Annotated in this window: 47 protein-coding genes and 3 pseudogenes (1 of these 50 running past the window's edge); 22 read left to right on the top strand and 28 right to left on the bottom strand. The window is 59.5% G+C overall.

What is annotated here, in order from left to right:
* From ACP7A4_RS14570 to ACP7A4_RS14540, 7 genes and pseudogenes are all read left to right on the top strand, one after another.
* Positions 1-764, top strand: the 3' portion of a protein-coding gene (locus ACP7A4_RS14570; RefSeq protein ID WP_048364553.1) for a malic enzyme-like NAD(P)-binding protein. 505 nt of this gene lie to the left of the window's left edge; 764 of the gene's 1,269 nt are visible here — the last part of the coding sequence; its start codon lies beyond the left edge, outside the window; the stop codon is at positions 762-764.
* Positions 765-971: 207 nt separating this feature from the next.
* Positions 972-3,044 (top strand): annotated as a pseudogene (tssI, locus tag ACP7A4_RS14565) (type VI secretion system tip protein TssI/VgrG).
* Positions 3,041-3,895 (top strand): DUF4123 domain-containing protein, encoded by an 855-nt coding sequence (locus ACP7A4_RS14560; protein ID WP_426247576.1) that lies wholly within the window; start codon positions 3,041-3,043, stop codon positions 3,893-3,895. Before tssI ends, ACP7A4_RS14560 begins: the two are co-directional and overlap by 4 nt.
* Positions 3,892-4,674: a hypothetical protein gene (locus tag ACP7A4_RS14555; RefSeq protein WP_426247574.1), complete on the top strand. Its 783-nt coding sequence runs from the start codon at positions 3,892-3,894 to the stop codon at positions 4,672-4,674. Before ACP7A4_RS14560 ends, ACP7A4_RS14555 begins: the two co-directional genes overlap by 4 nt.
* Positions 4,675-5,469 (top strand): hypothetical protein, encoded by a 795-nt coding sequence (locus ACP7A4_RS14550; protein WP_426247572.1) that lies wholly within the window; start codon positions 4,675-4,677, stop codon positions 5,467-5,469. It begins immediately after the preceding gene.
* Positions 5,470-6,264 (top strand): hypothetical protein, encoded by a 795-nt coding sequence (locus ACP7A4_RS14545; RefSeq protein WP_426247570.1) that lies wholly within the window; start codon positions 5,470-5,472, stop codon positions 6,262-6,264. It abuts the gene before it with no gap.
* Positions 6,265-6,511: 247 nt separating this feature from the next.
* Positions 6,512-8,476 (top strand): lipase family protein, encoded by a 1,965-nt coding sequence (locus ACP7A4_RS14540; RefSeq protein ID WP_338101705.1) that lies wholly within the window; start codon positions 6,512-6,514, stop codon positions 8,474-8,476.
* A gap of 38 nt (positions 8,477-8,514) precedes the next feature.
* Here the strand turns inward: ACP7A4_RS14540 and ACP7A4_RS14535 are convergent, their stop codons facing one another.
* Positions 8,515-10,938, bottom strand: a complete 2,424-nt coding sequence (locus ACP7A4_RS14535) for a penicillin-binding protein 1A (RefSeq protein ID WP_426247738.1) — start codon at positions 10,936-10,938, stop codon at positions 8,515-8,517.
* Between the two features lie 205 nt (positions 10,939-11,143).
* Here ACP7A4_RS14535 and pilM point away from each other — a divergent pair, with 205 nt between their 5' ends.
* The 11 genes and pseudogenes from pilM to hemE all read left to right on the top strand — a co-directional run bounded on the left by pilM (position 11,144) and on the right by hemE (position 25,828).
* Positions 11,144-11,827, top strand: a complete 684-nt coding sequence (pilM, locus tag ACP7A4_RS14530) for a type IV pilus biogenesis protein PilM (protein WP_426247568.1) — start codon at positions 11,144-11,146, stop codon at positions 11,825-11,827.
* Positions 11,827-12,393, top strand: coding sequence for a PilN domain-containing protein (locus ACP7A4_RS14525; protein WP_059761760.1), 567 nt, complete (start codon positions 11,827-11,829; stop codon positions 12,391-12,393). The genes pilM and ACP7A4_RS14525 overlap by 1 nt, the downstream gene beginning before the upstream one ends.
* Positions 12,393-13,013 carry a type 4a pilus biogenesis protein PilO gene (locus tag ACP7A4_RS14520; RefSeq protein ID WP_426247566.1) on the top strand — a complete coding sequence of 207 codons (621 nt, stop codon included), beginning with the start codon at positions 12,393-12,395 and terminating at the stop codon, positions 13,011-13,013. The genes ACP7A4_RS14525 and ACP7A4_RS14520 overlap by 1 nt, the downstream gene beginning before the upstream one ends.
* A complete protein-coding gene (locus ACP7A4_RS14515; protein WP_426247564.1) occupies positions 13,010-13,537 on the top strand; it encodes a pilus assembly protein PilP in 528 nt (175 codons plus the stop codon). The genes ACP7A4_RS14520 and ACP7A4_RS14515 overlap by 4 nt, the downstream gene beginning before the upstream one ends.
* Positions 13,538-13,690: 153 nt before the next feature.
* Positions 13,691-14,935, top strand: a pseudogene (locus ACP7A4_RS14510) (type IV pilus secretin PilQ); the annotation flags it as partial.
* Positions 14,936-14,939: 4 nt separating this feature from the next.
* Positions 14,940-15,458, top strand: a complete 519-nt coding sequence (aroK, locus tag ACP7A4_RS14505; protein WP_048364758.1) for a shikimate kinase AroK — start codon at positions 14,940-14,942, stop codon at positions 15,456-15,458.
* Positions 15,459-15,607: 149 nt separating this feature from the next.
* Positions 15,608-16,708, top strand: a complete 1,101-nt coding sequence (gene aroB / locus ACP7A4_RS14500; protein WP_059761764.1) for a 3-dehydroquinate synthase — start codon at positions 15,608-15,610, stop codon at positions 16,706-16,708.
* A 10-nt stretch (positions 16,709-16,718) separates the two neighbouring features.
* Positions 16,719-18,308 (top strand): AAA family ATPase, encoded by a 1,590-nt coding sequence (locus tag ACP7A4_RS14495; RefSeq protein WP_059761765.1) that lies wholly within the window; start codon positions 16,719-16,721, stop codon positions 18,306-18,308.
* A 333-nt stretch (positions 18,309-18,641) separates the two neighbouring features.
* Positions 18,642-23,090, top strand: coding sequence for a glutamate synthase large subunit (gene gltB, locus ACP7A4_RS14490; protein ID WP_059761766.1), 4,449 nt, complete (start codon positions 18,642-18,644; stop codon positions 23,088-23,090).
* Positions 23,091-23,123: 33 nt separating this feature from the next.
* On the top strand, positions 23,124-24,542 hold the full coding sequence (locus ACP7A4_RS14485) for an FAD-dependent oxidoreductase (RefSeq protein WP_203303109.1): 1,419 nt from the start codon (positions 23,124-23,126) through the stop codon (positions 24,540-24,542).
* Positions 24,543-24,760: 218 nt separating this feature from the next.
* The gene (hemE, locus tag ACP7A4_RS14480) at positions 24,761-25,828 is read left to right on the top strand and encodes a uroporphyrinogen decarboxylase (RefSeq protein WP_048364541.1); all 1,068 of its coding nucleotides are present in this window, start codon (positions 24,761-24,763) and stop codon (positions 25,826-25,828) included.
* A gap of 66 nt (positions 25,829-25,894) precedes the next feature.
* On the opposite strand, the gene ACP7A4_RS14475 is transcribed toward hemE, so the two are convergent.
* A complete protein-coding gene (locus tag ACP7A4_RS14475; protein WP_426247737.1) occupies positions 25,895-27,127 on the bottom strand; it encodes an MFS transporter in 1,233 nt (410 codons plus the stop codon).
* 169 nt (positions 27,128-27,296) lie between these two features.
* Between ACP7A4_RS14475 and ACP7A4_RS14470 the strand changes: the two genes are divergently transcribed.
* Positions 27,297-28,199 carry a LysR family transcriptional regulator gene (locus ACP7A4_RS14470; RefSeq protein ID WP_059761769.1) on the top strand — a complete coding sequence of 301 codons (903 nt, stop codon included), beginning with the start codon at positions 27,297-27,299 and terminating at the stop codon, positions 28,197-28,199.
* 95 nt (positions 28,200-28,294) lie between these two features.
* Here ACP7A4_RS14470 and ACP7A4_RS14465 read toward each other — a convergent pair whose 3' ends face one another.
* From ACP7A4_RS14465 to ACP7A4_RS14360, 22 genes are all read right to left on the bottom strand, one after another.
* The gene (locus ACP7A4_RS14465; RefSeq protein WP_059761770.1) at positions 28,295-28,741 is read right to left on the bottom strand and encodes a hypothetical protein; all 447 of its coding nucleotides are present in this window, start codon (positions 28,739-28,741) and stop codon (positions 28,295-28,297) included.
* Positions 28,742-28,770: 29 nt separating this feature from the next.
* Positions 28,771-29,211, bottom strand: a complete 441-nt coding sequence (locus ACP7A4_RS14460) for a hypothetical protein (protein ID WP_048364537.1) — start codon at positions 29,209-29,211, stop codon at positions 28,771-28,773.
* Between the two features lie 18 nt (positions 29,212-29,229).
* Complete coding sequence (locus ACP7A4_RS14455) at positions 29,230-30,456, bottom strand: beta-ketoacyl-ACP synthase (protein WP_203303107.1); 1,227 nt, start codon at positions 30,454-30,456, stop codon at positions 29,230-29,232.
* Complete coding sequence (gene fabG / locus ACP7A4_RS14450) at positions 30,456-31,184, bottom strand: 3-oxoacyl-ACP reductase FabG (RefSeq protein WP_048400605.1); 729 nt, start codon at positions 31,182-31,184, stop codon at positions 30,456-30,458. Before fabG ends, ACP7A4_RS14455 begins: the two co-directional genes overlap by 1 nt.
* On the bottom strand, positions 31,177-31,644 hold the full coding sequence (locus ACP7A4_RS14445) for a hotdog family protein (RefSeq protein WP_048364534.1): 468 nt from the start codon (positions 31,642-31,644) through the stop codon (positions 31,177-31,179). Before ACP7A4_RS14445 ends, fabG begins: the two co-directional genes overlap by 8 nt.
* The gene (locus ACP7A4_RS14440; protein ID WP_203303106.1) at positions 31,641-32,828 is read right to left on the bottom strand and encodes a beta-ketoacyl-[acyl-carrier-protein] synthase family protein; all 1,188 of its coding nucleotides are present in this window, start codon (positions 32,826-32,828) and stop codon (positions 31,641-31,643) included. The genes ACP7A4_RS14445 and ACP7A4_RS14440 overlap by 4 nt, the downstream gene beginning before the upstream one ends.
* A complete protein-coding gene (locus tag ACP7A4_RS14435) occupies positions 32,825-33,388 on the bottom strand; it encodes a hypothetical protein (protein WP_426247558.1) in 564 nt (187 codons plus the stop codon). The genes ACP7A4_RS14440 and ACP7A4_RS14435 overlap by 4 nt, the downstream gene beginning before the upstream one ends.
* A complete protein-coding gene (locus tag ACP7A4_RS14430; protein ID WP_426247556.1) occupies positions 33,382-34,113 on the bottom strand; it encodes a class I SAM-dependent methyltransferase in 732 nt (243 codons plus the stop codon). The genes ACP7A4_RS14435 and ACP7A4_RS14430 overlap by 7 nt, the downstream gene beginning before the upstream one ends.
* The gene (locus ACP7A4_RS14425) at positions 34,110-35,357 is read right to left on the bottom strand and encodes an NAD(P)/FAD-dependent oxidoreductase (RefSeq protein ID WP_120752307.1); all 1,248 of its coding nucleotides are present in this window, start codon (positions 35,355-35,357) and stop codon (positions 34,110-34,112) included. Before ACP7A4_RS14425 ends, ACP7A4_RS14430 begins: the two co-directional genes overlap by 4 nt.
* Positions 35,348-36,508 carry a sodium:proton antiporter gene (locus tag ACP7A4_RS14420; protein WP_426247554.1) on the bottom strand — a complete coding sequence of 387 codons (1,161 nt, stop codon included), beginning with the start codon at positions 36,506-36,508 and terminating at the stop codon, positions 35,348-35,350. Before ACP7A4_RS14420 ends, ACP7A4_RS14425 begins: the two co-directional genes overlap by 10 nt.
* The gene (locus tag ACP7A4_RS14415) at positions 36,505-38,817 is read right to left on the bottom strand and encodes an MMPL family transporter (protein WP_426247552.1); all 2,313 of its coding nucleotides are present in this window, start codon (positions 38,815-38,817) and stop codon (positions 36,505-36,507) included. Before ACP7A4_RS14415 ends, ACP7A4_RS14420 begins: the two co-directional genes overlap by 4 nt.
* Positions 38,807-39,475, bottom strand: coding sequence for an outer membrane lipoprotein carrier protein LolA (locus ACP7A4_RS14410; RefSeq protein WP_256209664.1), 669 nt, complete (start codon positions 39,473-39,475; stop codon positions 38,807-38,809). The genes ACP7A4_RS14415 and ACP7A4_RS14410 overlap by 11 nt, the downstream gene beginning before the upstream one ends.
* Positions 39,472-39,897: an acyl-CoA thioesterase gene (locus ACP7A4_RS14405; protein ID WP_059761778.1), complete on the bottom strand. Its 426-nt coding sequence runs from the start codon at positions 39,895-39,897 to the stop codon at positions 39,472-39,474. Before ACP7A4_RS14405 ends, ACP7A4_RS14410 begins: the two co-directional genes overlap by 4 nt.
* Complete coding sequence (locus ACP7A4_RS14400; protein ID WP_048400589.1) at positions 39,890-41,434, bottom strand: HAL/PAL/TAL family ammonia-lyase; 1,545 nt, start codon at positions 41,432-41,434, stop codon at positions 39,890-39,892. The genes ACP7A4_RS14405 and ACP7A4_RS14400 overlap by 8 nt, the downstream gene beginning before the upstream one ends.
* Positions 41,415-42,353, bottom strand: coding sequence for a glycosyl transferase (locus ACP7A4_RS14395; RefSeq protein ID WP_426247549.1), 939 nt, complete (start codon positions 42,351-42,353; stop codon positions 41,415-41,417). Before ACP7A4_RS14395 ends, ACP7A4_RS14400 begins: the two co-directional genes overlap by 20 nt.
* On the bottom strand, positions 42,350-43,084 hold the full coding sequence (locus ACP7A4_RS14390; RefSeq protein ID WP_059761780.1) for a glycosyltransferase family 2 protein: 735 nt from the start codon (positions 43,082-43,084) through the stop codon (positions 42,350-42,352). The genes ACP7A4_RS14395 and ACP7A4_RS14390 overlap by 4 nt, the downstream gene beginning before the upstream one ends.
* 86 nt (positions 43,085-43,170) lie before the next feature.
* Positions 43,171-44,841, bottom strand: coding sequence for an acyl-CoA synthetase family protein (locus ACP7A4_RS14385; RefSeq protein WP_059761781.1), 1,671 nt, complete (start codon positions 44,839-44,841; stop codon positions 43,171-43,173).
* Positions 44,838-45,383, bottom strand: coding sequence for a membrane protein (locus ACP7A4_RS14380; RefSeq protein ID WP_048364523.1), 546 nt, complete (start codon positions 45,381-45,383; stop codon positions 44,838-44,840). Before ACP7A4_RS14380 ends, ACP7A4_RS14385 begins: the two co-directional genes overlap by 4 nt.
* Positions 45,380-45,634, bottom strand: a complete 255-nt coding sequence (locus ACP7A4_RS14375) for an acyl carrier protein (protein WP_203303101.1) — start codon at positions 45,632-45,634, stop codon at positions 45,380-45,382. The genes ACP7A4_RS14380 and ACP7A4_RS14375 overlap by 4 nt, the downstream gene beginning before the upstream one ends.
* Before the next feature lie 9 nt (positions 45,635-45,643).
* Positions 45,644-45,904 (bottom strand): phosphopantetheine-binding protein, encoded by a 261-nt coding sequence (locus tag ACP7A4_RS14370; RefSeq protein ID WP_048364521.1) that lies wholly within the window; start codon positions 45,902-45,904, stop codon positions 45,644-45,646.
* A complete protein-coding gene (locus tag ACP7A4_RS14365) occupies positions 45,879-46,691 on the bottom strand; it encodes a lysophospholipid acyltransferase family protein (protein WP_059761783.1) in 813 nt (270 codons plus the stop codon). The genes ACP7A4_RS14370 and ACP7A4_RS14365 overlap by 26 nt, the downstream gene beginning before the upstream one ends.
* Entirely contained in the window at positions 46,667-47,386 is a 720-nt protein-coding gene (locus tag ACP7A4_RS14360; RefSeq protein ID WP_059761784.1) for a beta-ketoacyl synthase chain length factor, read from the bottom strand. Before ACP7A4_RS14360 ends, ACP7A4_RS14365 begins: the two co-directional genes overlap by 25 nt.
* Before the next feature lie 337 nt (positions 47,387-47,723).
* Between ACP7A4_RS14360 and ACP7A4_RS14355 the strand changes: the two genes are divergently transcribed.
* Positions 47,724-48,497, top strand: coding sequence for a ParA family protein (locus ACP7A4_RS14355; protein WP_059761785.1), 774 nt, complete (start codon positions 47,724-47,726; stop codon positions 48,495-48,497).
* Here the strand turns inward: ACP7A4_RS14355 and trxC are convergent.
* Complete coding sequence (gene trxC / locus ACP7A4_RS14350; protein ID WP_203303098.1) at positions 48,494-48,934, bottom strand: thioredoxin TrxC; 441 nt, start codon at positions 48,932-48,934, stop codon at positions 48,494-48,496. The two genes, ACP7A4_RS14355 and trxC, sit on opposite strands and share 4 nt — an antisense overlap.
* A gap of 425 nt (positions 48,935-49,359) precedes the next feature.
* Between trxC and ACP7A4_RS14345 the strand changes: the two genes are divergently transcribed.
* The gene (locus ACP7A4_RS14345) at positions 49,360-49,791 is read left to right on the top strand and encodes a hypothetical protein (protein ID WP_426247544.1); all 432 of its coding nucleotides are present in this window, start codon (positions 49,360-49,362) and stop codon (positions 49,789-49,791) included.
* A gap of 689 nt (positions 49,792-50,480) precedes the next feature.
* On the opposite strand, the gene selO is transcribed toward ACP7A4_RS14345, so the two are convergent.
* The 3 genes from selO to ACP7A4_RS14330 form a co-directional block, all read right to left on the bottom strand.
* A complete protein-coding gene (gene selO / locus ACP7A4_RS14340) occupies positions 50,481-51,944 on the bottom strand; it encodes a protein adenylyltransferase SelO (RefSeq protein WP_059761789.1) in 1,464 nt (487 codons plus the stop codon).
* 124 nt (positions 51,945-52,068) lie between these two features.
* Positions 52,069-55,416 (bottom strand): mechanosensitive channel MscK, encoded by a 3,348-nt coding sequence (gene mscK / locus ACP7A4_RS14335; RefSeq protein ID WP_426247542.1) that lies wholly within the window; start codon positions 55,414-55,416, stop codon positions 52,069-52,071.
* A gap of 35 nt (positions 55,417-55,451) precedes the next feature.
* Positions 55,452-57,194, bottom strand: coding sequence for a potassium/proton antiporter (locus ACP7A4_RS14330; RefSeq protein ID WP_059761791.1), 1,743 nt, complete (start codon positions 57,192-57,194; stop codon positions 55,452-55,454).
* Between the two features lie 240 nt (positions 57,195-57,434).
* Here ACP7A4_RS14330 and ACP7A4_RS14325 point away from each other — a divergent pair.
* Positions 57,435-57,671, top strand: a pseudogene (locus ACP7A4_RS14325) (type VI secretion system tip protein VgrG); the annotation flags it as partial.

The following is a 57,671-nucleotide window of genomic DNA, read 5'->3' as shown; positions in this document are numbered from 1 at the left end:
CGGCGGCCGGCATGATCAATGCCCTGGAAATCGCAGGCAAAACCCTGTCTGATGCCAAAATCGTCTGCCTGGGCGCTGGCGCTGCGGCCATCTCCTGCATGAAGTTGCTGGTGAGCATGGGCGCGACCCTCGAAAACATTTTCATGGTTGACCGTACCGGTGTGATCCACTCCGGCCGCGACGACCTGAACCAGTACAAAGCAGTGTTTGCTCACGCGACTGAAAAACGCACCCTGGCAGATGCCTTGGACGGCGCAGACGTGTTTGTCGGCCTGTCGGGTCCAAACTTGCTGAGCGCTGAAAACCTGCTGCGTATGGCGCCGAACCCGATCGTGTTCGCGTGCTCGAACCCCGATCCGGAAATCGCGCCAGAGCTGGCACACGCCACGCGTAACGACGTGATCATGGCCACTGGCCGTTCGGACTACCCGAACCAGGTCAACAACGTGCTGGGCTTCCCGTTCATCTTCCGCGGTGCTTTGGACGTTCGCGCCAAGCGCATCAACGAAGAGATGAAAATCGCAGCGGCCAACGCCTTGCGTGAACTGGCCAAACTGCCAGTACCACAAGAGGTTTGTGACGCCTACGGCGGTATCAAGCTGGAATTTGGTCGTGAGTACATCATTCCCAAACCAATGGATGCCCGCCTGATCACCGTGATCTCCGATGCTGTGGCCAAAGCTGCCATCGAGACCGGCGTTGCGACCCTGCCGTACCCGAAAAACTACCCGCTCAAAAGCGTGGATGACGTGTTCAACGGCTAAGACGCGATAGCGTTTTACCTAAGCCCCGGCTCGTGAGAGCCGGGGCTTTTTTATGCTCAGTGAATTAACGCGTAGTCATTTATCGGCATCTTATAAAAAATTAGGAAAGCACCTACACGTGACGCCTAGGGCTATCCGTTAGCGTTCATCTCTTAATGAGGGCGGCTTCTGGTTGAAGCGAGCCTCAGCTTTTAAGAGGGACCACGGATGTCCACGCTCACTCGCCACGCCCGCTTTAGCCTGACGGTGCCTGCCTGCCAACACGCGTTGCACGTATTGGCGTTCAAAGGTCACGAGGCCATCAGTGAACCTTATGCCTTCAACGTTGAACTCGTCAGTGATCGCACCTCGCTGGACCTCAAGGCGCTGCTGCACCAAAGCGCGTATCTGGCGTTTAACCAACGCCACGGTATCCACGGGCAGATCCAGCGCATTGCTCAAACACGCGCCGATACACGGCTGGCTCACTATCAACTGACGCTGGTGCCGAGCCTGGCGTATCTGGCCTTGCGTACCCAGCATCGAATCTTTCAGCACCAGAGCGTGCAGCAGATCATCGAGCAGGTGCTCAAAGAACACGGCATTTTCAGCGACGCTTACACTTTCGTCGCGTTCTCGACTTACGCGCCGCGTGAATATTGCGTTCAGTACGGCGAGTCCGACCTGGCGTTTATTCAACGCCTGTGTTTTGAAGAGGGCTTTCATTACCACTTCAAGCATACGCCAGAGCACCACCATGTGGTGTTCGGGGACAAACAGCAGGCGTTTAGCCCCATTGAACAGCCGACGCCTTACGTCACCGACTAAGGGCTGGTGGCCACTGAGCCTTCGGTTAATCGCTTTTCGCTACAACGCCAGGCCTGCACCAATCAAACGTTCACCCGTGACTACGACTTCGACACCGCCAGTCGAACGCTGGAAGCGGACAGCCGCACGGCCCAGCCCGATACCGAGCGGGTGCTGGAGCACTACAGCTACCCCGGCCGGTTCAATACTGCCCAGCAGGGCGAGCGCTACAACCAGCGAAACCTTGAGCGCCATCAGGCTGAAGCCTCTTTGGTGACGGGCAGCAGCGATCAGCCCGCCTGGCTCAGCGGCCACTTTTTTACTCTGAGCCAGCATCCCGCTGCCGCCTGCAACGTGCAGTGGCTGCTGACGCACCTTCAGCACGAAGGCAAACAGCCGCAGGTCCTTGAGCAATACGCGGCCCACTCCACGCTTGAACACGAGCTGGATTTCACTGAGGGCTACCGCAACGTGTTTCGGGCAACGCCTGAGGAGGGTACGTACCGGGCGCAAAAGATATACGGCAAACCCCGCATCTTTGGCAGCCAGACGGCTCGCGTGACCGGGCCTGCGGGCGAAGAAATCCACTGCGATCAATACGGCCGGGTGCGGGTTAAATTCCATTGGGACCGCAGCGAGGCCAACGATGACAGCAGCAGTTGCTGGGTGCGGGTGGCGTCGAATTGGGCGGGTGCACAGTACGGTGCGGTGACCATCCCGCGGGTGGGCATGGAAGTGCTGATTGAGTACGAAAATGGCGACCCGGACTGCCCGATCATTTGCGGTTGCCTGGCCAATAGCACGCATCCCGTTGCGCTGACGCTGCCCGCCGATAAAACCCAGAGCGTATTTCGTAGCCGCAGTACACCCGGCGGCGCGGGTTACAACGAACTGCGCATCGAAGACCGCAAAGGCCAGGAACTGATTTACCTGCACGCCGAGCGCGACATGCACCACATCATCAAGCACGACAGCCGCGTGCACATTGAGGGTCAGCGTGAAGCGCACATCAGCGGCACCAGCCGCTGCGTGTTTCAGAGCGAAGAACAGCACACCGTCGGGGCCGACCGCAAAGTACAGCTCAAGGCTGACGACCATCTGCACGTCGCGGCCAGTATCCAGACCTGCGCCGGGCAAGACCTGCTGGTGCAAGCCGGACAACAGGTTCACATCAAGGCCGGTGGGCACATGGTGCTGGACGGCGGGCAGAGCCTCACGCTCACGGCGGGCGGGCAGCACCTGGTGATCAATGCGGCAGGTATTTTCAGCAGCACCGCGCTTGAACTCGGAGGTGTGCCGCAGGCTGTGCTCGCGGCTGCGCCCTTGCTGCCGGGGCAAGTCGCCTCCATGCAACCAGCGCTTGCGCAGTTGCCAGCCATGTCGCCCGCGCTGTCGCTGATCATCGACGACAGCCGCCAGTTGGGTGCCTGCCAATGCCCCATTTGCGAGGCTTGTAAACAAGCGCCGGGTTCACCACAAGGAAGCCTGTCATGAGCACGAGCGTGCCGGGCCAGTGGCTAGAGGAGCAACGGCGACTGGGCAACGAACTGTGTGTGACCCTGGACTCGCAGAGCGCACTGCCCGCCCTCCAAAGGCTGCTAAAGGGGCGGGCGCACGACCGGTACAGCAACGTCTACGCCCAAACCGTCGTCGCCGAACTTGCCGCCGCCAGTCCCTTTTTGATCCTGCTCGACCCCGCCGACACGAAGTCTGTACGAGCGTTGTGCAGCGCACCGCAACGTGACTGGGGTTGGCTCGCCAGTTTGCCACCGGGCGCGTTACCGGCGTGGACAGCGCATTGGCGTGAACGGTGTGTGTCTGGTACGCGACCTCACCTTGCCCTGTACCGGTTCCACGACAACCGCGTACTCACGCGAGCCTTGGCCTGGCTGCCTGAAGACACGCACCCTGCCTACCTCGGCCCGGCCATCAGCGTGTGCTACTGGGCGGGTGACACCTGGGCCACCCCTCACAACCCGGCACCGGGCACCTACCCCGTGCCGCAAGACCCCGCGTGGCTGCACGCGCCCTTGCAGCCACCACAGATTGCAGCCATCCGGGAAACCAACGCCCGCCGATACTTGCTGGATCACCACTTGCCCGCGTACCAGCGCTTGGCAGCGCAACAATGCCCTGCGGCATGGGCCCATGAACGCTGGCTACAGGCCGACAAATGGGGGTGGAGCGGCGCCAAACAATTCGAAACCCTGCTGGCCCTGAGCCTGGGATTTCCCCCCGGCGAACTGCCGTCAGACTTACACCCGCAACCCCATGAAGACCCCGTGGCCCATTTTGAACGCGTGAGCCTGACCGCCAAGTACTGGGCGGGCGAGGGCGAGTTATGAAACGCGTACTAGTTTATGGGTTGCTGGTGTTTATCGCGTGCTGTACAGCGGTGGGGATTGGCTATGCCCGCAAGCAAAATACCTTCATGTTTACCGTGGATATGCCGCCGGGGTTTAAATATAAAGCGGCGGTGTATTACGTTCCTGCGCCGGGCGAGACCTGTACGGTCGCCACAAAAGATAACTTGGCGCCGACATTTAACTATCGATGGTGGCAAGATTATACGCCCGATTTCAAAGTGCCTATTTATCGCACTCGTAAAGGCTGCCCTTTGGTGGTGAAGAATATACGACTGGATATTTATGCTACTTATGGGAAGTTGTGGGCCGATTTTAGCTCGAGTGGCGCGCAGGTTGTTTTCAAAAAAGAACTGCCTGATGAAATACATCGAGAGTTTTTTGATGCTTCAGGTGTCAGTACCTTCACGGGTGAATGTGAATGGTGGTTTCGTACGTCGGGGAAGACCCGGGTGCTTAGAAAATTACTTAATTGCAAAGATTTAAATCAGGGTCGGCCGTCTTCGCGAGGCGTACCTATTGCGGCATATACATTTGATCAGCTTGCGAATAAGACAATTAAAATGAAGGTGGTCATGGCTAAAGAAGAGGCGCCTTATTATGAGGGTAAGTGGGTGAGATTTCCCCTGGGGTGGAAAAGATGTCTGGGGGAAGGTTTCGAAGATCAGCATGCTTTTTGTAATGGTAATGAAACGGATTTTAGTTCTTTCATTATGTCGGATGGCACGCCGTGCACTATTTATCCCGGTTGTACTGAGTAGATGACTATGGTGATGAAGCGAAGTGTGGTTTGTGTTGTTCTAATAATACTTGGGTGTGGGATTGCTGTCGGTATTTGGTATGCCCGACAGCAAAATACATTCATGTTTACCGTGGATATGCCGCCGGGGTTTAAATATAAAGCGGCGGTGTATTACGTTCCGGCGCCGGGCGAGACCTGTACGGTCGCCACAAAAGATAACTTGGCACCCACGTTTAATTATTGGTGGCGTGAAAATTATAAGGCGGACTCGGAGATTGAGATTTACCGTGTTCGTAAAGGCTGCCCTCTGGTAGTGAATAATATCCAGCTTGAAATATTTGCGACCTATGGAAAGTCTCGTGCGGATTTTAGTTCAAGTGGGGCTCAGGTAGTTTTGAAAGAAAAGTTGCCTGACGAAATACATCGCGAGTTTTTTGATGCGTCAGGTGTCAGTACATTCGCGGGTGAATGTGAATGGTGGTTTCGGACGATGGGTAAAACACGGGTACTCAGAAAGTTACTTAATTGCAGGGACTTGAATTATGGGCGCCCTTCTTCACGAGGTGGGCCTATAGCTTTATATACATTTGGCCAACTTGCGAACAAGACCATCAAAATGAAGGTGGTCATGGCTAAAGAAGAGATGCCTTATTATAAGAGGGCTTGGGTTAAATTTGAAAATGGATGGAAGCGCTGTATGGGAGAGGGCTTTGAAGATCAACATGCCTTTTGTGACGGTAATGAAAAAGATTTCAGTCATTTCATTGTGTCGGACGGCACGCCGTGCACTATTTATCCCGGTTGTACTGAGTAGATGGCTATGGTGATGAGGCGAAGTGTGGTTTATGTGATTCTGATAATACTTGGGTGTGGAATTGCTGCCAGTATTTGGTATGCCCGCAAGCAAAATACCTTCATGTTTACCGTGGATATGCCGCCGGGGTTTAAATATAAAGTAGCGGTGTATTACGTTCCGGCGCCGGGCGAGACTTGTACGGTCGCCACAAAAGATAACTTGGCGCCCACGTTTAACTATCGATGGTGGCAAGACTATAAACCCGATTTCAAAGTGCCTATTTATCGCACCCGTAATGGCTGCCCTTTGGTGGTGAAGAATATACGGCTGGATATTTATGGCATGTATGGAAAATCGTGGGATGATTTTGGAAGGTCAGGTGCGCAGGTTGTATTCAAAAAAGAACTGTCCGATGAAATACATCGAGAGTTTTTTGATGCTTCAGGTGTCAGCACCTTCACGGGTGAATGTGAATGGTGGTTTCGTACGTCGGGGAAGACCCGGGTGCTTAGAAAATTACTTAATTGCAAAGATTTAAATCAGGGTCGGCCGTCTTCGCGAGGCGTACCTATTGCGGCATATACATTTGATCAGCTTGCGAATAAGACCATCAAAATGAAGGTAGTCATGGCTAAAGAAGAGACGCCTTATTATAAGAGGGCTTGGGTTAAATTTGAAGATGGATGGAAGCGCTGTATGGGGGAAGGCTTCGAAGATCAACATGCTTTTTGTGACGGCAATGAAAAAGACTTCAGTCATTTCATTATGTCGGATGGAACGCCCTGCACTATTTACCCAGGCTGTACTGAATAAGGAGTTTTTCACATTGCCTCTTTTAAATGACATGAAGCTGGTTGGGCAAGAATCAGTCACGTTTACATGCCCTGTAGGAGGTAAGCGATCAACTTTCAGTTTGGTAGATGAATTTGGTTGTGGTGAGCGTTATGCAGGGCTGGCTTATGAATGTGTTGATGCAGAAGGTATTAAGTACCAAGGCGTTTTAAATTCAGTAGGCGTAGGTATTGTTGATGATCATTTTTCCGGTCCTTTAGCACTTGCGATGTCGGTTTTGTATGATGGCGTCGAAAAGTTATATGCGAAGTTGGTGGATCGTCAGAATTACCCCCTAAAAATAACCGAACTCCAAGTTCGCGCCGAGCAAACGCGTTTTATCAACCAAGACGCCAGCCGCCCTCAGAGCAACCCCTATAAAAAAGATGGGGACACCGATTTCTGCCAGATAGAAGTTCGTCACCTGGTGGACCATGTTTCGCATCTACCGCCAGAAGTCGAGTCGCACTACCCTCCCTGCATAGGCGCCAAACGGTTGATGGGCAAGCACGGCCAGCGAGGGGTGTGTATCTCGGGCAGTCGGCATACGGTGTTGCAAGTGCGGCCACTGCGCGCTTTGCGGCCTTTATTGTCCACCGCGCCCAAATTCTGCGCGCTGAACCTCTATCAACTGGCGTTGATGGCCACGCTGAGTTATTGCCCCTTCGGTCAGCGACCGGACAAACACCCCATTTCTGAACCGAGTGTGAGCTTCGCCCATACCCCCAGTTCGGGTAACTGGTTCGGGGATGCACTGGCCACTTTCGAGGAAGTATGGCGTGTGGATGCCGCTCAAACGCATGCGTATTACCCGCTGTATGAAGACGTGGCTTACTCCCGGCGTTTCGAGATTGTTCCGTTCGACCCTGCCTTGTACCCGTCAAATGACCCTGCACTTGGAGAAGATCAGGAAAGCCCCGCCAAAGTGCATTTTCTGGATGATCGCGATCAGATAGTGAGTACCGATACTCAAGCGTTCGCGACCCACAGCGACGAAATCATCCTGATAGCCGTGCGCGGTACCAGCGAAATCGGCCCGGACGGTTCGCGTGATATCGATGCGTTCCAGGTGCCTTTCGATGAAGGCGTGGGTGCTGTACATCGTGGGTTTTACGAAGCAGCGAAGGTGGCAGCAAAATTTGTTACTGAATATCTAGAAAGATTCTACTCCGGCCAAACCCTCCTGATCTGTGGCCACAGCCTGGGGGGTGCGATTGCCTTGATCCTTGCCGAAACCCTGCGTCGCCGACCTGAAGGCTACAACATCGTTCTCTACACTTACGGCGCGCCCCGTGCGGGGGATGAGGTGTTTATCGCTGGCGCCAAGCCGTTGGTGCATCACCGCATGGTCAATCACAACGACCCGGTGCCCAGTGTGCCAATGACGTGGATGAAGATTAAACCCTCAGACTATGAGCCGCGGTCCGGCCTGTTGTTTGGTGGGGTGCCCAGGTTTATTGGCGCGTATGTCACCAGCATCATCAATTGGGACGGTGAGCCTTTTGGCCATCACGGCGAGTTGCAGCACTTTATGCCGGTGGACTTGGGCAAAGGCGAGAGGTCGCACATTTTGTGGGCGCCGGCCTGCGAAACCCTGGCTCAGCACGCGGCCTGCTCTCTGGCGCTTGGGGTGTATGAAGGGCTGCCCCGGCGGGCCGGGATGGTGGAGCAGATGCTGAGCGCGGCGGATCACTCCATGACCCACGGGTATGTGCCGTGCAGTTGGGCGACGTTAAAACGCTGGCAGGAGGCCTTGGACCTGAACCGCGCGCGCATTACCGATCTGGAGCTGGAGTGGGTCGAAACCTTGCTGGAGCGGGTCAAGCAGCAAGTGATTCAGCGCAGCAGGGAGTTGCGCAGTTCGGCGGACCCTTATCGGCGCACCACGCAATATGCGATCAGTTCGCTGCAATTGGAGGCCAAAAAGATCGAAGAGACCCTGATGCGCTTACTGCACTTGAAGCATCAAGCGCTCGAAGCGGACGAAGTGTATGGCCATCACGCTGCCCAGCCTGAGGCGCTGGCCGTGAATATCGAGCGCTGGCTGGCCCACGCTGAAAATAAGCGCAAAGAGCAATTGGCGATGGCGCCGCCTGGGCTGTCGATGCGGGAGTTAACGGCCTCGATCACCGGCTTCAGGGAGCATGTAATCGGTGCGCCGTTTGATATTGATGACCTTCTGAAAGGGGCCTAACGACACGCTGCCCATGCATGGCAGCGTGTCGTCGGGGATTAGAACAGGTCGATCGGGGCGCCTTCATCCGCCGGCAACGGGCTGCCCGGTGCGACGCCATTGCCCAACTCGCTGTTGGACGGCGGCGTGTCTTCACTTTTGAACAACTCAAAGTACGCGCCCGGTGTGCCCGGCGAGGCGACGCGACCGCTGATCGGGTCGATTCGCAGGCTGAGGATGCCTTCGGGTTCTGCCTGAGTATGCGCGGGCTTGCCCTTGAGCGCGCCGCCCATGTAGTTGATCCAGATCGGTAGCGCCACCGTACCGCCATATTCGCGACGACCCAGGCTTTCAGGCTGGTCGAAACCGGTCCAGACCGTGGTCACGTAATCGGCGTTATAGCCCGAGAACCACGCATCCTTGGATTCGTTGGTGGTACCGGTTTTGCCCGCCAGATCGGTGCGGCCCAAGGCCAGTGCGCGGCGACCGGTGCCCAGCTTGATCACGTCCTGCAACATGCTGGTCAGGATGTAGGCGGTGCGCCCGTCAATAATGCGCTCGGCGACCGCCTGGGTTTCAACGGTCGGCAGGCCCGGTGCGGCATTGATCGTGTCGATGGTCAGCGCTTCGGCCTGCGGCGGTACGTCTTTGCTGTCGGTTTTCGGCACGCTTGGCGGGTTGGCCACGAACAGCGTTTCGCCGTTGCGGCTTTCAATTTTGTCGATCAGATACGGCGTGATTTTGTAACCGCCGTTGGCAAACGTACTCCAGCCGGTGGCGATCTCCATCGGCGTTAACGTCGCGGTACCCAGTGCCAGCGACAGGTTGCGCGGCAGGTCCTGTTTGTTGAAGCCAAAACGGCTGATGTAGTCGACCGTCTTGTCGACGCCCAGGCTTTGCAGCAGGCGAATCGATACCAGGTTGCGCGACTTGTACAGCGCTTCGCGCACGCGGATCGGGCCGAGGAAGGTGTTGTTGTCGTTTTTCGGGCGCCAGACTTTGTCCTGGTACTCGTCGACAAACACGATCGGTGCATCGTTCACCAGCGTGGCGGCGGTGTAGCCGTTATCCAGCGCCGCGCTGTAAACGAAGGGTTTGAAACTTGAACCCGGTTGGCGCTTGGCCTGCATCGCACGGTTGTAATTGCTTTGCTCGAACGCGAAGCCACCCACCAGTGCGCGAATGGCGCCGTTGTTCGGGTCCAGAGACACCAGTGCGCCTTGCACAGTGGGCACCTGGCTGAACTTGAGGCTGGCGTCGGCTTGCGGCTGCACACGAATCAAATCGCCTACTTGCGCCACATCCGAAGGCTGCTTGGGCGTCGGGCCCATGCTGTTGGTATTCAGAAAGCGCCGCGCCCATTTCATGCTGTCCCACGCCACACGGCCTTCACCGGTGCGGGTCAGCACTTGCAGGCCGTCTTTGTCGACCTCGGTCACGATCGCAGGCTCAAGGCCGCTGATTGCACGTTGTTTGGCCAGCTCTTGGGTCCACGCGGCCAGGGTCTTGCCAGGGAAGCGCGATTCTGGCCCGCGATAACCGTGGCGTTGATCGTAGGTGATCAGCCCTTCTTCGACGGACTTGTTCGCCAGCTCCTGAAGATCGCTCGGCACGGTGGTGGTGACACGGTAGCCCTCGGTGTAGGCCTCACTGCCATAACGGCCGACCATTTCGGCGCGGGCCATTTCAGCGATGTAAGGCGCGTTCACCTCGGGGGTTGGCACGTGATAGCTGGCGTTTACCGGCTCGGCAATGGCGGCCTGGTAGCTGGCCTGATCGATTTTTCCCAGCTTGTACATGCGGCCCAGAATCCAGTCGCGGCGCTCTTTGCTGCGCACCGGGTTGGCCAGCGGGTTGAAGCGCGACGGGGCTTTTGGCAGGCCGGCGATCATTGCCATCTGCGCCAGGCTCAAGTCCCGGATCGATTTGCCGTAATAGACCTGTGCGGCTGACTCGATGCCATAGGCGCGGTTGCCCAGGTAAATCTTGTTCACGTACAGCTCAAGGATTTCGTCCTTGGTCAGTTCGCGCTCGATTTGCAGGGCCAGCAGAATTTCGTTGGTTTTGCGCGAAAAGCTCCGCTCACTGGAGAGGAAATAGTTCTTCGCCACCTGCATGGTGATCGTGCTGCCGCCCGATTGTATGTGTCCGCTTTTTACCAACTGGGTGGCGGCGCGCATCAGGCTGCTGGGGTCGACCCCGTAATGATTGGCGAAGTTGTCATCTTCTGCCGACAGCAGCGCATTAATGAAATTGGGCGGAATGTCGGCGAACTTGATCGGTGAGCGGCGCATTTCGCCAAACTCTGCGATCAATTTGCCGTCGCTGGTGTAGACCCGCAAAGGAATCTGCAACTGGATGCTTCTCAACGACTCTACAGACGGCAAGCCAGGACTAAGATAGAGAAACGCACCGCTCAACCCGAGCACGAGCCCGCAGATCACAGCAACGAATGACCACCCGAAAAACTTCAGCAGACGAATCAAGGCTTTTGAATTTCCAGATTAAGAAATGGGTTGCACGTCAGGGCAGTGCGCAGGAGCGCCGGGTCGACAATGCGGAAAAAAACGCCCGGCATTATAAGCATTTTTCGAGCATGAGCGTCATGGGCCTCATGTCGGAACGGGATATGAACGGATCTCATTTTTAACCCTCCGTAAGTCACGGATTGCATTAGGGAAAACAGCAGTGCCCGGATTTTTCACGACAAAGCCCCAGCGGTATGTGGGCATCGAAGTCGGTGCGCAGTCGATCAATATGGTCGAACTGAGCCGCTCGCGCAGTGGCATTCAGCTTGAAGCCTATGCCATAGAACCTCTGCCAGCCATGCCTGTGCACGATCTGACCGGCATCCCGGCAAAAAGTGTCGCACAGGCGTTACTAAAGGCACTCGGCGCCGCTGGGGTGCAGGCGCGGGATGCCGTGATGTCGATGCCCGATACACAGGTCATCAGTAAAGTCATTCGAGTGGAGGCGGGCCTGAGCACCAGCGATCTAGAGCTGCATGTGCGGCTGGAGGCCGAGCAATACGTCCCGTACAGCCTCGACGAAGCGGCACTGGATTTCGACGTGTTGGGGGTATCAGACGTAGACCCTCAACAACTGGATGTTTTGCTGGTCGTGTGCCGGCAAGAGACCCTCGATTGGCATCAAGCTGTGTTGTTGGGCGCAGGCTTGAACCCGCGTGTCATTGAGGTTCAAAGCCATGCCTTGGCCCGCGGGCTTGAAGGGTTAAGTCGTTTGGCCGGCTATGAGGTGAGCGAACCTTTAGCGGGCATCAAGCGTAACCCCCGACTCGCGCCCGACGCTGTGTTCTGCGATGCTGCGCAGCTATTAACAGCCTGTGGTCTGGCCTTGAGGGGGTTCGATTAATGGCAGGAATCAATTTACTGCCCTGGCGCGAGTGGCTGCGCGAAAAACGTCGCAAACGCTATGTGATGGTGTTGGTTGCACTGTTGGCCGTTGCGGCCGCAGGGCTGTATGCGCTGGATCATTTCGTTGACCGGGCGGTAGAGCGCCAGCTGGCGCGCAATGATCTGATCCGCAGCGCGATGGTGCAGCTCGATGGTCGGGCGCAACAAATTGATCAGTTGAAAGTGCGGCGCGAGCAATTGCTCGAACGCATGCAAACCATCGAGACCCTGCAAGGTAATCGGTCCGGCAGCAGCATTGTGCTCGATCAGTTGGCGCGCAGTTTGCCCGGCGGGGTGTATTTCACCGACGTGAAAATGGCCGAGCGCACAATCGCGATAACGGGCGTAGCGCAGTCCAACGCGCTGGTTGCAGAGCTGATGCGTAACCTGGATGCCTCGCACTGGCTCGAAGCGCCAGCACTGATAGAAGTGAAGGCGGGCATCGAAAAAGATGGCAGCCATACCCGACTGTTTCAGATGACCGTGCACCAGTCGCAAAACGCCCATGATGGCAGTCAGTTTTGATGGGTACGCAATGGCTGGAGAGCCTGCGTACTTTTGACGTGCAAACGTTAAGTTTCAAGCAGGCAGGCGCCTGGACAACAGGGCGTCAAGCAGCGACGGCGGTGCTAGTGATGGCCGCAGTCCTGGCGCTGGGGTACATGCTTTTAGTGCAGCCCGGGTTGGCACACCTTCAGCAGCAGCGCAGTGTTGAACCGCAATTGAAAGCGCAATGGGAGGCCAGAGTGCGGGAGGTTGCGACGCTTGAGCGCTATCGCCAACACCTGCAATCGCTGCAAACCACCTTCGACGATGTGCACAGCCAGCTCCCCAGCCAGGCTCAAGTGCCTGGCCTGCTGGAAGAAGTGTCACGGATCAGCCTCAGCCGTGGCCTGGTCATCGAGCACATGCAATGGCTGCCCCAAACCCTGCAACCTTTTTACACCGAACTCCCCTTGCAACTGCTGCTGGTGGGTGGTTATCACGATCTGGGGCTTTTCCTCAGTGACATCGCCACTTTGCCGCGTATCGTCACGCTCCACGACTTCACCCTCACGGCCGCCACGGATGGCGCCAACGGCCCGTTGCGCATGACGTTGCTGGCTAAAACCTATCGCGCCAATGATCAAGGATTGATCCCATGAGTGTGCATGCCCACGGCCTTGTCGCGGCGGCGCTGGTCAGTTTGATGGGGTGTGACAGCCCGCAAGGCACCGCGCAGTTAGCGCGCGACCTGCACACTGCCCACGCGCACGTTGTCAGTGTGATTGACCCCCTGCCTGAGCGGGTGCAACGCCAGCCGTTTGTCTACGAGGCCACCTTATTGCGCAGCCCTTTTCACGGGTTGTACGAAGATGACGGCAGCCGTTGGCAAGCCAGCCTGGTGGACTACCCACAGCATGAGGCGCGCAGCAGAAGCTTGTTGGAAGGCACCGAGCTGGCGCAATTCGAACTGGTGGGCACGTTGTCCAATCAGCAGCAGGCCAACGCCTTGCTGCGCGCCAAGGGCGTCGTTCACCGTGTGCAGCCAGGTGATTACCTTGGCCGCAACAATGGACAGATTGCCGCCATTACCCCGCAACACGTTGACGTGTTTGAAGTGATTTCCGATGGTCGGGGCGGATGGCTTGAGCGAACCCTGACGATCTCTCTGAAACAGCAGTCTTAACGGAAATACACCATGAAAAGGATTTTCCCGGTCTGTGGACTGGCGCTATGGAGTGCGCTGAATTCACAGGCAGTGCTGGCCAACGTGCCCGCGATGTTGCCTGACCACGCCTCACCGTGGCTCGAATCGCCTGTGCCGAGCACGCCCCCGGTTTACTCAAGGGACGTGCTGTCCCTCAACTTTCAAGACATCGAAGTGCGCACGGTGCTGCAAGTACTGGCCGATTTCACCCGGCTCAACGTGGTGGTCAGCGATACGGTGCAAGGCAATGTCACGCTCAGCCTGCAAGACGTACCGTGGGATCAGGCACTGGAAGTGGTGCTCAAAAGCAAAGGGTTGGATAAGCGCGTGCAGGGCAATGTGTTATTGATTGCGCCCAAGGACGAAATCGCGAGCTACGCGCATCAGGACCTGGCTGAGCGCAACCCGCTGGCCGATCTGGCGCCTTTACGGCGTGAGTTGGTGCAGGTCAATCACGCCAGGGCGGCGGATATTGCGGCGCTCTTTCAGTCAGTGATCAGTGGGCAAACAGGCGAGCCAGGGCGCGGTTCGATCACAGTGGATGAGCGCACCAACCACATCATCGCGTTTCAGTCACCCGAGCGGCTGGACGAGTTGCGGCGCATCGTGGCTCAACTGGATGTGCCGGTGCGTCAGGTCATGATCGAGGCGCGAATTGTGGAGGCCGGTGTCGATTTCGAAAAAAGCCTGGGGGTGCGTTGGGGCGGGGCATTACGCCAGGCCAGCCAGTGGACGGCGAGCGGCATCGCCAAACCGGTTGTGCAGGGGGCAGGGGAGGTGAGTGCGCCGTTTGTGGACATGGGCATTGCAGGCCATACCTCGGGGTTGGGCATCGCATTCATCACCAACAATGTGTTGCTGGACCTTGAACTCAGCGCCATGGAAAAAACCGGGAATGGCGAGATTATTTCTCAGCCTAAGGTCGTCACGGCAGACAAGGAAACCGCCCGCATCTTGAAGGGCACTGAAATCCCTTATCAGGAGTCCACCTCCAGCGGTGCAACCTCGGTGTCGTTCAAAGAGGCGTCCCTGTCGCTGGAAGTGACCCCGCAGATCACTGCTGATAACAGCGTCATCATGCAAGTCGTCGTCACCAAAGATGAGCCTGACTACCTGAACATGGTCAACAATGTGCCCCCCATCAAGAAAAACGAAGTGCAGGCCAAGGTGCTGGTCAAAGATGGTGAAACCATCGTGATTGGAGGCGTGTTCTCAAATACGCAAAGCAATGTGGTAGATAAAGTGCCATTTTTAGGCGATCTACCGTATGTTGGCCGACTTTTCCGCCGGGACCTGGTCCTCGAAAAAAAATCCGAGCTGCTGGTGTTCTTGACTCCGCGTATCATGAACAACCAGGCGATTGCTGCGAGTCATTGATTCTGTGCGAAATTTGATTCTTGTTGGGCCAATGGGCGCCGGTAAAAGCACCATTGGACGTTTGCTGGCAAAGGAGCTGCGGCTGCCGTTCAAAGATTCCGACAAGGAAATCGAACTGCGCACCGGCACCAATATCCCGTGGATCTTCGATAAAGAAGGCGAGGCGGGTTTTCGTGATCGCGAAACCGCCATGATTGAGTGCCTGTGCAAGGAAGATGGCATTGTGCTTGCGACCGGCGGTGGCGCCGTCATGCGCCCCGAGAACCGTGCATTGCTGTATGCCGGTGGCCGTGTGGTGTATTTGCATGCCTCGATTGAGCAGCAGGTCGCGCGCACCTCGCGTGACCGTAATCGGCCGCTGCTGCGCAATGCCAACCCCGAGAAAATCCTTCGCGATTTGCTGGCGATCCGTGATCCGCTTTATCGCGAAATCGCCGATGTAGTGGTCGAAACCGATGAGCGGCCACCGCGAATGGTGGTTTTGGACATTCTGGAGCGTCTGGCTCAGCTTCCTCCCCGTTAAAGCTTGTCACAAAATGCGCTATCCTCGGCGCCGGCCTTGCCCGTTCAGCGGTATGGCCAAAGGCTACTGGGCTGCGTCATTACCCGGCGCGGCCAACACTTGATAATTGCGAGACAGGGCGCCCGTCGTCCTTTTCAATGCGGGGATTCATGCAGACACTGAAGGTTGATCTAGGCGAGCGCAGCTACCCGATTCATATTGGCGAAGGCCTGTTGGATCAGCCGCAGTTGCTGGCCCCACACATCGCCGGTCGCCAAGTGGCGATTGTGACCAACGAAACCGTAGCGCCTCTCTATCTTGAGCGTCTGACCCGCAGCCTGGCGGCGTATTCGGTACTGCCGATTATCCTGCCCGACGGCGAATCGTTTAAAAACTGGGAAACCCTGCAACTGATTTTTAATGGCCTGCTCACCGCACGCCATGACCGTCGCACCACGGTGATCGCCTTGGGCGGCGGCGTGATTGGTGACATGGCCGGCTTTGCAGCGGCGTGCTATCAGCGCGGCGTTGATTTCATTCAGGTGCCCACCACGTTGTTGTCTCAAGTGGACTCATCGGTAGGCGGCAAAACCGGCATCAACCATCCGCTGGGCAAAAACATGGTCGGTGCGTTCTATCAGCCCAACCTGGTGCTGATCGACACCACCAGCCTGAACACGCTCCCGGCCCGCGAATTGTCCGCAGGGCTGGCGGAGGTCATCAAGTACGGCCTGATCTGCGACGAACCGTTTTTGACCTGGCTTGAAGACCACGTCGACGCGCTGCGCGCGCTCGATCAGGTGGCCCTGACGACCGCCATTCAGCGCTCGTGCGCGGCCAAGGCTGAAGTGGTGGGCGCGGATGAGCGCGAGGCAGGCGTGCGCGCCACCCTCAACCTGGGCCACACCTTTGGCCATGCCATCGAAACCCATATGGGCTACGGCGTGTGGTTGCACGGTGAAGCCGTGGCGGCAGGCACCGTGATGGCGCTGGAAATGTCCGCACGTTTGGGCTGGATCACCCACGCCGAACGTGACCGCGGTATTCGCTTGTTTGAACGTGCGGGTTTGCCAGTGGTGCCACCGGCCGAAATGACCCCGGCCGATTTCATGGAACACATGGCAATTGATAAAAAAGTGATCGACGGCCGCTTGCGCCTGGTGCTGTTGCGCCGGATGGGCGAAGCCACAGTGACCGACGATTATCCACAAGAGGTTCTACAGGCCACGCTGGGTGCGGATTACCGCGCGCTGGCTCAGCTCAAAGGTTAATAAGATCCCGATGACTAGTTTGCATGCCGACGAGGCGTTTCTCGGTCACTTCCAGCTCAACCACGACCCTTTTGCCCCCCGGGTGCCTGGGTTCAAGTTTTTCCCGGCCCAGCGCAAACCGGTGTTGGGTCAACTGCATCACCTTGCCCGCTACAGCCAGTTGCTGCTGGTCGTTACCGGCCCTGAGGGCAGCGGCAAAACGTTGCTGCGTCAGGCGTTGGTCGCCAGTACCAACAAACAGTCGGTGCAAAGTGTAGTGGTGTCGGCCCGTGGCGCCGGTGATGCGGCAGGCGTGTTGCGCCAGATTGCGCAAACCCTCAACGTAGCCCATGCCGATGTCGGCTCGATTCTGGCGCAAGTGGTGCAATTGGCCCTCACCGGCCAAGAAGTCTACTTGCTGATCGACGATGCCGAGCAGCTCGATGACTCTGCACTGGAAGCCCTGCTGGCGCTGGCAGGCGGCACGCCCGAAGGCCGTCCGCATGTGTTCCTGTTTGGCGAGCCGTCGATGATTGCCGGGCTTGAGCAGCTGAGCGCGGACGAAGAACGCTTTCACGTCATCGAATTGCAGCCTTACACCGAAGAAGAAACCCGCGAATATCTGGCGCAGCGCCTTGAAGGCGCGGGCGCCGGAATCGAACTCTTAAGCGCGCAACAGATCTCAGAGATACACGAAAGCTCCGATGGCTGGCCTGGCAACATCAATCAGGTCGCCCGCGATGCAATGATCGAAGCCATGATTGCCAGCCGCACAGCGGTCAAGCGTCCAAGTATGGGGTTCAACATGCCGAAAAAACACGTATTGGCCATTGGTGCCGTAGTGGTAGTGGCCGTCGCCGCCGCCATTCTGATTCCGGGTCGCGGCAAAACACCGACGGCGCCCACTGCCGAGCAAGCCCAATTGCCATTGGGCCAGGCCACACCTAACGGCGCTAACCCGTCGGTTGACTTCGCCGGCTCTTCGCAGCCTATGCCGCTGCCGCTGGTGGGTCAGTCGCAGCCAGTGATGCGTGGTCCTTTGGCGGAAGCAGCAGGCGGAATTTCTGAAGGCGATGACGGCGGCGTGCCTGCGGTCGAAGGTGGTGCCAATGTGCCTCCGACCGTGACCACCACTGCACCGCCTGTGGGTGTGCCAGCAGGCCCTGAGCCCGTGCCAACGCCTGCTCCTGCGCCACGTCCGGCCCCCGCGCCGGTTGTCGCCGCCAAGCCGACGCCAGCACCTGCTCCGGCAGCCAAGCCAGCACCTGCGCCAGCGGCCAAGCCTGCAGCCAAACCAGCCGAAAAACCGGTGACTCTGGCCAAAGCAGCACCGGGTGGTAGCTGGTACAGCAGCCAGCCAGCGGGTAATTATGTTGTCCAGATCGTGGGCACCAGCTCCGAAGCGTCTGCGCAAAACGTCGTCAAAGAAGTAGGAGGCGACTCCCGTTACTTCAAAAAAATGCTCAACGGCAAACCGTTGTATGTCGTGACTTACGGCAATTTCTCAAGCCATGCCGCGGCCACCGCCGCTATCAAGAGCTTGCCAGCGAAGATTCAGGCTGGTAAACCTTGGCCTCGCACTGTCGCCAGCGTCCAACAAGAACTGGCAGCCGCTCGTTGATGCCCCGGCGACCTTACCCAGGTCGCCGTGCTTCACACCTAACATTCCTGCTTGCGCATGCGGCTTTTCAAGCCGTGTGCCTTGTGGTGTCTGCGCCTTGTGGCAGTCAACATCAAAAATGTTTTGACTAGCACAAGTAATCTCTTTAAACCTTTCATAAATGCGACACGAATGTACGGTTAATCGCCGCTTAATTTGTGGGTGTTTCTGGCGGTGTGTAGAATGACCACCCTTTTGCCCCTGCCAAGCTGGCGTACGTTCAGCGCGGGAAGCAAGTGGTTGAATTAAAAAGAAATTTGCCCCTTTTTGGGGCAGCCTGGTGAGAAAGTGTCTATGAAAGCAGGTCTGTACCACCCCGACGAATTCAAGGATAACTGTGGTTTCGGCCTGATTGCCCATATGCAGGGCGAACCCAGTCATACCCTTTTACAAACAGCCATTGAGGCACTGACCTGCATGACCCACCGCGGTGGGATCAACGCAGACGGCAAAACCGGCGACGGTTGTGGCCTGCTGATTCAAAAGCCTGATCTGTTCTTGCGTGCAGTCGCCAAAGAACAGTTCGGTGCCGATTTACCCAAGCAATACGCAGTCGGCATGGTGTTTTTCAACCAGGACCCGATCAAGGCCCAAGCGGCACGCGACAACATGAACCGCGAGATTCTCGCGGCCGGCCTGCATCTGGTGGGCTGGCGCAAAGTACCGATCGACACCCGCGTGCTGGGTCGTCTGGCGCTGGAGCGTTTGCCGCAGATCGAGCAAGTGTTCATCGCAGGCGATGGCTTGAGCGATCAGGACATGGCGATCAAGCTGTTCAGCGCTCGCCGTCGTTCGTCCGTGGCCAATGCCGCCGACACCGATCACTACATTTGCAGCTTTTCCCACAAGACCATCATTTATAAAGGCCTGATGATGCCGGCGGACCTCACCGCCTTCTATCCGGACCTGAGCGATGAGCGCCTGCAAACCGCAATCTGCGTGTTCCACCAGCGCTTCTCCACCAACACCCTGCCGAAATGGCCGCTGGCCCAGCCCTTTCGCTTTCTTGCCCACAACGGCGAAATCAACACCATCACTGGCAACCGCAACTGGGCGCTGGCCCGTCGCACCAAGTTCGCCAACGACCTGATCGGCGATTTGGACGAACTCGGCCCGCTGGTCAACCGTGTGGGTTCTGACTCCTCCAGCATGGACAACATGCTGGAGCTGATGGTCACTGGCGGCATCGACCTGTTCCGTGGCGTGCGCATGCTGATACCCCCTGCGTGGCAAAACGTTGAAACCATGGACCCCGACCTGCGGGCGTTCTATGAGTACAACTCCATGCACATGGAGCCGTGGGACGGCCCGGCGGGCGTGGTCATGACCGACGGTCGCTACGCTGTTTGCCTGCTCGACCGTAACGGCCTGCGCCCGGCGCGTTGGGTGACCACCACCAACGGCTACATCACCATCGCCTCGGAAATCGGCGTGTGGAACTACCAGCCAGAAGACGTGATCGCCAAAGGTCGCGTCGGCCCCGGCCAAATTCTGGCGGTAGACACCGAAACCGGTCAGGTGCTCGACACCGATTCCATCGACAACCGCTTGAAGTCGCGCCATCCGTACAAGCAATGGCTGCGCAAGAATGCCCTGCGCATTCAGGCCACCATTGATGACCATGACCACGGTTCGGCGTTTTACGACGTCGACCAGCTCAAGCAGTACATGAAGATGTATCAGGTCACGTTCGAGGAGCGCGACCAAGTGCTGCGCCCGCTCGGCGAGCAAGGCTACGAAGCCGTCGGCTCGATGGGCGACGACACGCCAATGGCGGTGTTGTCCCAGCGTGTGCGCACCCCGTATGACTACTTCCGCCAGCAGTTCGCGCAGGTCACCAACCCGCCCATCGACCCGTTGCGCGAAGCCATCGTCATGTCGCTGGAAATCTGCCTCGGTGCCGAGCGCAACATTTTCCAGGAATCCCCTGAGCACGCTTCGCGCGTGATCCTCAGCTCGCCGGTCATCTCGCCTGCCAAGTGGCGCTCGCTGATGAACCTCGACCTACCGGGTTTCGAGCGTCAGATCATCGACCTCAACTACGACGAGAGCCTTGGGCTGGAAGCCGCGGTGCGCAACATTGCGGACCAGGCCGAAGAAGCGGCCCGCGCGGGCCGTACCCAGATCGTGCTGAGCGACCGTCATATCGCGCCGGGCAAATTGCCGGTTCACGCGTCGCTGGCTGTGGGCGCGGTGCATCACCGCCTGACTGAAAAAGGCCTGCGTTGCGACAGCAACATCCTGGTCGAAACCGCCACTGCCCGTGACCCGCACCACTTTGCCGTGCTGATCGGGTTCGGCGCTTCGGCGGTGTACCCGTTCCTGGCCTACGAAGTGCTGGGTGACCTGATCCGCACCGGTGAAGTGCTGGGCGACCTCTACGAGGTGTTCAAGAACTACCGCAAAGGCATCACCAAGGGCCTGCTGAAAATTCTGTCGAAGATGGGCATTTCGACCATCGCCTCGTACCGTGGCGCGCAGTTGTTTGAAGCCATTGGCTTGTCTGAAGAAATCTGCGACATGAGCTTTCGCGGCGTACCAAGCCGTCTCAAGGGCGCCCGGTTTGTCGACCTTGAAGCCGAGCAGAAACTGCTGGCGGCCGAAGCCTGGAGCGCGCGCAAACCGATCCAGCAAGGCGGCCTGCTCAAATACGTGCACGGCGGCGAATACCACGCCTACAACCCGGACGTGGTCGCCACCCTGCAAGCGGCTGTGCAACAAGGCGACTACAACAAGTTCAAGGAATACACCGCTCTGGTCGACAAGCGCCCGGTGTCGATGATCCGCGACCTGTTGCAGGTCAAAACCCTCGACACGCCGTTGGCCATCGACCAGATCGAGCCGCTGGAATCGATCCTCAAGCGTTTCGACTCGGCCGGTATCTCGCTCGGAGCATTGTCGCCCGAGGCCCATGAAGCCCTGGCCGAAGCCATGAACCGCTTGGGCGCGCGCTCCAACTCCGGTGAAGGCGGCGAAGACCCGGCGCGCTACGGCACCATCAAAAGCTCAAAAATCAAGCAAGTGGCCACCGGCCGTTTCGGCGTAACCCCCGAATACCTGGTCAACGCTGAAGTGTTGCAAATCAAAGTCGCGCAAGGCGCCAAGCCGGGCGAGGGCGGGCAACTGCCGGGCGGCAAGGTCAACGGTCTGATTGCCAAATTGCGTTATGCCGTACCGGGCGTGACCCTGATTTCGCCACCGCCGCACCACGACATCTACTCGATTGAAGACTTGTCGCAGCTGATTTTTGACTTGAAACAGGTCAACCCCAAAGCGCTGGTTTCGGTGAAGCTGGTGGCAGAAGCGGGCGTGGGCACCATCGCCGCAGGCGTGGCCAAGGCCTATGCCGATCTCATCACCATCTCCGGCTATGACGGCGGCACCGGCGCTTCGCCGCTGACCTCCATCAAGTACGCAGGCGCACCGTGGGAGCTGGGTCTGGCTGAAACCCACCAGACCCTGCGCGGCAACGACCTGCGCGGCAAAGTGCGGGTGCAGACCGACGGCGGCCTGAAAACCGGCCTCGATGTGATCAAAGCGGCGATTCTGGGTGCCGAAAGCTTCGGCTTCGGTACGGCGCCGATGATCGCACTGGGCTGCAAATACCTGCGTATCTGCCACCTCAACAACTGCGCCACTGGCGTGGCCACGCAGAACGAATCACTGCGCAAAAACCACTACATCGGCACGGTCGACATGGTGGTCAACTTCTTCACCTACGTGGCCGAAGAAACCCGCGAGTGGCTGGCCCGGCTCGGCGTGCGCAGCCTCGAAGAACTGATCGGGCGCACCGACCTGCTGAACCTCCTGCCGGGCGAAACCGCCAAGCAGCAGCATCTGGACCTGACGCCGCTGTTGGGCAGCGACCATATCCCGGCGGACAAACCGCAGTTCTGCCAAGTGGAGCGCAACCCGCCGTTCGATAAAGGCCTGCTGGCCGAGCAAATGCTCGACATGGCACGTTCGGCCATCAACGACCTGAGCGGTGCCGAGTTCGACCTCGACATCTGCAACTGCGACCGTTCCATCGGTGCCCGCATCTCGGGTGAAATCGCCCGTGCCCACGGCAACCAGGGCATGGCCAAGGCGCCGGTCACATTCCGCTTCAAAGGCACTGCGGGTCAGAGCTTTGGTGTGTGGAACGCCGGTGGTTTGAACCTCTACCTGCAAGGCGATGCCAACGACTACGTAGGCAAAGGCATGACGGGCGGCAAGCTGGTGATCGTGCCGCCGACCGGCAGCGTGTACAAAACCCAGGACAGTGCGATTATCGGCAACACCTGCCTGTACGGCGCCACTGGCGGCAAACTGTTTGCGGCGGGCACCGCGGGCGAGCGCTTCGCCGTGCGCAACTCCGGTGCTCACACCGTGGTTGAAGGCACCGGCGATCACTGCTGCGAATACATGACGGGCGGCTTTGTCTGCGTGTTGGGCAAAACCGGTTACAACTTCGGCTCAGGCATGACTGGCGGTTTCGCCTACGTGCTGGATCAGGACAACACCTTCGTCGACCGCGTTAACCACGAACTGGTGGAAATCCAGCGCATCAGCGGCGAAGCGATGGAGGCGTACCGCAACCATCTGCAACACGTGCTGGACGAATACGTCGAGGAAACCAACAGCGAGTGGGGCCGTAATCTCTCGGAAAACCTCGATGATTACCTGCGTCGTTTCTGGATGGTCAAGCCCAAGGCTGCCAGCTTGAAATCGCTGCTTTCCAGCATCCGTGCCAACCCGCAGTGATATGCGCCTGAATAGTGTGATGAGGTTTTAACCATGGCTGAACGTCTGAGTAACGACTTCCAGTTCATCGATGTCGGGCGCAAAGATCCGAAGAAGAAACTGTTACGTCAACGCAAAAAAGAGTTCGTGGAGATCTACGAACCGTTCAAACCCCAGCAGTCGGCCGATCAGGCCCACCGCTGCCTGGGCTGCGGCAACCCATACTGCGAATGGAAATGCCCTGTGCATAACTTCATTCCCAACTGGCTCAAGCTGGTGGCCGAGGGCAACATCCTCGCCGCCGCCGAGCTGTCGCACCAGACCAATACCCTGCCCGAGGTGTGCGGCCGGGTGTGCCCGCAAGACCGCCTGTGCGAGGGTGCCTGCACCCTCAATGACGGTTTTGGCGCCGTGACCATCGGCTCGGTCGAGAAGTACATCACCGACACCGCTTTCGCTATGGGCTGGCGCCCGGACATGTCCAAGGTCGTACCGACCGGCAAGCGAGTGGCCATCATTGGTGCCGGGCCTGCGGGCCTGGGTTGCGCTGACGTGCTGGTGCGCGGTGGGGTGAGCCCGGTGGTGTTCGACAAAAACCCGGAAATCGGCGGCCTGCTGACCTTCGGTATTCCCGAGTTCAAGCTCGAAAAAACCGTGCTCAGCCATCGGCGTGAAGTCTTTACCGGGATGGGGATCGAGTTCCGCCTCAACACCGAAATCGGCAAAGACATCAGCATGCAACAGCTGCTGGAAGAGTACGACGCGGTCTTCATGGGCATGGGCACCTACACCTACATGAAAGGGGGGTTTGCCGGTGAAGACCTGCCGGGCGTGCATGATGCGCTGGATTTCCTGATCGCCAACGTCAACCGCAACCTGGGCTTTGAAAAGTCGCCGGACGATTTCGTCGACATGAAAGGCAAAAAGATCGTGGTGCTCGGTGGTGGCGACACGGCGATGGACTGCAACCGCACCTCCATCCGCCAGGGCGCCAAGTCTGTGACCTGTGCCTATCGTCGTGACGAAGCCAACATGCCCGGCTCGCGCAAAGAGGTGAAAAACGCCAAGGAAGAAGGCGTCAAGTTCCTCTATAACCGTCAGCCGATTGCCATTGTGGGTGAAGGTCGCGTCGAAGGCGTGAAGGTGGTTGAGACCCGTCTGGGCGAGCCGGATGCGCGTGGCCGCCGTAGCCCGGAGCCGATTCCGGGGTCAGAAGAAATCATTCCGGCAGATGCGGTGATCATCGCGTTCGGTTTTCGCCCAAGCCCTGCGCTGTGGTTTGAACAGTTTGAGATCCAGACCGACAGCCAGGGCCGCGTGATTGCGCCTGAGCAGTCGCAGTTCAAGCACCAGACCAGCCACCCGAAGATTTTTGCCGGTGGCGACATGGTGCGTGGCTCTGACCTGGTGGTGACCGCGATCTTCGAAGGCCGTACGGCGGCTGAAGGGATCATGGATTATTTGGGGGTCTAAAAACCCTCTCCCAAAGGGAGAGGGTATTGACTGGGTGTACCGCAGATTTATGCAACGCCATAAAACAGCTCGCTCTCCCTTTGGCAGAGGGTTGGGGTGAGGGCAAAGCGTCACCCCAAACGGGGCAAATCGCCCCGATAGATAAAAGGCACGGCTCTTGCCGTGCCTTTTGCGTCCGTCTCTGAGAAAATGCCCCCACTTTTTTTCCGGATGCTGACATGACTGATCTCAAGAATGACCGTTTCCTTCGCGCTTTGCTCAAGCAACCCGTAGACGTAACGCCTGTCTGGATGATGCGTCAGGCCGGTCGCTACTTGCCGGAATACCGCGCCAGCCGCGCCAAGGCCGGTGATTTCATGAGCTTGTGCAAGAACGCCGAGTTCGCCTGCGAAGTCACCATGCAGCCTCTGGACCGTTTCCCGCAGCTCGATGCCGCGATTCTGTTTTCCGACATCCTGACCATCCCCGACGCGATGGGCCAAGGCCTGTACTTCGAAACCGGCGAAGGCCCGCGTTTCAAAAAGGTGGTCAGCACCCTGGCCGACATCGAAGCGCTGCCAATCCCTGATCCGCAAAAAGACCTCGGCTACGTGATGAACGCGGTCAGCACCATCCGCAAAGAACTCAACGGTCGCGTGCCGCTGATCGGCTTCTCCGGCAGCCCGTGGACGCTGGCCACTTACATGGTTGAAGGCGGCTCGTCCAAAGACTTCCGCAAAACCAAAGCCATGCTCTACGACACCCCGCAGGCCATGCACTTGCTGCTCGACAAGCTGGCGCAGTCGGTGACGTCGTACCTCAACGGGCAGATTCTTGCCGGTGCGCAAGCGGTGCAAATCTTCGACACCTGGGGCGGTAACCTGTCGTCGGCGGCGTATCAGGAGTTCTCCCTGGCTTACATGCGCAAAATCGTCAGCGGCCTGATCCGCGAGCACGAAGGCCGCAAAGTACCGGTCATCCTGTTCACCAAAAACGGTGGCCTGTGGCTCGAAAGCATCGCCGATGCAGGCGCCGACGCACTGGGCCTGGACTGGACCTGCGACCTGGGCGAAGCCCGCCGTCGCGTGGGTAACAAAGTCGCGCTGCAAGGCAACATGGACCCCACCGTGCTCTACGCCAACCCCGAAGCCATCCGCACCGAGGTTAAACGCATTCTGGCCAGCTACGGCAACGGTTCGGGCCACGTGTTCAACTTGGGCCATGGCATCACCCCGGAAGTTAAACCGGAACACGCAGGGGCCTTCATCAGCGCCGTGCATGAGTTCTCGGGGCAATACCACCAGTAAGTAGCGGTACGCAAAAGGCCCGGTTCTCGTTAGAGACCCGGGCCTTTTTTATGGCGGGTTGAAAGCTCAGGCGTTCTTCACATTTCCCGGCAACGCGGGCAGTTTGGCCAGGTGCAGTGCCACTAGCAGGGCAATCACCAACAAACCGCCGATAAACAGACCAATGCCGTTCCAGCCCGCGAGGTGCCAAAACACCCCGCCCAAGGTTCCGGCCACGCTCGAGCCTGCGTAGTAGCTGAACAGGTACAGCGACGACGCTTGGCCCTTGGCCTTGGTGGCGCGCCGGCCAATCCAGCTGCTGGCCACCGAGTGCGCGCCAAAGAAACCAAACGTGAACAGCAGCATGCCGATGACCACGAACGCGATTGGTTCCAGCAGGGTCAGGGCAATCCCGGCCAGCATCAGCACGATGACCGCCCACAGCACTTTGCGGCGCCCCAGTTTGTCCGCCAGCGCGCCAATTTGCGCCGAGCTGTAGATGCCCGACAGGTACACGATGGACAGCAAGCCCACCACGGCCTGGTTCATGTTGTACGGGTCGGCCAGCAGGCGATAGCCGATGTAGTTGAACAGCGTCACGAAGCTGCCCATCAGCAGGAACGCTTCGAGAAACAGCCACGGCAACCCGGCGTCGCGAAAGTGCATGGTGAAGCCGTCAAGCAGGCTGCGTGGGTTCATGGCCCGTGGGCGGAAGTTGCGCGACTCGGGAAGGATTTTTACGAACACCAGTGCCGCCACCAGTGCCAGCCCGCCGATCACCAGCATCGCCGTGTGCCAGCTCACAAAGTCGATCAATACGCCGCTGATCAAACGCCCGCTCATGCCGCCAATCGCGTTGCCGCCGATGTACAACCCCATCGCCAGCCCGATGTGCTGCGGGTGAATTTCTTCACTCAAATAGGTCATCGCCACTGCGGCCAGACCACTGAGCGATAAACCCACCAACGCCCGGGTGATCAGTACGCCTTCCCACGTCGGCATCAAGGCACTGAGTACGGTAAAAGCGGCGGCTGAAAACAGCGCAAACACCATCACCGGTTTACGCCCAAAGGCGTCAGAAATAGGGCCGGTTACCAGCAGACCAATGGCCAGCATCGCGGTGGCGACCGACAGGATCAGGCTGCTTTGCGCTGCATTGATCCCGTATTCATGGGACAGCACCGGCATCATCGGCTGCACGCAATACAGCAGTGCAAAGGTCGCAAACCCGCCCGAGAACAACGCCAGCACCGTGCGCATAAACATCGGTGTGCCTTTTTCGATAAACACGTCATTGAGTTCAGCGACAACATCATCCAGCGCAGAAGGCGGGACTTCGTGGGCGAGCGGGGCAACAGCAGTTTTCACGGGAGACCTCAAAAAACACGTAAAGCCGGGCGGCAATGGCAAAAGAATATAGGCGGCTAACGATTCTTTCCAATATATTGTTCGACCTGTTTGATAGGTTTTACGACTCAATGGAGCCTGTATGGAACTGCGTCATTTGCGCTACTTCATCGCCGTCGCCGAAGAGCTGCACTTTGGCCGTGCAGCTCAGTTACTGGGCATCTCCCAACCGCCGCTGAGCCAGCAAATACAGGCGCTGGAGCAGGAGTTGGGTGCGCGATTGTTCGAGCGCACCAACCGGCGCGTTGCACTCAGCGAAGCGGGACGATTGTTTTTGGAAGAGGCGCGCGTGGTGCTGGCGCAGGTCGATAAAGCCGCCGATGTGGCGCGGCGCGCGCAGTTGGGTGAACTGGGCGAATTAAAGATCGGCTTCACCTCATCGGCCCCGTTCAGCTCCAGCATCCCGCAGGCGATCTTTGCCTTTCGTCAGGCATTCCCCGCCGTGCACTTGAACCTCAAAGAAATGAGCAGCCGCGAAGTCGCCGAAGGGCTGGTGGATGAGTCCATCGAAGTGGGCATGATGCGCCCGCTGGTATTGCCCGATTCGCTGCATGCCGTGGAATTGTTCCGCGAGCCGTTGGTCGCCGTGATTCGCGCTGACCACCCGTTGGCCGAAGGCAGTGAAGAGGGCTTGCACCTGGCGGCGCTGGCCGAAGAGCCGTTTGTATTCTTTCCGCGCAGTTATGGCAGCGGCTTGTACGCGCAGTTGCTGAGCCTGGCCCGGCAAGCCGGGTTCAGCCCGCATTTTTCACAGGAAGCCGGCGAGGCCATGACCATCATCGGGCTGGTGTCGGCGGGGTTGGGCGTGTCGGTTTTACCTGCGTCGTTCCAGCACATGCGTATCAAAGGCGTGGTGTACCGGGCGTTGCTCGACCCGGATGCCAACACCGCCGTGTGGCTGGTGCAACGCAAAGGTCAGCACTCACCGATGGCCCATGCGTTTGCCGACCTGCTGACACGTAAAACCGTCCCCAACATCCCGTAGGCGCTGGCGCAGGCTGCGATCTTTCTTAAGGTCAAAAGATCGCAGCCTGCGGGAGGCACGGCAAGGCCGTGAGAGTACAGCGTATCTACGAGGTCTTAGTTCACCTTCGCCAGATCACCCTTCAGCGCCACGCCTGCGATGACCGCGCCCGCATGGCATTCGTAGGTTTTAGGGTCTTTGCGTTCGTTGCGCTTGTAGAAGCTGGCGATGTTGGTCACGGCGTTGGCCCCGACTTTTTTCGCCGCTTCGTGCATTGTGATCAGCGCCGATTGCAGGGCCCAAGAACAGGCTTGTTCGTCGCTTTTGTTGAAGGCGTTGGTCTTTTTGTTGGTCACAGCGCCCGGGCTGACCACGGTGACTTTGCCGCGTGGCGTGTTGCCTGCCAGGTAGAACTTGACGCTGCCGTCGATTTTGCCGGTGCTGATGGCTTCGGTCACCACCTGGTCAAATGGCAGGTACAGCGCGGTATCACGCGCCTGACTCACGGCTGGCAGGGTGCACAGCAGCAGGGTGGTGGCAGCGGCCAGAGTTTTGAATTGCATTGAAGTCTCCTTGACGTCAAAAAGGTGTGTTATTGCGGTTTTGCCAAAGCCGATTGCGACAGCTGTTGAGCGGTCTGTTCGTTCTGGTGGTCTTTCAACTCACGCAGGATGCCTTTGTCCAACAGGCGCACCCAACGGATGTAATTCTTGTGAATCTTGCCGTCCTTGTAGTCCAGGCCGCTGCTGTCGCGGTACTGGATACGGTAGTGGTCGGCGCTGTACGGGATGTCAATTTCGGCGTGGTATTGGCCGCGTACGGTAATGTGCGCCTGCACCAACTGCGGAGTGATTTTCTGTACCGTCCATTGGCGCGCGACCAGGGTTTTGACGATGGCGTGCTGCATGCTCGCCCGGTCGGTCTGGATCGACACCGGCACGCTGCGGTCGGGCGTGAGCAGGCGTTTGCTGCTGCACGACACTGTGCTCAGCAGCGCCAGGGCGATCAGGGTTGCGCGTAACAGGTAAGGCATTCCATTGACTCCAGAAGGTCACGACCAGCGACGGAAGATCAACGACGTGTTGACCCCGCCGAAGGCAAAGTTGTTGTTCATCACGTAATCGTTGTGCATCGTGCGCAACTCGCCGCGCAGGTAGTCCAGCTCGCCGCAGCGCGGGTCGATGACATCCAGGTTGAGGGTCGGCACGTAGCGGTCGCTGTTCATCATTTCGATGCAGAACCAGGATTCCAGCGCGCCACAGGCGCCAAGGGTGTGGCCCAAAAAGCTCTTCTGTGAACTGATCGGCATGCTTGGGCCGAACAGTTCGCTGGTGGCCAGGGTTTCGGCGATGTCGCCCTGTTCGGTGGCGGTGCCGTGACCGTTGACGTAACCGATGGCGCTGGCCTCGATACCTGCGTCTTCCAGCGCCAGCTCCATCGCCCGGCGCATGGTGCTGACTTCCGGGCGCGTGGTGTGCTGGCCATCGGCGTTGCTGCCAAAACCGACGATTTCAGCGTGAATGTGAGCGCCACGCGCCAGTGCGTGTTCCAGTTCTTCGAGTACCAGCATGCCGCCACCTTCCCCGATCACCAGGCCGTCGCGGCCGTTGTCGTAAGGCCGTGGGCTGGTGTGCGGGGCGTCGTTTTTCAGGCTAGTGGCGTACAGCGCGTCAAACACCATGGCTTCGGTGGGGCACAGTTCTTCGGCACCCCCGGCGAGCATCAGCGGTAAACGCCCGAACTTGATGGCTTCGTAGGCGTAGCCGATGCCCTGACTGCCGCTGGTGCAGGCACTGGAGGTGGGAATCAAACGCCCGGTGAGGCCAAAAAAGATGCTGATATTGGCCGCTGTGGTGTGCGGCATCATGCGCACGTAGCTGTTGGCGTTCAGGCCTTCGGCCACGGAGTTGAGCAACATGTTGCCGAAGGCTTTGATTTCGTCGGTGCTGCCGGTGGACGAGCCGCAGGCCACGCCCATGCGCCCGTCACGAATGATCGGGTTGCCCAGCAAGCCCGCGTCTTGCAGCGCCTGCTCGGCCGCACCCACCGCCAACCGGGACACGCGGCCCATGCTGCGCAGTTGTTTGCGGGTCCAGTGTTTGGGCACTGCAAAGTCATCAATCGGCCCGGCCAGGCGCGTGTTGAGTTCGGTGAAACGGTCCCATTCATCCATGCGCCGGATGCCACTGCGTCCGGCCACAAAGCGGGCTTCAATACTGGCCCAGTCACTGCCCAGCGAGGTGATGCCGGCCATGCCGGTGACGACAACGCGTTTCATCAGCACAGGCCCCCGTTGACGGCCAGCACTTGGCGGGTGATGTAACCGGCTTCGGCCGACATCAAAAAGTTAACCGCGCCCGCGACTTCTTCCGGGGTGCCCATGCGTTGTGCCGGGATCATTTTCATCAGTTCTTCTACAGGGACGTTTTCGTCGAGCATGGCGGTGTCGATCAACCCCGGCGCTACGCAGTTGACGGTGATCTTGCGCTTGCCCAGCTCGATGGCCAGCGCCTTGGCGGCGCCGATCAGCCCGGCTTTGGAGGCGCTGTAATTGACTTGCCCACGGTTGCCGATCAGGCCCGACACCGAGGTGATGCACACGATGCGTCCGGCCTTGCGGCGGCGGATCATGGGCATCATCACCGGGTGCAGCACGTTGTAAAAACCGTCGAGGTTGGTGCGCATCACCACGTCCCAGTCGTCTTCGCTGAGCGCGGGGAAGGCGCCGTCGCGGGTCAGACCGGCGTTGAGGACGACGCCGTAATAAGCGCCATGCGCTTCTACGTCGGCCTCCAGAATGGCTTTGCATTGGGCGCGCTCTGACACGTCGAATTGCAGCACGCGTGCGCTACGACCCAAGGCGTGCACCTCGGCCATCACGGCGTCGGCCTCGCTGCGGCCGCTGCGGCAATGCAGCACCAGATCAAAACCGGCCTGCGCCAGGCGCAAGGCGATGGCGCGACCGATGCCACGGCTGGAGCCGGTGACCAAAATAGACTCAGTCATGGCGGGTCTCCTGAGATGCTTGAGCAAGGTAGTTATCGGCCTGAGGCGGACGGAACACGTTCAGGCGGGCGGTGGCATGGATATCGGGACCCGTGAGGTGGCACTCGAATACGCCCATGCCGTTGTCGTCTTCCAGCGAGCGCAGCGCATGGATATGCAACTCGCAGCCCAGCGGGAAGTGGTCGACGTTGCATTCAAATTTGCGCGTGCCGAGCAAAAAGCCCAGCTCGACCGGATCGCCTTGCACGCGGGCGCGGCAACCGGCGTAGGCGGCCACGCTTTGTGCCATCAACTCGACGCCGACCCAGGCGGGCAGGCTGCCGTCTTCGCGGTTGAACAAGCCACCTGCGCGCACGGTAAGGCGGGTGTGGATCTGCTCTTGATCGAACGCCAGCACCTGATCGATCAGGATCATGTCGCCAGCGTGGGGCAGCAATTGGGCGAGAGGCCAATCAATCATGGGGCGTCTCCGATAATCAGGCTGACGTTGTTGCCGCCGAAGGCAAACGAATTGCTCATCAGGCAGCGCTGTGCGTTAGAAGCCAGGGTGCGGCCGGGCGTCACCCAATCCAGCGCGGGCAGCGTCGGGTCGGGCTGGCCGTCCCACACATGCGGCGCGAGGGCGTTGGCGTGGGTCAGGCTCAGCCAGCAAAACGCGGCTTCAAGGGCACCGGCCGCGCCGAGGGTGTGGCCGGTCATGGGTTTGGTCGAGGAGCACGGCACGCCGTGCGGGAACACCTGCGCCACGGCGTGGCTTTCCATCGCATCGTTGTGATGGGTCGCGGTGCCGTGCAGGTTCAGGTAGCCGATGTCACCGGGTTGCAGGCCCGCACGGCTCAAGGCTTTGCGCATGGCTTGCGCCGCGCCGCGCCCGGACGGCTCCGGGGCCGAAATATGGTGCGCATCCGAACTGGCGCCGGCGCCCAGCAGTGCGATGGCATGTGTAGCGGCCGGTTGTTTGCTCATCACAAACAGCACGGCTGCTTCGCCGATATTGATACCGCGCCGATTGGCCGAGAACGGGTTGCAGCGTTCATCCGCCACTGCTTCCAGCGCGCTAAAACCGTTGAGGGTCAGCTTGCACAAACTGTCGACGCCACCGCACAGCACCACGTCGCACAGGTTCATGTCCAGTAAGCGCTGGGCGCTCATCAGGGCACGGGCGCTGGAGGTGCAGGCCGTGGAAATCACATAGGCGGGGCCGGTGATGTTCAGCCAGTCGGCGAGGAAGGTAGCCGGGGCGCTCAACTCTTGTTGCCGGTAGTCGTAATCGTCGGGGAAAAGCTGCGCCTGCAAGTAGTGGGCGATGCCACGACTGGCCTCATCAATGCCCGAGGTGCTGGTGCCCAACACAATGGCTACGCGCGCCGGGCCGTAGGTGCTGATCGCCTGTTGGATTTGGCTGTGAATCTGCAACGCGGCGTCAAGCAACAGCTGGTTGTTACGGCTGCTTTGCTGGCGCAGCTCGGGCGGGATGACCGGTAACGCGTCGTGCACTGCGCCCACGGTGAGCGAGCGCTCTGGCACCCAGCCGTTTTCGCGCTGCATGCCGGTGCAATCACCGGCAAACAGGTTGCGCGCGACCTCGTCGGGGCCACGGCCCAGCGCACAGATCACGCCCACGGCATTCAGATACGCAGTCATTGAGCCGCCTCGGCGTTGAGTGGGCTGATGTCGTAATACACATCGCCTTGGGTATCGATGCGAAACACCTGCGGCTGGTCGTACTGGATCTGCCAGCGCTGGCTGATCACGCGCACATTGGACACGGACTTGGCCTGTGGATAATTACGCTTCAACTCATGGGCCGGGGTCAGCGCAAACAGCAGTGCGGCGAACAACTCTCGGGCCTCGGGGTTGGGCGGCAACAAGCCGTCGGCGTGCCAGCGGTTGTGCGTGAGCAACTGGCGCGCCAGCGGAATCCCCAGCGGGTCCATCAGTGACCAGCGCAGGCCGCCGTCTTCCTGCTGAATGACCAGCAACCAGTCTTGGCGCTGATCGGCTTGCTCGCGCTGTACATGCAGTTGCATCGGCAGCGCGAGAGTCGGGGTCTGACGCGGCAACGGCTGAGTGCTGCAACCGCTCAGGAGCAGCGCCACACACAACGCTGCGCAGAGTCTGTAGCGGCTGGCAACGGCGTCGATAAGCGCCGCAGGCCCTTTGCACCGCAACGTTTGGCCGCCTGCGGGGCGTGTGTTTAGCATGTCGGTGTGCCTGACAGGGGTTTGCGGGCCACGACGTTAACAAGCGTCTCCTCGCGCTGGCCCACCGGTTTGGGGCGGCGCAGGCCAAAGCGCTCCAACAGGCCGAAGTCTTTGGAACGGCTCCACCACAGGTACGGGTAGGACACGTTCTGCGCATCAAACTCAAAGCCCTGATCGCGGATCATGTCGAGGTATTGCGCGGCGCTTTTTTGGACGTGCATCGGGTGGCGGAACAACCAGCGAATCACCCAGGTGTCGATGTAGGCTTCGGTGGACTCGGCAAACAGCAAGTAACCGCCCGGTTTGAGCACTCGGTAAAACTCGGTCAGCGCCCGATCCTGCTGCACCAGATGATGAAACGTCTGGTGGCAGAACAGAAGGTCGACGCTGTCGTCAGGCACGTCGAGTTGCGCGCAGTCGCTGCCGATCAGTTCGATGTCGATGCCCTGGCGCGCGGCTTCTGCGCGGCTCATCTCAAGGCTCAGCGGGTCGGCATCGAGGCCGATCAAACGCTGCGGGGCGAAGGTTTTGTGCAGGTACTGGAACGACTTCCCCTGACCGCACCCGGCATCCAGGATCACCGGTGCGCAGGGCAGGTGGTCACTGAACAGGCCGTGCAGGTCGTTGATCGCCACGCGCAATACGTGGTGCTGCCAAGTGTGGCTGCGCAAAAACCAAAAGCCGAAACGGGTTTCTTCAACATAGGTGTCGCTCAGAGGTTTCATGCAGGCTCCGTGGCGCAGATATCTGACAGCATGCGCAAACGGCGCTTGGGTTCGCTGACGAATGGGTTGCGTTCATCCCAGGCATAACCCGCCAGAATCGAGCTGATCATGCGGCGAATCTGGGGCGAGCTGCCGGGGTGGAAAATCACGTCTTGAAAGGTCCCGGCATACCAGCCTTCGACGTAGCAGCGGAAGGTGTCGACCCCACGTTTGAGCGGGTCGGCAAACTCGGTTTGCCAATCGACGGCCTCGCCTTGCAACTGACGGTGCAGCACGCCTGCGGCCATGCTCGCCGAACGCATGGCAATGGTCACGCCCGAAGAAAACACCGGGTCGAGGAACTCAGCCGCGTTGCCCAGCAAGGCAAAACCCCGGCCGTGCAGGGTTTTGACATTGGCCGAGTAGCCGCCAATGGTGCGTGCGGGGGTGTCCCATACCGCGTTGGCCAGCACCCGTTGCAGGCTCGGGGTTTCGTCGATGAAGCTGCGCAGGCGCTCATCGAGGTTTTCGCTGCGCCCTGCAAAATGTTCCGCCGCCGCGACCACGCCCACCGAACAGCGGCCATTGCTGAACGGAATGCTCCAGAACCAAATGTCGCGGTGGGTGGGGTGAGTGGTGACGAGGATTTTGTTGCGCTCAAAACCTGGGCAATCAATGCGGTCTTCGACGTGGGTGAACACCGCTTGGCGCACCGGGAAGTTGGAGGGTGCTTCAAGGTCGAGCAAGCGTGGAAGCACGCGCCCATAACCACTGGCGTCGAGGATGAAGTCGGTTTCAACCGTGTAGCGGCTGCCGTCTTCGCGTTCGACCTGCAACTGCGGTTTGGCCCGTTCAATGTCGGTGGCGATGACGGTTTGGCCGTAACGGATTTCAACGCCTTGCAGCGCGGCCTGATCGGCCAGCAACTTGTCGAAGTCGCCCCGCTGTACCTGAAAAGTGGTGGGTTTGCCGTTGCTGAACGTGTCGCCAAAATCGAACGCGCTGTACTGCTCGCCCCAGGCGAATGCAGCACCGTTTTTGACCTGAAAACCCGCGGCTTGCACGGCCTCCAGCATGCCGGCTTCTTCGAGAAAATCGATGCAATGCGACAGCAGGCTTTCGCCAATCGAGAAACGCGGAAAGTGCTGGCGCTCGATGATCAACACATCGTGACCTTTGCGCTTGAGCAAGGCCGAAGCAATCGCACCAGACGGCCCGGCACCGATCACTACCACCTGACGACGTTCCATTTCTACTACTGACACAAGGGCTCCTTGCCGGGGACTACGGCAGACTTCAAAGGGGTTTTGTTCATGCCCGCCAGCGCCGGTAACAGCGTGGCGGCCAGGCCCATCAGCATCAGCGCGAAGTACAGCGCGGGGCTGATGAGCTGTTGTTGCAATAGCAGGTTGAGGAACACGATTTCACTCAACCCGCGAATATTCAGTAACAGGCTTTCACGCCAGCGGCTGGCACCGGCAAACGAGGGCGTGGCCCAGCTCAGGCCCAGCCAGTTGCCCAACACTTTGCTCAGCACCGGCAGCATCAGCAGCGCGCACAGTTGCAGCGGGCTGATGGCGCTCAAGGCGCTGTGCACATTGATCTGCACAATGCCGAACGTGAGGATCAGCGGAATCGCTACAAAGGTTTGCAAACGCTCAAGCCAGACAGCCTTTAACGGCATCACCAGCGCCACCTTGAGCCACGCCATGCACAACAAATAGCCCACGCCAAAAATCAGCGCATTGAGGCGGTAATGCTCGGCCACCACCAGCAAGGCAAAAAAGCTCAGGCTGTAACACAGCGGCTGGCGGATGCGCAGGGCGCGCAGCAGCAACGGCAGCAAGGCTGCGGCGATGGGCAGCAACAGGCTGTTGAGGTCCAGGCTGCCCTGCGCCAGCCCGAACAGGCTCCAGCAGGTCAGGTCGATGAGGATTGCGCTTTGCACCAGCCGCCGGGTGGCGGCGGGCGGGTAACCGATGTGGCGCAGGTACAGGTACAACACCGGAATGGCGGTGATGGCAAACACCAGCCCGACCGCCAGCGAACTCAGCCACGGCTGTGGCGGTAGCAACCATACGGCGCAAGCCAGCCCGCAGGCGAAGGGCACAAGAAAACTGGGCAGGGCGATTTTCACGCTTTGGCGGTCGAGTCGCAGGTCAATCACGTCACTCAAAATATGCCCCAGCAACAGCGCGAAGCTGAGGCTGTAGAGGCTTTTTAGCCACGTCGGCGAGACCAGTTGCGCGCCAGTCAGTTGCCAGTGCGGTTCGATCCACAGCAGCATCAACAGCGGCAAACCGATGGACGCCAGCAGTAACTGGCTGACAATCGGGATCAGCCCAAAATGGCGGCCCACACGGGTCGCCAGCGCAAACAAGGCCAAGGCCAGCAGCCAGAACACAAGCGTCATCACGCGCGATGCTCCTGCTTGCCAGCCCATGGCGCGAGGATAAAGCTGAACGCCAGGCCCAGGCTCACCGACAGGCCGAAGTTGCTCACCGCAGGCGTGCTGGAGACGGCCAGCAAGCCGAACGACAACCACGTCGTCAGCGCCGCCAGCAGTGTGCCCAGCAGGCTGACGGCGGCGCCGCCTATTTGCTCACGCATCAAAATCGCGTAGTCGACGCTGATCGCCGTCACCAGCAGCAAGCCGAACAGGCTGAACAGTGTCAGTGGCTGACCCAGCCAACCGAGGCTGGCCAGGCTGCACAGCGCAGCCAGCAGCGGCAGGGCGACGATGCGCAGCGCACCGCCAAAGCCGAATGGGGCGATCAGCAACAGCACGATCAGGGCGCAGGACAACAGCTTCAATTCGGCGGCGCTGATTTGTGTGGCGGCGAACACGTTGTTCAAGTCGCCCAAACGATCCACCAGCTCGACGCCGGGTAAATCGTGCGCTTGCACCCGCAGCAGGCTGGCGTTGTTCAGCCCTTGCAGGCTGACCATCGCGGCCACGCCTTCGGTTTGTTTGCCCAGCCACAGCAGGCGCCACGGCTCAGCCAGCGGGCCGTTGAGTGCGTCGTCGATACCTTGCTCGGGCAAGCTTTGCAGTTGGCTCAACTCGTGTTGCAGCGCCGCTTGCGGCACGCCCAGCGCCAGCAGCGGCTGCCAGTGCCGGGGCAGGGCGTTGAGCGCAGCGCGCACTTGCTGTTGCTCGCGGGGCAGGCTGACCAACTGGTTCAGCGCCAGATAACCCTGCAATTTGCCCATGTTGATCAACTGATCCAGTCGCTCGCTGAGGGCGGTTTGGCGCTCCAGCAGTTGTTGTTCATTCTCGGCCCGCACCAGAAAAAACTGGCTAGTGGGCTGATACCCGGTGATGCGTGCAATCGCTTGCGCTTCAGCCGTCAACTGCGGCGGCGCACCGACCCACTGGCGGATGTCGTTTTTACTGGTCAGTTGCCACAAGCCGGCGGCACAAAACGCCACCAGCAAGGCCAGCAGCGCAGGCGTCGGGACTTTACTCAGCAACGCGTCGCGCAGGTTGAGCAAACCTTGCGCGACCGTGAGTGGCCATTGCGCGGGCCGCAGTTCCACTGTGTTGAGTAACGCTGGCAGCAAACACACCGCACTCAGATAGGCGCCGATCAAACCGGCGGCAGAGAAGATGGCAATTTGGGTCAAGGCCGGAAACGGGGTAAAGGCCAATGCCAGATAGCCGATGCAACTGGTGGCCAGGCTCAGGCTCAGGCCGGGCAGGGTCAGGCGCAAGGCGGGCCAACTGCGCCAGGGTTTCAGGCTCCAGCTTTTGGACAGGTAATGCAGCGGGTAATCCACCGCCACGCCGATCAGGCTGGACCCCAGCACCAGCGTCATGACGTGCATGCTGCCGAAAAACGCGACGCACGCGACGGCGCCGAACAGCATGCCCACCAGCACCGGCACGAACGCCAACAGCACCCGCCAGCGGCGGAACGCCAGCAGCAGCAACAAGAGGATGCCAACGGTCGCGCCACCGCCGACCCAGGTGATTTCGCGGGTGGCTTGCTGCTGACCGCTGGCGGCGTAGAGCAAGCCACTGGCCGCCAGCAGCTCGACGTGTTGGCTGGCCACGTGCTCACGGCTGCGCTCCAGCAGCGCGGCGACGTGCAGTGGCAGGGTCATGTCAAACGCGTTGCCTTGGGTGCGGGCGCGCAGTAGCACCCAGCTTTTGCCATCGGCATCGGCGATCAGGGCGCCGCTGCCAATGTCCAGTTGCACCGCGCCCCGTTGCGGCTGGCTGTTCTGAATACGCCCGGTGAGGCCCAACCAATCGTCCTGGCTGGGCACCAGGCTGAACCCGGTGAACGGGTCGAACAGCGCTTGCACCCGTTGCTCGATAAACGCCTGTGGGTGGTCGATCAGTTGTTCGCGGTCGGCGCTGGACAACATCGCCAAACGCCCGCGCAGCAGTTGCTCGCGCAGCGCGGGGAGGTCGGCTTGCAGGTTCCATTGCACGCTTTCAAACAGACCGCTGGCCTGCCATTGCTCGCCCAATTGCTGCGCGGCGGCGACGGCCTGTTGCCGATCCGTGCTGCCCACCAGTACCAGCATTTCGCGGTTCAGGGGTTCTTGCATGCGCTGTTCGGCGCGCAGTTGCAGCGCGTCGGGTGCGTCGCCGGGCACCAGCTCCATCAAGTTGGCCGACAGCGGTGCGCCGTGACGCCACTGCCACCCGGCGAGCGCGAGCACGACCAGCAGCAAGATCAAAAAACCTCGGGGCAGCCAATATTCACTGCGCAAAATCGAGTTGCTCCGCGTCGCTCAACGGCTGGTTGCTGACGCTGTTTTGCATCTTCAGCAGCGTGCTGTCGCCTTGGGTTTCTTGCAGCTCGATGCGCTGCACCAGTGCGCCGCCGTCGATGTTGATCTGCTTGAACACTTGCTTGAGCAGCAGCGAGCGCGGGGTCAGGGTCAGCGTCCAGTGCGCGGATTCGCCGTGCAGTTGCAGGTCGAAATCGCGTTGCAAACCGCTGCTGTCACCTTGCAGCACGGCGAGGAACAAGCGGTTTTGTTCAGCGCCTGCGCTTTTGCCGGGGAGCATTTGCCACGCGTTGGCGTTACGCCGTGCGATGCCAAGGGCTGTGATGCGGTAATCCTGTTGCAGCGGGGTTTTCAACTGCCAGAGCAGGCCGTGATCTTTGGCCAGTACAAACGTGCCGGTGCTGGTCAGGGGCTTGGGCAGGGCGCGCAGGTGTTTTTCTTGAATGAAGTCGCCGTGGATCACGTGGGGTTTGGCCAGTTGCTCGCTCAGTTGTTGCAGGTCGAAGGCGTGGGCCAGCGGTGAAAAGGCCAATAAAGCGGCGAACACCCTGCAGATTCGGGCGCGTTTTTTGCCCTCATCCCAAGCCTGCGCGAGAGGGGTGGGGTGAAGGGCTTTTGCCGTTAAACAGACACTCATGACAACACCCGCTCAACTGCATCGATAAAGCACTGGGGCGACGCCAGTTGCATTTCACGGCTGGCAATCTCAACCGCCACTTGCACGCTACAAGCCCGGGTCAAACGCTCGCCGCTGGCCAGATCGGTGATCAGGTAGCTGATCTTCAAGCGGTTCTCCCACTCCACCAGGTTGGCCCGCACGTTGATGCGTTGACCAAACGTGGCGCCGCGCACGTAACGCAGTTGCAGGTCGATCACCGGCCACGCGTAGCCCGCTTGGAGCATCTGCGTGTAGTTGTGGCCCACATGGTCGAGCAGCGCACACCGCGCCACTTCGAGGTATTTGACGTAATGCCCGTGCCACACCACGTGCAGGGTGTCGATGTCGAAAAACGGCACCAACACTTCGGTATCAACGTGCAACACGCCTTTGCTACGCATGCAGCCTCCAGTGTTGTTGGGCAATACGGCTCAGGCACAGGCGCAGTTCAGCTTCGAGGGCGCGGTCTTCAACCACCGGTGCAAAGTCTTTGGCCAGTTCGGCGTGCATCACCGCCAGAGCGGGCGGCAGTGCACGGGCGTCTTCGGCGCGGCTGCGCAGCCACACGCCCTGATTGGCCGCGAGCAAGGCCGCGGCGGCCACTTGTTCGGTCAGTTCCAGTACGCGGATCGCATCGCGGGCGGCGATAGTGCCCATGCTGACTTTGTCCTGGTTATGGCATTCGGTAGAGCGCGAGAACACGCTGGCCGGCATGGTGTTTTTCAGCGCTTCGGCGGTCCAGGCGCTGGTGCCGATTTGCACCGCTTTGAAACCGTGGTTGAGCATGGCGCGCTCGGCCGTTGCGCCCGACAGGTTGCTCGGCAAACCGTGGTTGTAACGCACGTCCACCAGCAGCGCGAGTTGACGGTCCAGCAGGTCGGCGACGTTGGCCACCAAGGTTTTGAGGCTGTCCATGGCAAAGGCGATGTGCCCGCCGTAGAAGTGCCCACCGTGCAGCACGCGTTCTTCTTCGGCGTCGATGATCGGGTTGTCGTTGGCACTGTTGAGTTCGGTTTCGATGAACCCGCGCAGCCAGCCCAGGCTGTCGGCCAACACGCCGAGCACATGCGGGGCGCAACGCAGTGAGTAACGGTCTTGCAGGCGATGCAGCGGCGCGGTCGGGGCGTCGATGGCCAGGTCTTGGCGCAGCCATGCGGCCACTTGCATTTGCCCAGGGTGGGGCTTGGCGGCGAACAGGCGTTCGTCGAAGTGTTCCGGGTTGCCTTGCAGCGCCACCACGTTGAGCGCGGTGATGCGCGTGGCGAGTTTGAGCAGGTAATCGGCGCGCGCGTAAGCCAGGCAGGCAAGGCCGGTCATGACCGCGGTGCCGTTCATCAGCGCCAACGCTTCTTTGGGGCGCAGCACCAGCGGGGTCCAGCCCAGCTCGCGGTGTACGTCAGCCGAGAAGCGGCGCTCGCCGTTGAACAGCACTTCGCGCTCACCGGACAAGGTCGCGGCCACGTACGACAGCGGCGTCAGGTCGCCGCTGGCGCCCACCGAGCCTTCTTCGGGGATCAGCGGCAGGATGTCGTGGGCGATGAAGGCGTGCAGACGCTCCAGCAGCTCGATGCGCACCCCGGACACGCCGTGGCACAACGACTGCAAGCGCGCTGCCAGCACGGCGCGGGTGGCTTGAGCGTCGAGCAATTTTCCCAGCCCGCAGCCGTGGAAGGTGTAGAGGTGGCGCGGCAACGCTTCGACATGCTCCAGCGGCACCGCCACCACGCACGAATCGCCGTAACCGGTGGTGACGCCGTAGATCACGCCTTCTTTGTCGAGCAACGAATCCAGAAAACGTGCGCCTTTGGCGATGCGTTCGCGGTATTGGGCGTCGTCTTGCAGTTGGGTCGGCACCTGACGATTGGCCAGGGCCAGCACGTCTTCAATGCGCAAAGGGGTTTGGCCGAAGGTTACTGGCTCATGCGGATGCGTCGTCATCGGTCTTCCAGAATGGGTAAAAGTTAAACCATTGGTGCGGCGCCTGAAGGCAGTAATGCCCCAGGCGCTCTGCGTAGCGGGTGGTCCAGTCGGCAATCACCTGTTCGCGGTCGCTGCGCCGCCAGTGCACGGCCTCGGCGAACGGTTCGAGGATTACCCGATAGCGGCCTTGGTGTTTGAGGCAAAACATCAGATTGACCGGGCATTTGAGCAATCCGGCCAGCAGCCACGGGCCTTGAGGAAAGGCCGCCGTGTGGCCGAGGAAATCCACCTGCACATTACGCCCGCCATGCAGCGGTACGCGGTCACCGGCAATCGCCAGCCATTCGCCGTTTTCCAGACGCTGGCTCAATTGCAGCATCACCGCAGGGTTGAGTTCGCTGACCTGAATCAGGCGCAGGTTGCTGGCGCCCGCCTCGCCCAGCAGGCGATTGAACTGTTCGGCGTGCTTGGTGTGCACCAGCACGTTCATGGTGACTTGCTCACCCAGCTCGGCGAGGGCGCGGCACACTTCAAGGTTGCCCAAATGTGCGCCCACCAGCAGTTGCCCGCGCTCGCCACGCAATTGGTCGCGCAGGCGAGCGGGGTCGACGATGTCGATGTCTTCAATCTTCAAACGGCCGTTCCACACGTCGAGCTTGTCGAGCAGGGCGTCGGCAAAGGCCATGAACTGTCGGAACACGCGGCGGCGGGTGGGGCGCAGCGCGCTTTGCCCGCTCCAGTCGGCCAAGCGTTGCTGGTACTGCCAAATGCTGCGCCGCGCGCGGGTGCCGAACAAAAAGAAGTACAACACGATGGCGTACAGCACCGGTGCGAGGACGCGGCGGCCGAGGAGTTTGACGCCAAAGGCGGTGAGCTTCATCAGCCGGAAACTGCCGCGCTCCTTGTGGTCAGCCCAATGCTGTTGAGGGTCGCTCATGCTTTACAGCGTCTCCAGAGAATGCTCGGCAAGCGCAGCAACATGCCGAAAAAGAGCTTGGTGTGCATGCTGGAAATCAGCGCGTTGTCGTGGAACAGGCGAAAGTGCGACAGGCCGTCTTGCGGGTAATGCACCTGGGTTGGCAGCCAGCGCATGGGTTGGTTGCGCCAGGCCAGACGCACGAGGATTTCGGGGTCGAAGTCCATGCGTTTACCCAGCTTGACCGAGTTGATCAGGGCCAGTGTCGGCGCCAGCGGGTACACCCGAAAACCGCACATCGAATCGGGAATCTGTAACGACAGGCTGTTGATCCACACCCAGACGTGGGTCAGGTAGCGCGCATACAAACGGCCTTTGGGCACGCTGGCGTCGTACTGTGGGTAACCGCAGATCAGTGCGTCGGGGTTGTGTTGCGAGACTTGCAGGAAGGTGGCGACGTCGCGCAGGTCGTGCTGGCCGTCGGCGTCCACTTGCAGGGCATGGGTGAACCCCAGCCGCGAAGCCTCACGCAAACCGGCCATCACCGCGCCGCCCTTGCCCTGATTGACCGCCAGGCGGATCAGGAAGACGTGTTCACGCAGCGACAGCTGTTGGAGCACATCACGGCAGGCCGGGCTGCTGGCGTCATCGACCAGCACGCAAGGCAACTGGGCTGCGAGCAGGGCGTCGACCACCGCAGGTACGGCGGTTTCATGGTTGTAAACCGGGATCACGGCGCAAGGGTTATGCATGCTCAGTCACCTCCAGGCACAAGATTGCGCTTGGCCCCCGCACGCCGCCTGCGGCAGCGGCTACAGAGAGCGTTGCGTCACGTAACTTATCCACAGGTCGCCTCCAGCAGAATGCGACCACTGGCGCACGGCGCTGTGGCGTTGCGGTAGGCGAAGTGCAATTTGCCGCGCTCACGGTCAAAACGCAGGGTTAATTCAATGGCGTCGCCGGGGCGCACCAATTGCTGAAATTTGAGCACTTCCATCCCGGCAAATCGCGGCGGCAGGTCGAGGAGTTGCTGGCCCAAGGCCAACGCCCAATCCACTTGCACCACGCCCGGCAGCACCGGGGTTTTGGGAAAGTGACCGCTGAAAAACGCCAGGTCTGGCGGGATCGACAGGTTGAGCGTCCATTGCCCGTCGGTCTCGGTCTGGCTCAGCACTTGCGGCAGTTTGGGGCGTGGCGCCAACAGGAGTGCATCTACCTGTGCCTGAGGCAATTTGCCCTGGCTGGTGAGCGGCAATTGGCGCAGCAACCGCCAGCGACGTGGCAAGGCCAGCGCTTCGCAGTGTTGGCTCAGGTGCTGGCGCAGACCGTGGGTCAGGGCACGGCGGCCGTGTTCGCGCAGGGCATACAGACCGCTGTCGCTGAGCACCAGCAGGGCGCCCAGCGAGGCGCGGTTTTCATGGATCACGCCCAAGCGGGCTTCGGCCACCCAGTCGTGGTTGACCAGCGCCTGTTCCAGCATCGGCAGGGAGATGCGTTTTTCTTCGAGTTTGACGATGCGGTCCAGCCGCCCCAGCAACTCAAATCGTCCGTCAGCTTCGATGCGTGCGGCGTCGGCAGTGTGTTCGAGATGGCCGTGGGGCAAGTACGCCGAGGCGATGAGCAGGGCGCCTTCTTCATTCTGGCTCAGTTGCACATCGGCAAATGGCTGCCACAGGCCGGGGCCTTGGCGCCAGGCGATGCCACCGGTTTCGGAGCTGCCGAGGATTTCGGTGGGCCACTGCCCCAAGCGTTCATGCAGGCTCTGCGCGGCCTCGTCCGGCAGAGCGCCGCCCGAGGAAAACACTCGGCGCACCTGGCTCAAAGCGGGCCAGTCGAGGTTGTCACTGGTGCGCTTGAGCAGTGCCGGGCTGGCAACCCATGCGAACGATGCGTGCTCGCGGCTGGCGCGCTGCATGTCTTCAGGGAACGCCAGTTGCTTGCGCACAAAGCGCCGGCCTGCACACAGCGGCCACAGTACGCGGAACAGCAACCCATAAATGTGCTGCGCCGCCACGCTGGCGATGATGCACGCCTCGCCCAGCTCGGCGCCCCACAAGTGCTCCAGCGCCTGAACTTCGTTGGCGATCTGGCGCAAGCTTTTGTCGATGCGTTTGGGCTCGCCGCTGGAGCCGGAGGTGCACAGGCTGAGCTGGCAGGCGTCCAGATCCAGTTGCGCGGCCGCCAGCGGCTCGGCGTATAACGCCTCCAGCTCGCTGCCTTGAGTTATCCACAGGTCAACCTGCGAATCCCAACGCTGACGGGTTTGCGCTTGCAGGTCGGCAGGCAACAACACGCTGACCCCGGCGCGCCAGGCGCCAAGCAAAGCGACGGCCAACTCGGCGGCGTCTTCAAGGTGTACGGCAATGCGCTGCACGTTGTGCTGTTGCAAGCCGCCAGCCAGACGCAATGCGTGTTCGCACAGGGTGGCGTGGTCCAGCGTCGGGTCAACCGTGACCGCGCGTCCGGCGTGCCCCTTGAGCAACAACTGCTCAAGCTTTATCCAATTCATGCCCGGCCTCTTACCTGTTGTCGTATCAGCCATTCAATGGCAAACAGCAGCCCCATCAGCCCGTAGGCGATCAGGCCGTTGTACAACGTCCACCAGCTCAACGGCGCCCACAGCGTCAAACCGGCTGCGACTAACCCGTTGAGCAGAAAAAACAGGCACCAGACCTTGGTCACCTGTCGCGTGTAATGAATCGCAATGTCGGGCAGTACCGGCTCGCGCAGGCGCGCCAGACGCTCGATCATCGGCGGCCCGAACTTCAGGCTCAAACCGAACAGGCTGAGCATGAAACCGCTGATCAGCACCGGGTACCAGCGCAGTAGCGCGGGGCTGTTGAACAGCGCCAGCAGTGCGCAAAACGCCAGTGCCACAACGGCCATCCACAGGCTGCCTGGGCGCCGCTGGCCGGTTAGTGCGCGGGCCAGCCACAGGCCGCCGAGCAGCAGCGCAAACTGCCACGGGGCGAAATGGGCCATGCCGAAATACACCGCGAAGGGGTACAGCAGACCGGCCAGCAACAGGCCAAGGCCAATCAGGCGACTCATGCGTCAGCGTGAACCAGACGGTAAACCGCCTCGACCACGTCATTGACGGTGCGTACCGATTTAAACTCCTCGGCGGCAATTTTTTTGCCGGTTTTACGCTTGATGTGGTCAATCAGGTCGACGGCGTCGATGCTGTCGATTTCCAGGTCCTGGTACAGGTTGGCGTCCAGGGTCACGCGCTCAGGTTCTAGCTCAAACAGTTCGACCAGAGCATCGCGCAGGGTAATGAAAATGTCGTCACGGGTTTGCATGGTTCGGTCTCAGGCTGCCTGTTTGGCCGTGACAAAAGCCGCAAGGCTGGCCACGTTGGAAAAGTGATTGCGGGTGTCTTTGGCGTCGGCGTCTATTTTGATGCCGTAGGTTTTTTGAATCGCCAGGCCCAGTTCGAGTGCGTCGACCGAATCCAGTCCCAGCCCTTCGCCAAACAGGGTTTGCTCGTCGCCGATGTCGTCGGTGCTGATGTCTTCGAGGCCCAGGGCGTCGATGATCAGTTGTTTAATGTGGGTGTTCAGATCGCTCATCTGTGGCGAGCTCCTTAATAAAGTAGTCATGCACGAAGTCATTGAGCAGGCGCGAGGCTTTAGGTGGCGGGCCCAGCGCAGTAAAGGTGTGTGGGTCTATATCGGCCCCCACGCGAAAACTGAAGTGCACGCGCCGATCGGGTATGCGGTACCAGGGTTCGGCTTTGGTCAGCGTGGTGGGGCTGACCTTGATTATCACCGGGGTGAGGAGCTTGGCACCTCGCAACGCAATGGAGGCTGCGCCGCGATGAAAGGCGGGCGATTGTCCCGGCTGCGTGCGTGTCCCCTCCGGGAAAATAATCAGCGTCTGGCCTTCTTGCAGGGCGCGGGCGGCGTTGTCCAGCATGTCGACGCTGCCATCATTGCTGATGTACTGCGTGGCGCGCACCGGGCTTCGAGTAAACGGATTTTGCCAAAGGCTTTGTTTGACCACGCAATTGGCGTTTCTCACCAGGCCAATCAAAAAAACCACGTCGATCAGCGACGGGTGGTTAGCGATGATCATTTGCCCTGGTCGGCCAAGCCGCTCGGCGCCTTGTACGTCATAGGTGAGCACGCCCATACGGGCCATTGTGCGGATAAACAGCCAGAACAACCGGCTGACCGTTGCGCGGGCGCGTTCGCGACGACGAACGGTATTGCCCGGCAGGCAGCTCAACACCGGAAAGATGATCAAACGCAGGCCCAGGCAGCCCAGCCCGAACAGGCCGAAACTGATCGCCGTCGCGATCAGGCGCCAGTACCACGCGTCCTGTCGCGTACTCACAGGTTGCGTTGCCAGTTCCATACACGGGTTTTCCAGGCGTGTTGGAATGAAACCTGCCCATCGAGCAGTTGGCGCAGCAGGTTCAGGGCGTGCGGCCACGGGGCTTTTTCGGCGTCGGCCGGGCCGCTGGTGAGCGTGACCTGCCACTGTGAACCCGGTGTCAGCAGCAGGCCCACGGCATAGGGGAAGGGCACGTCGTCGATCCAGCAGGCGTAAGCTTCAGGGGGCTGTTCTTCGGTAATAACCAGCAATACGGCCGGCGCGCCTTCATTGAGCAGCGCGCAGGCTTCAATCAGGCCGTGTTCCAACCCGTCACCGGCGGCGGCCAGTGCTGTCATTTCGCTGGTTTCGCCGCGCAGGATCGACCACAGGCCAATCACCGCGTTATGCACCGACAGGCTGAATTGAGTGGGCGACAGCGGTTGTTCGGCCGCCAGGTCGCTGAGGATGTCGAAGGTGCGTGGGGTTTCGCCGTGGCGCGAGGCAAACACCAGCGGCAGCGCCTGATGGCCTTCGGCCAATGGCCAGCCCACGCTGAACGCCATACGTGCCAGGCGGCTGAGGCGACGCCGTTGCATGGCGGGTAAAAACGAGACGTCGGGGGCTGCACCGCTGGCGGCAAATACGCCGGGTTGCTGGCTCCAGGCCTGCCAATCGGCCACGCTGTCGAGGCCCGGTGCCCAGGCTCGCCACGCGGCGATATTGAAATTGATCACTGGAGAATCATCCCGCCTTTGCAGGCTTCCTTGATGCGAAAGTGGGCATCGACCGACGCCACACCTGTAACAGAGTGGCGGCATTATCCCGGTGCAGTTGGCTGGTAGCAAATATTGCTTACAGATTTAGTATGGTTTTTTAACGATCTACAAAAAAGCCACTGTCTTTTTGCCAGTATTGGTCTAAGGGAAGGGCAAATGGATTGAAGGTGTGAGAGATATTCGTCAGTGCTCGCAGATAACCGGCTTAGAGCTGTAGTTGATTTCGCCACGAGGTAGCGAAGCCGCGCCAAGGGCATCTACACTCGGGCATTCATTGATACACGGAGGTCATGAAATGCGTCGCGTGGTGTTCAATCAAAAAGGCGGTGTGGGCAAGTCCAGCATCGCGTGCAACCTGGCTGCCGTCAGTGCCAGCGAGGGTTACAGAACCTTGTTGGTCGATCTCGACGCTCAGGCCAACTCCACTCAATACCTCACGGGCTTGACCGGTGACGATATTCCGATGGGGATTGCCGAGTTCTTTAAACAGAGCCTGTCAGCCGGGGTGGGGGGCAAGAAAAATCGTGTTGATATTTACGAAACGCCCTTCGAGAACTTACACGTCATCACCGCGACTGCGGAGCTGGCAGACCTCCAGCCCAAGCTTGAGGCCAAGCACAAGATCAACAAGCTGCGTAAGTTGCTCGATGAGTTGGCTGAAGATTACGACCGCATTTACATAGACACCCCGCCAGCGCTGAACTTTTATGCCGTGTCGGCACTGATTGCCAGCGATCGCGTATTGATCCCCTTCGATTGCGACAGCTTCTCGCGTCAGGCGTTGTACGGCCTGCTGGCCGAAATCGAAGAGCTCAAAGAAGACCATAACGACGCGCTGCAAGTCGAAGGCATCGTGGTTAATCAGTTTCAGGCCCGGGCCAGTTTGCCGCAGCTAATGCTCGACGAACTGATTGCCGAAGGCTTGCCGGTGCTGCCGGTGTACCTCAGCAGCTCGGTGCGCATGCGCGAATCGCACCAGGCCAGCCAACCGTTAGTGCATTACGACCCCAAGCACAAACTCACCCGGCAATTCATTGAACTGCACGACTACCTGGATCAGAACGCTTAAGCGCTGATGCCGTGGCTGCGCAGCCATGCCTTGAGCTGTGGCAACGGGAAGGCGCCGCTTTGGCGAGCGACTTCCCGTCCATTTTTGAACAGGATCAGGCTGGGGATCGAACGAATGCCCAGTTGCCCGGCCAGTTGCTGATTGGCTTCACTGTCGAGCTTGGCCAAGCGGCACTTGCCAACCAATTCGCTCGCGGCTTGTTCAAACACCGGCGCGAATGACTTGCACGGCCCACACCACTGCGCCCACACATCCAGCAACAGCGGCAGATCGCCCTTGATCTGGCTGGTGTAGTCAATTTGTTTCAAATCGAATGGCTTGCTCAGCAGCACCTCGTTTTTGCAGCGACCGCATTTAGGGTGCTCGCCCACACGTGCCGCGGGGATGCGGTTCAGGCCGTTGCAGTGAGGGCAGGGGATCAGTAGCGGTTCGGTCATGGGCGAAACTCCAAAGAAAGGTTCTGGATCGTACGGTTCGTTCACGCATTGCACGAGGCTGTGATCGGGCGCGAAGCGGCTGCAAACCCGATGACTGCGACGGCTGGTCGACGCCTACAGATTATTGCGTGCGTCATGCTCTACAGGTGCGTGGCGTACAAGTTCAGCAGATGAATGCTCCATCGGCCACTGCTATCTGAAAGAGAAGGCCCATCTTATGGAATGTCATCGTGCGCAAATTGAATGAGCTCTTAAGTTTGGAGAATGATCTTACGCCAAGTTTTAGGGGGTTCTGACATATGTATTTTAAGTGCTGCATTATTATTCGGCTCCTTCACTCGGGTGCGTAATGAATGGCAGCTACGGTTCGGTGAGTGACTAATGGGTTAAAGACCTAAAACCTAAAAGCTCGTGCAGAGGTGAGTGTGAGTGATCTGGGTGAGTACCTGGCCTCAAAGTATGAATATGCGACGTTTGAATGCGAGCAGTGCAAGCATTCATTGCCCTTGTCTGTTGGGGAGGTATCACGATTGACAGAGGCCGCAACCGTCACTTGCTGCAACTGTCAGGCAACTATCAAAGCGTGCGCAGAGGATCAAAGCGCTTTATCTGCCATTGACAATCATTTGGCTACGTCGGGTAAGTTTTTGCTTCCCTTTAGCATTATCTGGTTCCCTGCCTGCATAGTCGTGAGCATTTTTTATGGAGGGTTGTTTTCAGGGGTTATGGTCACCCTCGGGTTATTTATTGCGCTTGGGTTTAAAGGCGCAGTCCCTGCTGTCGATGAGGTCATGGTTCTAACGCGGCACTTGGACAGTGATCAGCCGGTGTCGTTGGAAAAAAGTGCGCTGAACTGACGTGAAAAAAACATGACGCAGGCCGATGTAAAAAGCATCAGTGCGGTTTTTGAGCAAAGTTTCTGCGTTGGCTAAGAAGCGCTTCAAGGGTCTTGGTGGAAACCATGAGTTTGGGGCGGTCCTCCATTAAGTGCGCGTGATGTCACACGTCGTGCTGCGGGGTAATTGTTTTGCCGCCATGTAATGCCCTGCTGTGCTTTTTTGTAGGCGTAGAGCAGGGGCTGATAAATAGGTGTCCTGCAAACTGTTATCTATAAAGCAAACAGTCGCGCCGTCTTTTTGAGTCTCTAATAGCGTTACGGTATAGACCCGGCTGCGTTCATCGTCAGTGGCACTGACTGCATGCTTAAGGCTTTTAGTCTTTTAATAAACGTTAAAAGGTGTTTGATTCAGTACTGTGCCGGGCTTGAATTTTTTTGGTTTCAATGAGCTGTTAAATGAGTTGGTGTCCAGTTGTTTAAGGGTATTTAACGTGCGCTCATCAGGCTTGTCGTCTTATCTCCCATTTGCCAGCGTGAGAAACGGCATCAGTGCGAGTATCCCTACGGGTACTAAGCGCATTAACACCTTCATGCGGCTCTCCTTGTGCATGCCAGACCCCTGGAGTTGTAAACGTATACCCCCTGACGACTGAAGTCTGAGAGGAGCCTGTCGCTCTGCCGAGCGAAGCATTGCCCTACACTCTCCCCTCACGACGAACAGCTGATCTCCAGGTGCTTGCCCCATTCCGGTGGTCGCTCGGCATAGCCCTCCATGCCCGGTTGCTCGGTGAAGGGTCGAGTCAGAACCTTGTGTAAACGGCGTACTTCGCTGTAGTCCCCGGCTTCGGCCGCATCGATGGCTTTTTGTGCCAGATAGTTGCGCAGGATGTAGAGCGGGTTCACGGCATGCATGCGCTCACGACGCGCCTGTTGGTCAATGATCCCTTCGCTTGCTACCCGCGCTACATACTGTGCGGCCCATTCATCAAAGCCTTTGAGGTCGACAAAGTCTTCGCGCAGGCGCGCCACGGCCTGTTCGGGCGGTAACTCGCCTAACTGACGGAAGAACAAGGTGTAGTCGATGGCGCTGCCCTGCATGCGTTGCAGCAGGTCTTCGATCAGTGTTTGATCCGTGTCTTGTGCCGTGCTCAGGCCAAGGCGGCGGCGCATCAGGTCCAGGTAGTGCGCCTGATACAGCGGCAAAAACAAGCCAAGGGTTTCACGCAGGGCGTCAACGCTGATGAAGGGCGTCAGTGCTTGCGCCAGTGCGCTGAGGTTCCATTGACCGATGGGGACCTGGTTGCTGAAGGAATAGCGCCCTTGGTGGTCTGAATGGTTGCAGATGAACTGCGCATCGAAGTCGTCGAGGAAGGCGAAGGGACCGAAGTCAAACGTGATGCCCAGTATCGACATGTTGTCGGTGTTCATCACGCCATGACAAAAGCCGTAAGCCTGCCATTTGGCGATCAGTTCGGCGTTGCGCTCCACGATTTCGCGGAACATCGCCACGTACGGTTCTGGCTGTTCCAGGCATGCGGGAAAGTGCAGGGCCAGCACGTGTTCGCCCAACTGCTTTTGCTGTTCGGGTTGCTGGGTGTAGTAGAAGTACTCGAAATGCCCGAAGCGGATGTGGCTGGGCGCCAAGCGCAGCACCATTGCGCCGCGTTCTTGTTTTTCACGCCATACCGGGGTGTCGGAGCCGATCACACAGGCGGCGCGGCTGCTGGGGATGCCCAGTGCGTGCAAGGCTTCAGAGGCCAGAAACTCACGGATTGAGGAGCGCAATACCGCGCGGCCGTCGCCCATGCGTGAGTAGGGCGTCATGCCCGCGCCTTTGAGGTGCAAGTCCCAATGTTCACCGGCGTCGTTGTACACCTCGCCCAGTAGCAAGCCGCGGCCATCGCCCAGGCGCGGGTTGTAGGAGCCGAACTGGTGGCCGGAATACACCATGGCACGCGGTTCGGCGTCGGCCCACAAGGTGTGGCCGCCAAACAGTTGGGCAAAGACCGGATCGTGGGCCACGGATGGGTCAAGGTCGAGTAAAGCCATCGCTGCTTCGCTGGCCACTACCAGCCGTGGTGCGTCGAGAGGTTCGGGCAATACGTGGGTCGAAAACGCGTCGCCCAAACGCGCGAAGCGGTTATCGAATGTCAGATCGTCGAGGGCTTTCAATGGCCGTCTCCCACATAAATTTAAGGTGCAGCCAGAGGTGTAATGACTGCCGCAGGCCGTGAAGGGTTGCCTGGCAACCCGTTGTCTTGCTGGCCCGGGGGCTTATCTGGGCCTTGTGCAATGGCTACGGCATTTTGGGCGCATTGTCTGGCTTGTCCAGGCGCGGTGTTGAATTCGGCACTTCTGGCCCGACGGGCACCAGTTTGTATTCCTGGCCTTGCAAGTTCTTGAGGTACACCTCCATCTGCTGGAACGAGATGTTGATGCTGTGGTTCTTGAACTCGCGGTTGATGAAGCGGTTGACCTCGTCGATGACCGGGTTACGGTCGCCCAGATCGCGTACGTGCATGCGCAGTTCGTGGTCGAGGGTGCTTTGGCCAAAGTTCAGGAAGTACACATGCGGCTCGGGGTCTTTGAGCACGCGCGGGTTTTCTTGGGCGGCCTTGAGCAGCAGGTGTTTGACCAGGTCCAGATCGGAGCCGTAATCGACCCCCAACTTGAGGGTGACGCGGGTAATGGTGTCGGTCAGCGACCAGTTGATCAGTTGCCCGGTGATGAAGGTTTTGTTCGGGACGATGATGTCTTTGCGGTCGAAGTCAGTGATGGTGGTTGCCCGAATGCGGATCTTGCTCACGGTGCCCGACAGGTTGCCGATGGTGATGGTGTCGCCGATACGCACCGGGCGCTCGAACAAAATCATGATGCCGGAGATGAAGTTGGCGAAGATTTCCTGCATGCCGAAGCCCAGGCCCACCGAGAGTGCGGCCACCAGCCACTGCAACTTGTCCCAGCTCACGCCGAGGGTCGACAGGGTCGCGACAAAGCCCACGCCGATGATCACGTAGGTCAACAGGGTGGTGGTGGCGTAGGCGCTGCCCTGCCCGAGTTCGAGCCTGGACAACACCAGCACTTCCAGCAGGCCGGGCAGGTTGCGGGCCAGGGCAATGCTGATACCGATGATCACCAGTGCGCCGATCACATCGCCAATGCTGATGGGCACCATGCTCATGTTGGCGCCGGTGCCGCTGGTGTATTCGTACAAGGTGATGTTGTCGAGGTAGGAAAAGACGGAGATCAAGTCTGCCCACACCCAATACAGCCCACCGATAAAGCCTGCGAGCAAGGCCAGACGAATCAGGCGCAGCGATTGCTGGTTGACCTGCTCGATGTCCAGCGTGGGTTCTTCAATGATGATGTCGTTGCCTTCGCCCGCTTCTTTGGCGGCCTGGCGTTTGGCCAGCGCCCGTTGATAGGCCAGGCGACGGGCAGCGACGGCCAGGCCGCGGACAAAGGCGGCTTCGGCCACCAGCCAAAACATCAACAGGTACAAGGTGTTGATCAGGCGATCACTGAGTTTGAGTGCGGTGTAGTAGTAGCCAAAGCACACCGCCACAAACAGAGCGAGCGGCAGCAGGGCAAACGCAAAACCGAGCAACTTACGCAGGCGATAGCCCTTTTTCTCGATTTCGAAATCCTTGAGCAGCAAGCTGCACAGCAGCCAGGCCATAGCGGCATAGCAGCCCAGCACAATGACAATGCCCAGCACATCGTCAGCCAATGCGGCGGGTTGTTGTTCGGCAAACGCGACCACGGCCACCAGTGCCAGCACTACAAAACCTAGCTTGCGCACCCAGCGTTGCAGGAACTCGACCAGCGGTTTTTCCCAGCGAAAATGCAGTTCGGCCACCCCGCCCGGCGCCAGAGTGCGATAGGCGGTGTAAAACACCAGCCAGGCCTGGGCCATTTGAATCAAGGCGGCGCCCAGGTTGGCGTTCATACCGCGGGCGTCGGTTTGCAAGGCGTAGCCGCATAAGGCCAGCGCCAGAGAAACCGGCATCGCCAGCAACACGTTGATCAAAATCGCCAGCGGCGTGTGCCACTGACTGTCACGCTTGAAGTGGCCGATGTCCTGGTGGATTTTGTTCAACTTGGTGTAGAGGTAGCGGCGCTTCCACAGCAACGCCACGATCAACAAGGCCAGCGGTGAAAAAAGCCACGGGCGTTGCGACAAGCCATCCGCCAGCTCGCTGAAACCGGAAGTCCAGGGCAAAGTCAGTAATTGCTGTTTGAGGTAGTGCGGCGCGGTTTCCAGCCACTCCAGATCCAGCGGCTTGTTGCTGGGGATCCAGAACATTTGCTCGTCCAGCGTGGCGCGCAGGCTCTGGGCGGTGCTGAGCAATTGTTTCTGGTTCAGTTGCAAGGTGATGGTTTCGTTGAGCAGGGCGCTCAACTCGCGGTTGAGGCGCTCCAGCAAATCACCCCGGGTGCCGACCAGTTCGAGCAGGGTTTTACGCAGCTGCGGGGTGACTTGATCGGCTGGCTGGGTGGACAGCAGGTTGTCGACATAAGTGGTCGGGTTGCTGATCAGCTCGCGCTGCTGGTTGATCTCGAACTGATACAGGCGGATGTCCGCGATCTCATCAGCCAGGTTCTTGTCCATCTTTTGCAGGCGCGGCAGTGCTTGTTTCTGTTTATAGAGAATCTTGGACAACAGCAGGCTGCCCTTTAGCACGCTGATCTGCTCGTCCAGCGCCTGATCGCTTTGGGTCACGTTGTCGAGTTGCTGTTTGGTTTCGAGATTTTGCTGCGTGACTTCATTCAAGCGGTCGGTGCTGCGCAACAGGTAGTCGGAGAGCTTGAGGTTGATCGCACTTTCGGTGGACAGCAGGCTGCTGCTGCCGGACTTTTGCGCTTCGATGGATTGCTGGGTCACGGTCTGTTGCGATTGCGCCAGACGCTTCTGGTTGATCAGGGTTTGCAGTTCCTGGATTTCCTGGTCCTGACGAGCGGTTTTTTCCATCAGCAAGTCATGCTGGCTGCCACTCAAGTCTTGCAACTGGCTGTTGCCCGCCAGTTCTTGGCGGCGCAGCGCGATAAGGGCGGTCAGCGCGCCCGCCTCGGCATTGAGCTGGTTACGTTGGTCGCCCGTCAGCAGTTTGCCGTTGTCGCGCCCCAGTTTCAGGATGTTGTTGATCTGCTGGATGCGCGTTTGGCTGGTGCTGATTTCGGCTTGTGCCCGCTCTGGCCGGGTTTGCGCGGCGATGGTCATGCTGTTGGCACTGGCCAGGGCTTTTTGCAGCTCGCCTTGCTGCGTGGTGCGGTCGGCGAGCAGTTGCTCAAGCTGCTGCACGCTGAGATTGCTGTACCGCTGGGCAACCGGCACCACGGTGCTGGCTTTGAGCTTGGCCAGTTCTCGCTGGTTTTCGAGGGTTTGCTGCGGCGCGGTGCTGAGTTGCTGCTTGATCTCACTCAGGCTTTGTTCGTAATCCGCTTTGTTGGCCAGGTGGGCAAGGGTCTTTTCGAGGACCGCTTGCAGCGCTTTTTGGTCAGCGTCCGGCAGTTTGCGGTCGGCAATTTTGTCCAGGCTTTGCTGAACCGACTCGGTGGTTGGAGGCTCGGCAGCCTGTAGCGGGCCGACACAAAGGCTCAAGCCGAGCAGGACGGTGGCGAAGAGCGTGCGCAGAGTGGGCATAGATACCGGTCATACAAGGGGCGGAGAGGGGGAGTTTAGAGGAACAACCCCGGACCCGGGGCACTTCCTTCGGGGAATCTGACGCCCACTTTGCCGATCTTGTTCCCGTCCATCACGGCCACGGTCCAAATGGTGTTGTTCCATTCAACCTGATCGCCCACCACGGGTGCGCCGCCGACCTTCTGCGCGATGAAGCTGCTGAGCGGCAAGTCGGGGTCAATGCCGTCCAGCTTCAGGCCGTAGAGTGCAGACACCGCGCCCAGCTGGGCGTCGCCTTCGAGTACAAAGTCGCCAAAAAAGCGCAGGTCCAAACCGCGGGTAGGCGGCTGGCTGAACAGTTTGCCGAGGGCTGGCAGGTTGTGTTCGTGGCCGATCACGCAGAGCAGATCACCAATTTCAAGGGTGGTACTACCCGACGGGTGGAGCAGTTGCTGACCCCGAAACAGGGCTGCGATGCGCGTGCCTTCGGGCATTTTCAGTTCACGCAAGGCGGCGCCAATGCACCAGTTTTGTGCGTCGAGGCGATAAACGAACAGCTCCCACTCGCTGGTGACATGCACTTCAAGGGCTGCGCGCGAGATCGGCGCCAGGTCTGGCGGCACGGTCACCTTAAGCAGCTTGGCCACCCACGGCAGGCTGGTGCCTTGCACCAACAGGGACACCAGCACGATGAAAAACGCGAGGTTGAAGTACAGCTGCGCATTCTCAAGCCCGGCCATCAACGGGAACACCGCCAAAATAATCGGCACCGCACCGCGCAACCCAACCCACGAAATAAAGGCTTTTTCACGGGTGTGGAACGCTTTGAACGGCAGCAGCCCGACCATCACCGACAACGGCCGTGCGAACAGAATCATCCACAACGCCAGCGCCAGAGCAGGCACTGCGATGGGCAGCAAATCGTGGGGTGTGACCAACAAGCCGAGCACCAGGAACATGCCGATCTGAGCCAGCCAAGCCATACCGTCGAGCATGTGCAAAATGCCGTGGCGGCTGCGGATCGGGCTGTTGCCGATCACCAGGCCGCACAGGTACACCGCGAGGAAGCCGCTGCCGTGCAGGGCGTTGGTGAGTGCGAACACCACCAGCCCGCCCGCGACCACCAGAATCGGATACAGGCCATTGGCCAGATTAATGCGGTTAACCAGTTGCAGCATCATCCAGCCCCCGGCCAGACCGATGGCGCCGCCGATACCGAACTCGCGTAACAGATTGAGCAGCAAACTGGCGTGCAGCGTGGTTTCGCCGCTGGCGAGCATGTCGATCAGGGTCACGGTGAGGAACACCGCCATCGGGTCATTGCTGCCCGATTCGATCTCCAGGCTGGCCGATACCCGCTCGTTCAGGCCTTTACCGCCCAACAGCGAGAACACTGCCGCCGCATCGGTGGAGCCGACGATGGCACCCACCAGCAGGCCCTGAATCAGGTTGAGATTGAACAGCCACGCGGCCATCAGCCCGGTCAGCCCGGTGGTGATCATCACCCCGACCGTGGCCAGCGACAACGCAGGCCACAAGGCGACGCGGAAACTGGACACGCGGGTGCGCAGGCCGCCATCGAGCAAAATCACGGCCAAGGCGAGGTTGCCCACCAGATAAGCCGTTGGGTAGTTATCAAAAATAATGCCGCCGCCGTCGACGCCCGCGGTCATGCCCACCGCCAGGATAATCACCAGAATCGGGATGCCCAGGCGTGAAGAAAGTGAACTCACCAGAATGCTTGCACCCACCAGCAACGCGCCGATCAAGAACAGGCTGTTGATGGTCGTCGCATTCAAAGGCAGTACTCCAGAAAACTCATAGGCAGGGCGCTCACTGTTGAAGCAGTTTGCGTGCCAGCGATTCTAACCTGTGTAATTGCAGGGCTGTCAAAAAGGTTTTGTACACATTCAGTTGGATGGGTTTACAGCCTTGGTAGTTAATTCGATCCGTTTCTTTTGGATCTTTGGGAATCCTCCTACGCATGATCATTAGGCTTATCCGTTAGCGTCAGCGCCTCTGTTTCAGAGGAGTCACGGATGTCTACCCTTCGCCCCCCATCGCGTTTCAGCCTGGTGATAACCGGCAGTGACGATTCGCTTCAGGTACTGGCATTTAAAGGCAAGGAGGCCATCAGTCAGCCGTTTTCCTTCGCCATCCAACTGGTCAGTGACCGTGCCAATCTCGACCTTGAAGCGTTGCTGCATCAGCCTGCGTTTTTAGCGTTCAACGCGCAAAACGGCATCCACGGCCAGATTGAACGCATCACCCGCAGC

It is taken from the genome of Pseudomonas sp. TWR3-1-1 (assembly GCF_049896545.1).
GTDB classification, from domain to species: domain Bacteria; phylum Pseudomonadota; class Gammaproteobacteria; order Pseudomonadales; family Pseudomonadaceae; genus Aquipseudomonas; species Aquipseudomonas weihenstephanensis.
The sequence above is the reverse complement of the archived record's forward strand: the minus strand, read 5'-3'. Positions and strand labels throughout refer to the sequence as shown.

Excerpts from the sequence above, each read along its gene's own strand:
- ACP7A4_RS14440 (WP_203303106.1), bottom strand. The coding sequence starts at position 32,828 with ATGACTGCGTATCTGAATGCCGTGGGCGTGATCTGTGCGCTGGGCCGT.
- ACP7A4_RS14460 (WP_048364537.1), bottom strand. The coding sequence starts at position 29,211 with ATGCCTTACCTGTTACGCGCAACCCTGATCGCCCTGGCGCTGCTGAGC.
- ACP7A4_RS14545 (WP_426247570.1), top strand. The coding sequence starts at position 5,470 with ATGGCTATGGTGATGAGGCGAAGTGTGGTTTATGTGATTCTGATAATA.
- ACP7A4_RS14385 (WP_059761781.1), bottom strand. The coding sequence starts at position 44,841 with ATGAATTGGATAAAGCTTGAGCAGTTGTTGCTCAAGGGGCACGCCGGA.
- ACP7A4_RS14525 (WP_059761760.1), top strand. The coding sequence starts at position 11,827 with ATGGCAGGAATCAATTTACTGCCCTGGCGCGAGTGGCTGCGCGAAAAA.
- ACP7A4_RS14375 (WP_203303101.1), bottom strand. The coding sequence starts at position 45,634 with ATGCAAACCCGTGACGACATTTTCATTACCCTGCGCGATGCTCTGGTC.
- ACP7A4_RS14430 (WP_426247556.1), bottom strand. The coding sequence starts at position 34,113 with ATGAAACCTCTGAGCGACACCTATGTTGAAGAAACCCGTTTCGGCTTT.
- aroB (WP_059761764.1), top strand. The coding sequence starts at position 15,608 with ATGCAGACACTGAAGGTTGATCTAGGCGAGCGCAGCTACCCGATTCAT.
- hemE (WP_048364541.1), top strand. The coding sequence starts at position 24,761 with ATGACTGATCTCAAGAATGACCGTTTCCTTCGCGCTTTGCTCAAGCAA.
- ACP7A4_RS14445 (WP_048364534.1), bottom strand. The coding sequence starts at position 31,644 with ATGATTGATTGGCCTCTCGCCCAATTGCTGCCCCACGCTGGCGACATG.
- ACP7A4_RS14470 (WP_059761769.1), top strand. The coding sequence starts at position 27,297 with ATGGAACTGCGTCATTTGCGCTACTTCATCGCCGTCGCCGAAGAGCTG.
- ACP7A4_RS14365 (WP_059761783.1), bottom strand. The coding sequence starts at position 46,691 with ATGGAACTGGCAACGCAACCTGTGAGTACGCGACAGGACGCGTGGTAC.
- fabG (WP_048400605.1), bottom strand. The coding sequence starts at position 31,184 with ATGACTGAGTCTATTTTGGTCACCGGCTCCAGCCGTGGCATCGGTCGC.
- trxC (WP_203303098.1), bottom strand. The coding sequence starts at position 48,934 with ATGACCGAACCGCTACTGATCCCCTGCCCTCACTGCAACGGCCTGAAC.
- ACP7A4_RS14395 (WP_426247549.1), bottom strand. The coding sequence starts at position 42,353 with ATGAGCGACCCTCAACAGCATTGGGCTGACCACAAGGAGCGCGGCAGT.
- ACP7A4_RS14370 (WP_048364521.1), bottom strand. The coding sequence starts at position 45,904 with ATGAGCGATCTGAACACCCACATTAAACAACTGATCATCGACGCCCTG.
- ACP7A4_RS14550 (WP_426247572.1), top strand. The coding sequence starts at position 4,675 with ATGACTATGGTGATGAAGCGAAGTGTGGTTTGTGTTGTTCTAATAATA.
- ACP7A4_RS14495 (WP_059761765.1), top strand. The coding sequence starts at position 16,719 with ATGACTAGTTTGCATGCCGACGAGGCGTTTCTCGGTCACTTCCAGCTC.
- ACP7A4_RS14455 (WP_203303107.1), bottom strand. The coding sequence starts at position 30,456 with ATGAAACGCGTTGTCGTCACCGGCATGGCCGGCATCACCTCGCTGGGC.
- ACP7A4_RS14410 (WP_256209664.1), bottom strand. The coding sequence starts at position 39,475 with ATGAGTGTCTGTTTAACGGCAAAAGCCCTTCACCCCACCCCTCTCGCG.
- ACP7A4_RS14485 (WP_203303109.1), top strand. The coding sequence starts at position 23,124 with ATGGCTGAACGTCTGAGTAACGACTTCCAGTTCATCGATGTCGGGCGC.
- ACP7A4_RS14465 (WP_059761770.1), bottom strand. The coding sequence starts at position 28,741 with ATGCAATTCAAAACTCTGGCCGCTGCCACCACCCTGCTGCTGTGCACC.
- ACP7A4_RS14560 (WP_426247576.1), top strand. The coding sequence starts at position 3,041 with ATGAGCACGAGCGTGCCGGGCCAGTGGCTAGAGGAGCAACGGCGACTG.
- ACP7A4_RS14540 (WP_338101705.1), top strand. The coding sequence starts at position 6,512 with ATGTCGGTTTTGTATGATGGCGTCGAAAAGTTATATGCGAAGTTGGTG.
- mscK (WP_426247542.1), bottom strand. The coding sequence starts at position 55,416 with ATGCCCACTCTGCGCACGCTCTTCGCCACCGTCCTGCTCGGCTTGAGC.
- ACP7A4_RS14520 (WP_426247566.1), top strand. The coding sequence starts at position 12,393 with ATGGGTACGCAATGGCTGGAGAGCCTGCGTACTTTTGACGTGCAAACG.
- ACP7A4_RS14390 (WP_059761780.1), bottom strand. The coding sequence starts at position 43,084 with ATGCATAACCCTTGCGCCGTGATCCCGGTTTACAACCATGAAACCGCC.
- ACP7A4_RS14515 (WP_426247564.1), top strand. The coding sequence starts at position 13,010 with ATGAGTGTGCATGCCCACGGCCTTGTCGCGGCGGCGCTGGTCAGTTTG.
- ACP7A4_RS14435 (WP_426247558.1), bottom strand. The coding sequence starts at position 33,388 with ATGCTAAACACACGCCCCGCAGGCGGCCAAACGTTGCGGTGCAAAGGG.
- ACP7A4_RS14380 (WP_048364523.1), bottom strand. The coding sequence starts at position 45,383 with ATGAGTCGCCTGATTGGCCTTGGCCTGTTGCTGGCCGGTCTGCTGTAC.
- gltB (WP_059761766.1), top strand. The coding sequence starts at position 18,642 with ATGAAAGCAGGTCTGTACCACCCCGACGAATTCAAGGATAACTGTGGT.
- ACP7A4_RS14355 (WP_059761785.1), top strand. The coding sequence starts at position 47,724 with ATGCGTCGCGTGGTGTTCAATCAAAAAGGCGGTGTGGGCAAGTCCAGC.
- ACP7A4_RS14400 (WP_048400589.1), bottom strand. The coding sequence starts at position 41,434 with ATGACGACGCATCCGCATGAGCCAGTAACCTTCGGCCAAACCCCTTTG.
- ACP7A4_RS14405 (WP_059761778.1), bottom strand. The coding sequence starts at position 39,897 with ATGCGTAGCAAAGGCGTGTTGCACGTTGATACCGAAGTGTTGGTGCCG.
- ACP7A4_RS14555 (WP_426247574.1), top strand. The coding sequence starts at position 3,892 with ATGAAACGCGTACTAGTTTATGGGTTGCTGGTGTTTATCGCGTGCTGT.